Source organism: Achromobacter sp. 1012554356 (genome assembly GCF_059760815.1).
Window position 1 is genome coordinate 55,074 of the sequence record NZ_JCBANC010000021.1, and the last position, 43,126, is coordinate 98,199.

A 43,126-nucleotide genomic window follows, 5' to 3' on the forward strand; every position below is an offset into this window, starting at 1 on the left:
TGGGGCGTGATGGTCGGCGAGCCCGGGCGCGGCCTGGCAGTGCTGCTGGAAATGGCGGGCACCACACGGCTCGATTGCGTGCTGGGCAGCGCGGCGCTGCTGCGCCAGGCGCTGGCGCAATCGGCGCATCATGCGCTGCATCGTCAGGCCTTCGGCAAGCCGCTGATCGAACAGCCGCTGATGCGCAACGTGCTGGCCGACCTGGCGCTGGAAAGCGAAGCGGCCATGGTCCTGGCGCTGCGTCTGGCGCGCGCCGGTGACGAACGCAGCGATGCGGCGGCGCGCGCGCTGGTGCGCGTCGGCACGCCGGCCGCCAAGCTGTGGGTCTGCAAGCGCGCGGTATCCGCCGTGGCCGAATGCATGGAGGTCTGGGGCGGCAACGGCTATGTCGAAGAGGGGCCGATGCCGCGCCTCTACCGCGAAACGCCCGTCAACTCCATTTGGGAAGGCTCGGGCAACGTCATGGCGCTGGACGTGCTGCGGGCGTTGCAGCGCGAGCCCGACGCACTGCCGGCGCTGGAATCCGAATTCGCGCGCGTCGCGGGCCAGCACCGGGAGTTCGACGCGGCGCTGGCGCGTTGGCGCGCGCTGCTGGACGATGGTGAGCAGGCGCCGTTCCACGCGCGGCGCATCGCGGCCAGCCTGGCGCGTCTGTGGCAGGCCGCGTTGCTCATCGAACACGCACCCGGCGCGGTCGCGCAGGCCTTCGCCGGCAGCCGGCTACAGGAGACGTCGGGCATGTTTGGCGAATTGGCCGCCGGGACGGACACCCAGGCCATCCTGTCGCGCGCGTGGCCCGCCGTCGCCGCGTGCTAAATTTCCTGGCTCAAGCAACTTTTCCGCATTTCTACCGCCATGCTCTCCCAGCAAGAACTCAAGCAGCAAGCCGCCGACGCGGCACTGGAATTCGTCGAACAGGTCGCCGGCCCGGACGTCATCATTGGCGTGGGCACCGGTTCCACCGCCGATCTGTTCATCGATGGCCTGGCGCGATTCAAGGGGCGCATCGGCGGGACGGTCGCCAGCTCCGAACGCAGCGCGGCGCGCCTGGCCGGCCACGGCCTGAAGGTGCTGGACCTGAACGACGTGTCCACGATGCCCATCTACGTGGACGGCGCCGACGAGATCAACGCCGACCTGCACATGATCAAGGGCGGCGGCGGCGCGCTGACGCGCGAGAAGATCGTGGCCTCGGTGGCCGAGCGCTTCATCTGCATCGCCGACGAATCCAAGCTGGTCCAGACGATGGGCAAGTTCCCGCTGCCGCTCGAGGTCATCCCGATGGCGCGAGAATCCGTGGCCCGGGCGCTCACCGCGTTGGGCGGCCAGCCCCGGCTGCGCGACGGCTTCGTCACCGACAACGGCAACATCATCCTGGACGTGTCGGGTCTTGCCATTTCGGACGCGCCCGCGTTCGAGGCCATCGTCAACAACTTGCCGGGCGTCGTGACCTGCGGCCTGTTTGCGCTGTCCGGCGCCGACGTGGCGCTGCTGGCCACCCAGAACGGCATCCGCCGCCTGGACTGCCGAGCCTGAGTCCGATTGTGCAGGCAGGTCCCGCCGGTCCGCCTTGCGGGGCGCGGGGCCGCCATTCATAATCCTGTCACACTTGGGTCATAACCTTGCCGGTTGTGCAGGCCCATCTCGTAACCTCTCTAATTTCGGGGCAATGCAATGAGATCAACCACGCAGGGAGCCCGGATGACGGAGCATACAAACAAACAGTTCGACGCCGATCTGGAAAGCGTCCGTTCGCAGTTCTTGCAAATGGGCGGCGTGGTCGAAGCCATGATCCAGGAAGCGATCGACGCGTTGGCCAGCGGCGACATGTCGCTGGTTGAAAAGGTCCGCGAGCGGGAAAAGGAAGTCAACCGCCACGAAGTCGAGATCGACGAAAGCATCAGCCGCATCCTGGCCCGGCACCAGCCCACTGCCATCGACTTGCGCATGCTGATGGCCGTATCCAAGATGCTGACGGACATGGAACGTTCCGGCGACGAAGCCGAGAAGGTCGCCACCGTGGCCCGCCGCGTCCATGAAGGCGAATTGCGCCACATTCCCGTGATCGAACTGCGCCACATGGCCGCCAACGTGCGCAACATGCTGCACCAGGCGCTGGACGCGTTTGCCCGCCTCGACCCCATCCAGGCCGCCGCCGTTGTGCGCAGCGACAAGGAAGTCGACAAGGAATGGAAGGGCGCGCTGCGTCACTTGATCACCTACATGATCGAAGATCCGCGCACGATCTCGCGCGCCATCGACATGATCTTCATCGCCCGCGCGCTCGAACGCATCGGTGATCACGCCAAGAACATGTCCGAACGCGTGATCTACATGGTCAAGGGCGCCGACGTGCGCCACACCGGCGTGAAGAACACCGAGCGCCTGGCGCGCGGCGAAGAAGAATCCGAGGATACCTCGGAGCAGTAAGCACGAAAACCTGCTGCCGCTTCACAGCGGCAGCGCCGCTCCCTGGCACAGCCGGGGATCCGGCACACCCGGCTTGCCGCCGTCCATGCGACCGGCCAGCCGGCGTCCAAAGGCCGGCATTGCCGGCGCACTCACTTCCAGGTCGTACCAGCCCTCGCAGCCCGAGTACTTGAGTTCGACCGCGCCGCCCGCGGGTACGTGCGCCATGGCGCGCCACCCGTCGTTCATGCGCGATTCCACCCTGACCGGTTGCGGCGCGTCGCCTTGGTTCACGAGCCGCAAGCGCAGGCCCGAGGTCACGGGCACGAGCTGGGCTTCCAGCGTGCCCGCATCGCGCGCGTCGCCGTGGAACTGGCGGTGAAAGCCGTCCGGTCCCAGCAGCCAGAGATCGTACGCACCGCCCGCGGCCAGCTTCCATCCATCGTCCAGACGCGCGCCCGCGCCCACCGTGTAACGCCGGGGCGGGCGCGCCAGCGCAAGGCGGTCATAGACATGCAGCACGGCGCCCGCGCCGCCCGGGTTGCGCAACGTCAGGCGGTAATGCTCGCCGTCGGCCGTCGTCTTTCCCACGGCTTCCAGCACGTAGGGTAAGGGACACGTGTGGCGATTGCTGTCGGGGTGATGCGAACACCTGTCGCCGGCAAAATCGAAGGCCGTCGTCAGGTCGCCCGCCACCGCGCGGCGCCAGGCGCTGATGTTGGGCTCCGCCACGCGGAACCGCATTTCCAGGAATCGGATGACCGACGTGTGATCGAATACCTGCGAATTGACCCAGCCGCCCCGGCTCCAGGGCGACACCACCAGCATCGGCACGCGCGGGCCCAGGCCGAAGGCGCGTCCATGCATGGCGGCGGGATCGTCGGCCGTCGACGCGCTGGGACCATGACGTGCGTCGTGGTATTCGCCGTCCAGCTCCACGGTGGACAGGCCGCCCGACTCGCCGTCCGGATGGCGCGCCGGGGGTGCGGGCGGGGGCACGTGGTCGAAGAAGCAATCGTTTTCGTCGTAGGTGACGAACAGGACGCAACGGCTCCACGTGTCGGGATGCGTCGTCAGGATGTCCAGCACCCGCTCGGTGTAGGCGCCGCCCTGGCGGGGGGAGGAAACCTCGGGATGTTCGGAGTCGGCGGTGGGGGCGATGATCCACGAGACGGCGGGCAGCGTGCCCTGGGCGACGTCGCGCGCCAGATCGTCCAGCGTGCGCGTGGCCAGCGCGCGGTCGCGCAGCGGGGCGTCGCCGGTTTGGCTTGCGTGCTGCCGGCGATATTGCCGGAAGCCCGCGAGCGGATTGTCGTTGTAGTTGTCCGCCATGTCCTGGTAGATGCACCAGTCCACGCCGGCGTCCTGCAGTCGCTCGGGGTACGTCGTCCACGAATAGCCTTCACCCGCCGGACCCAGCCGATCGTAGGTATTGACCAGCGCCGGACCGCCGGCCTCGCCCTGCGGATCGTTCGTGCCGGTCCACAGGAACAGCCGGTTGGGATTGGTGCCGGCCTGGACCGAGCAGTGATAGGCATCGCACAGCGTGAAGGCATTCGCCAGCGCGGTCTGAAACGGCACGTCGGCGCTGCGGTAGGCGCCCAGGCCCAGCCGGCTCTTGGCGGACAGCCATTGGTCCATGCGGCCGTCGTTCCAGGCGCGCTGCGAATCGTCCCAGGTGTGCGGCGTGATGTAGCCGACCGGCTTGTCGCTGGCGACCTCCGCCTGCAGATCGTAGGGGCGGCAACGCGCGTCGCCATCGGCCTGCGTCAGCACCGTGCCCGCGCGCGTGGGCACGGGATGCGGATCGGCAAATCCGCGCACGCCAGGCAGCGCGCCGAAGTAATGGTCGAAGGACCGGTTTTCCTGCATCAGGATCACGACATGGCGCACATCCTGCAGCGTGCCGGTCTTGCGGTCGGGGTCGATCGACAGGGCGCGCGCAATGACAGGGGTCGGGTCCGGTTGGATGGGCGGGCGCGAATCTTCTTTCATGACAGCTTTAATACGGTCTGCAACCTTGAATCTTAAGGCCTTCGCCGGCATGCGGGCGGCGTGTGCCTGAGCGCCTCAAAAAACAAAGCCCCTCGCGCGCGAGGGGCTTTGCCGTGCCGCATGCCCAAAGGCGCGGCGCGGGGCGGATCAGGCCGAGGGCGGAACGTAGCCGTCGGCTTCGACGGTTCCGTCTTCGAACAGGAAGCGTTCCATCTGCTGCTGCAGGTATTTGCGTGCGCGGGCGTCGGCCAGGTTCAGGCGGTTTTCGTTCACCAGGCGGGTCTGCACGCCTTTCCAGTCTTCCCAGGCTTCCTTGGAAATGCTTTGCCAGATGCGGGTGCCGACTTCGCCAGGGTAGGGCGGGTAGTCCAGCCCTTCGGCTTCACGCTTCAGTTTCACACAGTTGACGATACGGGCCATGGTTCGCTGCCGGAAAAATGAATAACGCCACATTTTAGCGGGCTTGGCGTGCGTCGGGCGCCAAGCCCCTTCCGCTTACCGCGGAAATCGCCCCGCGGGCCGGTTTCAGAGCTTCTTGATGAAAACCAGGCTGTTGCGGGAACGGTTGTAGTTGTTCTGCTTTTCGCGGGGCAGGTCGGTGATGCCGCCCTGCACGAATCCGCGCTTCATGAACCAGTGCGAGGTGCGGGTGGTCAGCACGAACAGCCGCTTGGCGCCCAAGGCGCGGGCGCGCGATTCCATGTGACGCAGCAGGATCTCGCCTTCGCCGGAGCCCTGCCATTCGGGGTGCACGATCAGGCAGGCCATTTCGGCCATCTGTTCGTCGTGGAAGTCGTGCAGGGCCGCACAGCCGTAGATGACGCCGTCGTGCTCCAGCACGGTGAAGTTCTCGACGTCGCGTTCGACGACGCTGCGCGGGCGCGGCACCAGCGTGCCGTCGGCTTCCAACGGTTCGATGAGGCTGAGGATGGCGCCCACGTCGTCGATGGTGGCCGGGCGCAGGTCGTCCAGCGTGTCCTCGACGACCATTGTGCCCACGCCATCGTGGGTGAAGATCTCGAGCAGCACACTGCCATCCAGCTCGAAGGGCAGCAGGTGGGCGCGGGCCACGCCGCGCTTGACCGCGAGCGAGGCGTATTGCAGGAAGGAATGGGTCTCTTCGTCCAGCTCGCCGCCGGCCAGCAGCGCGTCGGCGTCCACGCGCGCCAGTTCGGTGTCCAGCGTGCCGTCTTCGTTCAGCACGCCTTGCGAGCTGGACAGGAAGATCAGCTTCTCGGCGCGCAGGCCCACGGCCACGCTGGTGGCCAGGTCTTCCATCGCCAGGTTGAAGGCGTCGCCGGTGGGCGAGAACCCCAGCGGCGACAGCAGCACGACCGACGAGCCTTTCTCGATGGCGAACTTCAGGGCTTCGATATCGATCTTGCGCACCTGGCCGGTGTGCTTGTAGTCCACGCCGTCCAGCACGCCGGTGGGACGCGCCGTGACGAAGTTGCCGGAGATCACGCGGATGTGGGCGTGCGACATCGGCGTGTTGGGCAGCCCTTGGCTGAACGCGGCCTCGATGTCCAGGCGGATTTCGCCGGCGGCTTCCTTGGCGCATTCCAGCGCGGCGGCGTCGGTGGGGGACAGGCCCCGGTCGAACTGCTGCGTGTAGCCCTTCAGGCGCAGTTGTTCGTTGACCTGGGGCCGCGAGCCATGCACCAGCACCAGCCGGATGCCCAGCGAGGAGAGCAGGGACAGATCCTGGACCAGGGCGTTCAACGCGCCCGCCTGCACCAGTTCACCGCCAAACGCCACCACGAAGGTCTTGCCTCGGAACGCGTGCACGTAGGGGGCCACGTCTCGGAACCATCGCACAAACTGCGCGGCGGCGAATTCAGGGGCTTCAAGGGCGGAGACGGTGTCTGGTTCCAGGTCGGGCATGGTGTGAGTTGCTTAAGAATCCTATGGGTCGCGGGACGGCGCAGGCCGGCAGGCCGTGCGGAGAGCGCCGCCTCAGGGGGCGGCGCTACGCGGAATTATAGGGCGCGCGGCCGCCCGGGCCGCGCCGCGCGCAGGACGCATTGTTGCGGGCGCCCCACAGGATGCGGTGCCGCGTCCGGGCTGACCCACCGGTCGCGGCACGAAAAGGGTCAATGCCGGGAAAGCTGCCGGTGTTCCAGGCGGCTCAGCAGCCGCACCACCGGCCACAGCAACGCAAGGTAGAAAAGCGCCGCGAGCACGATGGGCGAGGGGTTGTACACCAGCGACTGGGCGTCGCGAGCCACCCGCAGCAGCTCCGGCAGCGCCACGGCGCTGGCCAGCGTGGTCAGCTTGACCACTTCGAGCGTATTGCTGATGAGGTCCGGCATGACGTTGCGCGTGGCCTGCGGAATCTGCACGTGCCACATCGTCTGCCAGGCCGACAGGCCGGTGGAGCGCGCCGCCTCGATCTGCCCGCGCGGCACGCTTTCCAGGCCGGCGCGAAAGACCTCGCCGTAATAGGACGAATTGTTCAGCATGAAGCCCACGGCCACCGCCAGCAGCTTGGGCAGGTCCAGGCCCAGGAACGGCGCCCCGAAATAGATGAAGATCAGTAGCACCAGCGGCGGCAGGGCGCGGAAGAAGTCGATGTAGATGGCCAGCAGCACGCGCGACCAGCGGGACTTCAGCGTGACGGACAGCACCCCGATGAGCAGTCCCGAGGCCAGTCCAACCGGGATCACCATGGCCGACAGCATCAGCGTGCGGCCCAAACCCTGCAGCAGATACGGCGCCACGCTGACGTAGATGTTCAGATTGAAGAAATTCTGCAGGATTTCGTCCATGCGGTTCCCCTGGGGCCCGTTCGGGGCTCCCTTGTTGTGGCGGGCGGGTGTGGTCGGCCTCGCTTCCCGCCCGATATGCATTGGTAAAGATGCTTCCGGTCAGTGCTTTCCGTCAGTGCTTCCACTTGAAGCGCGTTTCGGTCCAGCGCCCCAGAATCACGACCGGCAGGAAGATCAGCAGGCACGCCACCGCGGCCAAGGTCAGCGGCGTGGCGTTGCCCGCATTGCTGCTGGCCGATTGCGCGTTGTTGAGCACTTCGCTCAAGCCCACGACCGAACCCAGCGCGGTGCTCTTGGTGATGGCGATGACCCGGTTGGTCAGCGGCGCGACCGTCAGCCGCATCGCCTGCGGCATCACGACATACACCATGCTCTGCAGCCAGTTCAGCCCCGTCGAGCGCGCCGCCTCGGCCTGGCCGCGCGGCACGGACAGGATGCCCGCCCAGAAGATTTCCTCGGCAAACGCGGCCAGCACCAGCGACAGCGACAGCCAGCACGCCATGAATGCCGACATCGACAGGTTGATGTAGGGGAACGCGAAGAACAGCACCATGATCACCACCAGCGGCGGCAGCGCGCGCAGGATGTCGGCAAAACAGATGATCAGGAAATTCACCGGCCGGATGCGCAGCGCGCGCACCACGGCCAGCACCAGGCCAAGCGCCACGCCCGTCGCGGCCACCGCCACGCCCAGTTGCAGCGTGACCCACATGCCGGCCAGGATGTCGGGCAGGTAGCGCCAGGCGACCTCAACGTTGAAGAACGAAAACAGCAGGGCGTTCAGATCCATGGAGCACTCTTCAAACCGCGTTACGCGGCATGTTCCGCCATGCTGGCCAGGAAGGCCTGCGTGCGGGGTTGTCGGGGGGCGCCAAAGACGTCTTGCGGCGGGCCTTGCTCGACGATCACCCCGCCGTCCATGAACACCACCCGATCGGCTGCCGCGCGGGCGAAGCCCATCTCGTGGCTGACCACCATCATCGTCATGCCGTCGCGCTTCAGTTCACGCATCACGTTCAGCACGCTGCCGACCAGCTCCGGATCCAGAGCGCTGGTCGGCTCGTCGAACAGCACCACCTTGGGCCGCAGCGCCAGTGACCGCGCGATCCCCACGCGCTGCTGCTGGCCGCCGGACAATTGGTCGGGATAGGCGCGCGCCTTGTCGGCCAGTCCCACGCGGTCCAGCGCCTCCAGGCCGCGGCGGTCGGCCTCGGCGCGCGCCAGCTTCTGCACCTTGCGCAGCGCCAGCGTGATGTTCGACAGCACGGACATGTGGCGGTACAGGTTGAAGTGCTGGAACACCATGCCGATGTTCTGGCGGATGCGGTTCAGCTCGGCCGACGGCGCGGTGATCTCCTCGCCGTCGACGTGGATGCTGCCGGCGGTCGGTTCCTCCAGCCGGTTGCAGCAGCGCAGGAGGCTGCTCTTGCCCGAGCCGGAGGGGCCGATCATGAAGACCAGCTCGCCGCGGCTCACTTCCAGGTCGATCCCCTTGAGGACCGCGTTGTCGCCATAGGACTTGTGCAGCCCGGCGATTTTCAGGATCGGCGTTTCCATCGAAAGCTCCTCAAAGCGCGGGCAGGGGCCGCGAAGCGGCTCCTCCCCTGTCGTTGGCGGTGCGTCGGAAAATCAGCTGCAGCGCAGTTCGACCGGCTTGGCGTCGTAGCCCGGCAGGTCCGGCACGCCCTGGCCTGGCGTCACCGTGACCGCCGCCGTACCGGCTGCAGGCGTGAAGCCGAACCACTTCTGCGCCAACTTGGACACCGTGCCGTCCTGCTTCAGGCACTTGAGCGCCATGGACACGCGGTCGCGGCCCGCCTTGTCGTCCAGCCGGAACGCCAGCGCCCAGACCAAACCTGTCTTGATCGTGTAGCTGGTGCGCACGGCCGGGTTCTGCTTGGCGGCCCAGGCCGCCACGGTGTTGCCCGCCAGGTTGGCGTCCGCGCGGCCGGCCTGCACCGCCTGCACCGCGTCGGCATTGGAGGCGTACACGTCGTACGTGAAGCCGTACTTGGCCGCGTTGTCGCGCGCCCAGTTCTCGTAGGCCGACCCCTTGTTGACCGCCAGCTTCCTGCCCTTCAGGTCATCCAGGCCCTTGATGTCCTTGCCGTTCTTGCCGATCACGAAGGTGTAGTCGGTGTTCAGATAGCCCTCGGAAAACAGCAGCGCGCGGGCGCGTTCCTCGGTGGCGGTGGTGGGCGCCAGCACGAAGTCGTACTTCTTGGCGTTCAGGCCCGGAATCAGCGCGGCATACTCGGTGCCCTCGATCTTGATGGTGGTGCCAAGCTGCTTGGCGATGGCCTGGCCCAGTTCGATGTTGAAGCCGTCCAGCCCGCCGCCCAGCTTGGGCATGGCGTGCGGGGCAAACGTGGCGTCCACGCCGGTCGTCAGCGGCTGGGCGGCAGCGGCCAGGCTGGCGCCGGCCAGGCACAGCGTGAGGCCGCAGCGGCCGGCAAACGTCAGGGTGCGGAGAAGGCGGGTCATGGCGGGTCCTTTAGGGAAGAGGCGTCTTGCCCAGGGCGGGGCCGGCCCCCACGCGCTCGAGAATCAAGCCGTAGTGTTCCGGGCGCCGGTGGGCGGCGAAGTTGAAGATGTGCTGCTTGAAGGTGTCTCCCAGCGCCAGATCGGCCTGGCAGAAAATCACCTCGTCCTCCTCCCCCTGCGCCTGCGCCACGATCTCGCCCGTGGGCGCGACGATGGCCGATCCGGCGATCAGGTGGCTGCCGTCCTCATTGCCGGCCTTGCCTGCGGCGGCCACCCAGACCGCGTTCTGATACGCGGCCGCCTGCAGACTGAGCAGATGGTGGAACATGCGCAAGTGGACCGGTTCGTTCCAGTGGATATTCAATGACGGCGTGTTGTATCCCAGCGCCACGATCTCGGCGCCCTGCAGCGCAAGCACGCGCCAGGTCTCCGTCCAGCGGCGGTCGTTGCACAGGCACATGCCGATGCGCGTGCCCAGCGTTTCCCAGACGTTGAAGCCGTCGTTGCCGACTTCAAAGAACTTCTTTTCCAGATGCTGGAAAGGGGCCTCGGGCTTGTGGTCGCTGTGGCCCGGCAGGTGGATCTTGCGGTAGCGTCCGACGATGCGCGCGTTGGCATCGACCAGGATGCTGGTATTGAACCGCCGGCCGTCCGAGGCGATCTCGGCGTAGCCCAGGTAAAAGCCGATGCCCAGCTCCCGCGCGGTGTCGAACAGCACGCGGGTCTCGGGGCCGGGCATTTCCTTTTCAAAGTAGCGCGCCATCGCTTCTTCTTCCGTCATCCAGTAGCGTGGAAAGAAGGTGGTCAGCGCCAGTTCCGGAAACACCACCATGCGCGCGCCGCGTCCATGCGCCTCGCGCATCATCGCGAGCAGGCGCGCCACCGCCTGCCGCCGGGTCTCCTCGGGTTTCACCGGACCCATTTGCGCGACCGCCAGGCCGAAGGGACGTTTGCTCATGCCGGGTTCCTTTAGCTATGACTCAGGCGGCGCTATCGGCCGAAAAATACTTGCGCACCAGCGCATTGGGATTGCCGGTCAGGCGCTGGCGCAGTACGGGTTCGGGCGTGCCGCGCTTGATGAAGCGGCCGCTGCCGCGCTCGACATGCAGCTGACCGTTCTCGACGGCGATGCGGCCGCGGCTGATGACCACTTCGGGCCAGCCGCGCACGGTCCGGCCTTCGTAGGGCGTGTAGCCCACGTTGTCGTGCAGCATGGACGCGGAGATCGTCACCTCGCGCTCCGGATTCCAGATCGCAATGTCTGCATCCGCGCCGATCGCGATGGTCCCCTTCTGCGGGTACAGGCCGTAGGTGCGGGCATGATTGGCGGCGGTCAGCGCCACGAAGCGTTCAATCGACATGCGCCCGCCCAGCACGCCTTCGGAAAAGAGCAGGGGCATGCGCACTTCCAGCCCCGGCACCCCGTTGGCCACGTCCTTGAAGGTGGTGGCGTCTCCCTTGGGCAGCTTGCCGCTGGCGTCGAAGCGGTACGGGGCGTGGTCGGACGAATAGATCTGCAAGGTGCCGTCCGTCAGGCCCTGCCAGACGGCTTCTTGCGAGGCCGCATCGCGCGGGGGCGGGCTGCAGCAGAACTTGGCGCCTTCCAGGCCGGGGGCGTCAATGTCATCGGCGGTCAGAAACAGGTACTGCGGGCAGCTTTCCGCGTGGATGGGCAACCCCAGCGCCTGTGACGAGTGCACCACGCGCACCGCTTCCAGTCCCGCGACGTGAACGATCAGGATGGGCACATCCATCATGCGAGCCAGCGTTACGGCGCGATGGGTCGCCTCGCTTTCGGCGAGCGGCGTGTGCGCCACGGCGTGGTACTTGGGCGCCGTCATGCCGCGTTCGGCGAGGCGGCGGGCCACCCAGCGGATCATGTCGTTGTTCTCGGCGTGCACCATGACCAGCGCGCCCTCGCGGTCGGCAACTTCCAACACGTCCAGCAACTGGTAGTCGTCCAGCTTCAGGCGGTCGTACGTCATGAACACCTTGAACGACGTGATGCCGTTCTTGATGAGTTCGGGCAGGTCGTGCTTGAGCGCCTGTTCCGTGGGATCCGACAGGATCAGGTGAAAGCCGTAGTCGATGACCGCCTTTTCCTCGGCGCGGCGGGCGTAATCGGCCACCACATCCGGCAGCGCGTTGCCGCGGTGCTGGGCCGCGAACGGAATGATGGTGGTGGTGCCGCCGAACGCCGCCGATACGGTGGCGCTGTAGAAGTCGTCGGCACACATGATGCCCATGCCCGATAGCTGCTCGACATGGCAGTGGCTGTCGATGCCGCCCGGCAGTACCCAGCGCCCCGCGGCGTCGATGTCCCGTGCACCGGGCGGCAGGCCCTGTCCCAGCGCGACGATCACGCCGTCGCGCACGCCGATGTCGGCGTGGAAGGTGTCGGAGGCGGTGCTGATGCGGCCGTTGCGGATCGTCAGGTCGAATGCTGCGGTATCGGTCATGGGTAAGGGGTTCCGCGCGAAAGAAGAGTCAGAGCGTTCCGGGATAGATGCCGCCGTCCAGCACCAGGTTCTGCCCCGTCATGTAGCCGGCGCGCGCGCCGCACAGAAAGGCGCAGGCGTCGCCGAATTCGGCGGGGTCGCCATACCGGCCGGCTGGAATGCCCGCCAGCCGCGCGGCCAGCACGTCGTCCACCGTCTTGCCGCTGTCGCGCGCGCCGCGTTCGGCGGTCTGGCGCAGGCGGTCCGTCAGGAAAGGCCCGGGCAGCAGGTTGTTGATCGTGACGCCGTGCCGCACGGTCTGGCGCGCCAGTCCCGCCACGAAACCGGTCAGTCCGGCCCGCGCGCCGTTGGACAGGCCCAGGATGTCGATGGGCATCTTCACGGCGGCGGACGTGATGTTGACAATGCGGCCGAAGCGCCGCGCGATCATGCCGTCCACCGTGGCGCGGATCAGCGCGATGGGCGTCAGCATGTTGGCGTCCAGCGCGGCAATCCAGTCGTCGCGCGACCACTCGCGGAAGTCGCCGGGCTTCGGCCCGCCCGCGTTGGTGACCAGGATGTCGGGTTCGGGGCAGGCCGCCAGCAGCGCCTGCCTGCCGGCCTCGGTGGTGACGTCGGCGGCCACCGTGATGACCGACGCGCCGGTCTCGCGGCGGATTGCGTCCGCCGCGGCGTCCAGCGTGGTGGCCGTGCGCGCGGCCATCACCAGATTCACGCCTTCGCGCGCCAGCGATAGCGCAGAGGCGTAGCCCAGGCCCTTGCTCGACGCGCACACCAGCGCGTGCTTGCCCTTGATTCCGAGATCCATGTGTTTGCTCCTTTCAACCCAGCACGGGTTGGCGGCCGGTGGCGCCCAGCGACAGCCCGACGCGCGCGACGGTGGCTTCCAGCTCGGCCGCGGTGACCGGATCGATGCGCATCGCCGGCGCGCGCAGCGCGTGGCTCTTGATGGCGCCGCGGCGCTGATAGACATACTTGCGCAACGCCAGTCCGATCTTGGGCTGGAACTCGTAGCGGATCAGCGGGCAGTAGCGGTCGAAGATCGCGGCGGCGCCGGCGTGGTCGCCGCTGGCATAGCGTTCGTAGATGGCAACCAGGATCTCCGGGAACGCAAAGCCGGTCATGGTGCCGACCGCGCCGCGCTGCAGCTCTTCCAGGAAGTACACGCCTCCCAACCCGCCGAAGATGGCCATGTCGGCGTCCGGCACCAGTTCGCGGATGCGGCTGATCTTCTGCCCCACCGGCGGCTCTTCCATCTTGATCATGTGCACGCCGCCTTCGCGGCCCAGCCGCGCCACCACCTCGGGGCGGATCTCCGTGCCGAAGGAGTCCGGAAAATCGTGGATCACGACCGGAATCTTCACGGCTTCGGCCACGGCCTTGTAGTAGTCGAACAGCAGGGCATCGCTGGCGTTGTCCAACGGCGCGGCGAATACAGCCGATGCGCCCAGCTCCTGCGCTTCGCGGGCCTGCTCGATGGCGCCGGCGATGCCGTGGGCACGCACGCCCACCCACACCGGCACGCGGCCGTTCGTGTGCTTCACGAAGGTTTCCAGCACCCGGCGGCGCTCGTCGTTGGACAGCTTGTGCAGCTCGCCCAGAAAGCCCAGGATTGCCAGCCCGGTCACCCCGGTTTCAAGCAGGAAATCGACCAACGTGCGGATGCTGTCGGTATCGACACGCAGGGCATCGTCGAAGGGCGTGGGGCAAATGGTGAAGACGCCTTTGGCGTCGATGGAGGCTGCCATCTTTTCTCCGTCAGGATGCGTGAAAACCGAAATCGGAAGCGACGTTTCGATGTCATCCTAAAGCGGAAGTTTTAGAACTCCACTTGCTTTTTTATTGCCTTGGTATAACAGCCAGTTAAGTCAAGGTTTACCCTTGGCAGGGTTTGCCTGGACGTTTGCGGACAGCTCGAATCCCTGCTCGCAAAGCGTGTGGCGCAGCACGTCGACAAAGGCCTGCGCAAGCTGCGACAGCGGCTCGAAGCGCGACTGCACCAGGCTCGCTGTCAGGATCTTTGCCTGGTCGATCGGACGCACCACGAAGTCGCCCTGCGTGCGGCTCTTGACCGAGAATTCATCGACGATGGCGATGCCCGCGCCGGCCTGCACCAGCGAGCACGCGTTCTGCGGCGAACTCACTTCCACAGCCAGCCGGCGGGTCTGTCCGGCCTCGTGGTACATCTGCTCGACCAGCATGCCGAACGGCGTGTCGCCGCCGTACGAAATCAGCGGGTAGGGCAACAGATCGCCGATGGATAGCAGCGAGCGATGCGCCAGCGGATGGTTGTACGGGCAGATGCAGACCAGCCGGGCCTGGCCGATGGGCTGCGTCAGCAGATTCGGGTGCTGGACGGGCAAGATCACCACACCCAGTTCGGCGCGGTTGTCCAGCAGCATTTGCGTCAGGGGCTGCTGCGTCAACGGCTGAAAGGTGACCTTGACGTCAGGGTGCGTTTCGCGAAATCGCGAGATCGTCAGGGGCACGAGCATGTGGCCGATGCTGGGACTGGACACCAGATGCAGGATGCCGCTGCGGCGCTCGGACAATTCCGAAGCCAGCTCCTCCACGCGCCGCACGCCGGCATAGACCGTTTCCACTTCGCGAAAGAGCTGCCGGGATTCGGGCGTGGGATACAGCCGGCCCTTGATGCGCTCAAACAGCGCGAAGCCCAGCCGCTGTTCCGTGTGCGACAACAGCCGGCTGACTGCGGGCTGCGAGACGAACAGCAGCTTGGCCGCCCCACTGATCGAACCCGTGGTCATTACCGCCCGGAAAACTTCGATTTGCCGCAGATTCAGTTGCATGGCGCGCCCGCTCCGACTTGACGCGACGAGCATAACAAAGGGTTAAGGGCAGCGCACAAATTGACAATACATGCTCAGGCCGCCCGCAGATAGACTGGCGCCGTACCTTGCCCCGGTCCGCGTCCACATGGCGCGGGCCCGGCCACCACCAGGACGGACGACCAGGACGGACGAATGGAACAGACCCTGTTTGTGATCAATCCCAATTCCACGCAGGCCGTGACGGATGCGTTCGACGCGGCGCTGGAACCGCTGCGCATGGCCGGCGGTCCGTGCATCCAATGCCTGACGCTGGCCGAGGGGCCGGCGGGCGTCCAGACGCAGCTCGACGTCGAAAGCGTGACGCTGCCGCTCGCCGCGCTGGTGCGCAAGCTGGATGCCGACCACGGCGCCGCTGCCGCAGGCTACGTCATCGCCTGCTTCAGCGACCCGGGTCTGCACGCGGTGCGCGAAGCCACGCGCAAGCCGGTGCTGGGCATCAGCGAATGCGGCATGCTGACCGCGCTGACGCTGGGCCAGCGCGTGGGCGTGATCGCGATCCTGCGCCAATCGCTGCCGCGTCACGGACGCATGTTCGGCGCGATCGGCCTGTCGGGCCGCGTGGCGGCCGAGCTGCCGCTGGATCTGGGCGTGGTCGAACTGTCGGATGAGGCGCGCACCCGCGAGCGCCTTTTGCACGTCGGTGCGCGGTTGCGCGATGAGCATCAGGCCGACGTGCTGGTGCTGGGCTGCGCGGGCATGGCGGCCTATCGCGGCTGGCTGCAGGCCGAGCTGGGCCTGCCCGTCGTAGAGCCGACACAGGCGGCCGCGGCGATGGCGATCGGCCGCATCCGGCTGAACTGGCACGGCGCCTGAGGCCACCATGCGCAATCACGAACTCATCGATCGGCTGTCGCACCTGGTCGGCGACAACGGGCTGGTGCTCGATGCCGAGGGCCAGGGGCCTTACGTGCGCGACTGGCTGGGCAAGTGGCAGGGCAGCACGCCCGTGGTGGTGCGGCCTCGCAACGCCACCGAGGTGTCGGCCGTCATGCGGCTGTGCCATCAGACGCGCACGCCAGTGGTGCCGCAGGGCGGCAATACCGGCATGAGCGGTGGCGCCACGCCTGACGGCAGCGGCGCGCAGGTGATCCTCAGCCTGAATCGCATGAAACGCATCCGCGAGGTGGATCCGGTCAACAACACCCTGTGCGCCGACGCGGGCGTCCTGCTGGCCGACGTGCAGGCCGCCGCGCGCAACGTCGGCCGCTTCTTCCCGCTGAGTTTGGGCGCGGAGGGCAGCTGCACCATCGGCGGCAATCTGGCCACCAATGCCGGCGGCACCGCGGTGCTGCGCTACGGCAACACGCGCGATCTGGCGCTGGGGCTGGAGGTGGTGCTGCCCGATGGCCGCGTCTGGAACGGCCTGCGCGGCCTGCGCAAGGACAACACCGGGTATGACCTCAAAAGCCTGTTCATCGGCTCCGAAGGCACGCTGGGCATCATCACCGGCGCGGTGCTCAAGCTGTACCCCGCGCCCACGGGCCGTGTGGCGGCATGGGTGGGCGCGGACACGCCCGCGCAGGTGGTGGCGTTGCTCAGCCGCCTGCAGGGCGTTTGCGGCGAAAGGCTGACCGCGTTCGAAATGATGTCCGCGCGTTGCCTCGATCTGGTGGTGGCGCACGTCAGCGGCGCGGCCAGCCCGCTGGCCGGCCGCCATGCCTATTACGCCCTGGTTGAACTGTCGGACACCGAGCCCGCCGGACTGCCCGCCTTGCTGGAAACCGCGCTGGGCGCGGCGCTGGAAGCCGGCATCATCCAGGACTGCGTGGTCGCGATGAACGACACCCAGGTCCAGTCCTTGTGGCGGCTGCGCGAGGGCATCTCGCAGGCGCAGGTGCGCGCGGGCAAGGCGGTCAAGCACGACATCGCGCTGCCCATTTCGCGCCTGGCCGCATTCGTCGAGGAAGCGGACCTGGCGCTGGTATCGGATTTTCCGGGGCTGCCCATCATCAACTTCGGCCACATCGGCGACGGCAACTTGCACTACAACGTGCTGCTGCCGCTGGACGTGGCGCCCGCCGAATACGCCCGGCTGACCGCGGCGCTGAACCGCCGCGTGCACGACCTGGTGGCCCAGCGCGGCGGCAGCATCAGCGCCGAGCACGGCGTGGGCCAGTTGCGGCGCGACGAGCTGCGGCGCTACAAGTCGCCGGTGGAAATGGACCTGATGCTGATGATCAAGCGGGCGCTCGATCCCAACCAGCTCATGAACCCGGGCAAGCTGCTGTAGGGCACGCGCGCGGGGCAGGCAGGGGCTGCGCGCGCGAAGTCCGCCAGAAATTTATAATGGCGGGCTAATCGGATAAATCCTACATGCCTGAATCCTCCAGCCCGCGGGCGCCGAAAACGCCGGCGCCGCGCGCCACTGACCGGGAGCAGCCCCCGGAAGACGCCCGGCCAAGTGCTCAGCCAGACGCTCGGCAAGCCCCCCGGCAAGCCGCTCGGCAAGCGCCCCGGGCCCGTCCCGAAGGCCGCCCCGCCGCGCCCCGTCCCGAACGACCCATTCCGGCCGTCACCTACCCGGAAGACCTGCCCGTCAGCGCACGGCGGCAGGAGATCGCGCGCGCCATCGCTGGCCATCAGGTCGTGATCGTCAGCGGCGAAACCGGCTCGGGCAAGACCACTCAGCTTCCCAAGATCTGCCTGGAACTGGGCCGCGGCCGCCAGAAGATGATCGGCCACACGCAGCCGCGACGCCTGGCGGCGACCTCGGTGGCCAAGCGCATCGCCGAGGAGCTGAACACGCCCATGGGCGAAGTCGTCGGCTACCAGGTGCGGTTCAACGACCGCACCGGTCCCAACGCGTCCATCAAGCTGATGACGGACGGCATCCTGCTGGCCGAATCGCAGCGCGATCCGCTCCTGCGCCGCTACGACACGATCATCATCGACGAGGCGCACGAGCGCAGCCTGAACATCGACTTCCTGCTGGGCTACCTGAAGCAGCTCTTGCCGCGGCGCCCGGACCTCAAGCTCATCATCACGTCGGCCACCATCGACGCCGAGCGCTTTGCCAGACACTTTGCCGCGTCGGAAGACAAGCCCGCGCCGGTCATCGAAGTCTCGGGCCGCCTGTATCCCGTCGAAGTGCGCTACCGGCCCGTGCGCGAAGAGCCCGCCGCCGGCGATGACGCGCCCGCGCCCAACAAGGCCGGCCGCGACCGCGAGCGCATGTCGGGCGACGAAGAGCGCGACCTGATCGACGCCATCGTCGATGCCGTCGACGAATGCGCGCGGCATGGCCCGGGCGACGTGCTGGTGTTCCTGCCCGGCGAGCGCGAGATCCGTGAATCGGCCGAAGCGCTGCGCAAGCGGCACCCGGCCGGCACCGAGGTGCTGCCGCTGTTTGCGCGCCTGTCGCAGGCCGAGCAGGAACAGATCTTCCGCCCGCGCGGCAACGCCCGCCGTATCGTGCTGGCCACCAACGTGGCGGAAACCTCGCTGACCGTGCCCGGCATCCGCTTCGTCGTCGACAGCGGTCTTGCCCGCATCAAGCGCTATTCGTGGCGCAACAAGGTCGAGCAGCTGCGCATCGAGCCCATCAGCCGCGCCTCGGCCAACCAGCGTGCCGGCCGATGCGGGCGGGTGGGGCCAGGCGTCTGCATCCGGCTCTATGACGAGCTGGATTTCAACAATCGCGCCGCCTTCACCGATCCCGAAGTGCTGCGTTCGTCGCTGGCGTCGGTCATCCTGCGGATGAAGTCGCTCAAGCTCGACGACATCGAGCAGTTCCCCTTCGTCGAAGCGCCGCCGGGGCGGGCGGTGGCCGACGGCTACCACCTGCTGCAGGAGCTGGGCGCCATCGAACTGGCGTCGGCGTCCGACGACGATACGGACGACGGGCGCACGGGCGCGTCTTTTGTCCTGACCCGAACCGGCGATGAACTGGCCAAACTGCCCGTGGACCCGCGCATCGGGCGGATGATCCTGGCCGCACGAGAACACCAGTGCCTGGCCGAAATGCTGATCATCGCCTCCGCGCTGTCCGTGCAGGATCCGCGCGACCGTCCCATGCAGGAGCGCGAGGCCGCCGAGGCCGCGCACGCCAAGTTCGGCGACGACAAGTCCGAGTTCATCTCCTTCGTGAAGCTGTGGCGCTGGTATGGCGAACAGGTGCAGCACAAGGCCTCGCAGCGCAAGCTGGTGGGCCTGTTGCGGCAGAATTTCCTGTCGCCCATCCGCCTGCGCGAGTGGCACGACGTGCACACGCAGCTGTCGGCGCTGGTGGGCGAACAGGGCTGGCGCGTCAACCAGTCCGAAGCCACGTACGAACAGCTGCACATGGCGCTGTTGTCCGGGCTGCTTGGCAACATCGGCTTCAAGAGCGACGAAGGCGGCAGCTATCAGGGGGCGCGCGAAATCCGCTTCCACATTCATCCGGGCTCGCGCCTGGTGAAAAAGGCCGGCCGCTGGATCATGGCGGCCGAACTGGTCGAGACCACGCGCCTGTATGCGCGCTGCGTGGCGCGCATCGACCCGGTGTGGCTGGAAAAGATCGGCGCGCACCTGATCCGCAAGAACTGGTCGGACCCCCGCTGGGAAAAGAAGGCCGGGCAGGTCGTGGCCAACGAGCGGGCCACGCTCTACGGCCTGGCCATCTATACCGGCCGGCGCATCCATTACGGCCGCGTGAATCCCACCCATGCGCGCGAACTCTTCATCCGCCAGGCGTTGGTGCCCGGCGAGATCGACACGCGCCTGCCTTTCGTCGCGCACAACCGCAAGCTCATCGCGGGCATCGAAAAGCTCGAACACCAGACCCGGCGCCCGGACATCCTGGTCGATGACGAGCTGATCTTTGCGTTCTACGACCGGCAGCTTCCCGCCGACATCTCGCAGACCGCGACGCTCGAAAAGTGGGTGAGCGGCCTGGACAAGGCGGCTGCCGCCAAGCTGATGCTGACCCGCGACGAGCTGATGCGGCACGAGGCCGCCGGCGTCACGACCGATGTCTTTCCCAAGAAAGTGGAATGGCAGGGCGTGTCGATGGCGCTGGACTACCACTTCGAACCGGGCTCGCCGCGCGACGGCGTCACGCTGTCGGTGCCGCTGTTCGCGCTGAACCAGATCGATCCGGCGCGCTGCGAGTGGCTGGTGCCCGGCATGCTCAAGGAAAAGGTGCACCTGCTGCTCAAATCGCTGCCACAGAAGCTGCGCCGCCATTGCGTGCCGCTGCCCGACTACGCTGCCGGCTTCTACGACCGCTGGTTCGAGCGCCTGGCCGATCCGCAGACGGGTCTGGTCGACGCCATCATTGCCGACATGTGGGATCAGGTGCAGGTCCGCCCGGCGGTGGGGGACTTCAAGCTGGAAACTCTGCCGGCGCATCTGTTCATGAACTTCCGCGTCGTGGACGAGCACGGCCGCATGCTGGCCGCCGGCCGCAATCTGGCGCAACTGCGCGCCGAATTCGGCAAGCAGGCCCAGGCCACCTTCCAGCAACTGGCGGCCAGCGACACGCAGGTCGCGCAAGCGCTGGCGCACGAAAACCTGACCTCCTGGTCGTTCGGGCCATTGCCCGACATCATGGAGATCAAGCGGCGCGGCCAGTCCGTCATCGGCTATCCGGCGCTGGTGGACCGAGGCGCGCATTGCGACCTGGACGTGTTCGACGATCCCGACGAGGCGCGCAAGCACCATCGCGCGGGTCTCCTGAAGCTCTTCCGGCTGGCGCTGCGCGAGCAGGTGAAGTTCCTCGAAAAGAACCTCACCGACCTCACCAAGATCAGCATGCTGTATATGACGCTGGGCACGCAGGAAGAATTGCGCGACCAGATCATCGACTGCGCGCTGGGGCAGGCGTGTCTGGCCGAGCCGTGGCCGGTGAACGAACAGCAGTTCGAAGCACGCCGCGCCGAGGGCAAGGGCCGGTTGGGTCTGCTGGCCCAGGAGGTCGCGCGGCTGGCCGGCGCAGTGCTGACTGAATATGCGGCGCTTCAACGCAAGCTGCCGCAGGCCAAGCCCCACGCGGCCGCTTACGCGGATCTGCAGCAGCAAATAGGTGCGCTGATGCCCAAGTGGTTCATCCGCGACACGCCGTATGCGCAGTTGTCGCACTTCCCGCGCTACCTGAAGGCGGCGGTCGCGCGCATTGACAAGCTGCGCGCCGACCCGGCACGGGACGCAAAGCTGGTGTCCGAAATGGCGCCGCTGGTCACGCAATACCAGCGCGCCCGCGCGGCGCTGAAAGGGGCGGCAGACCCCAGGCTGGACGAGTTCCGCTGGCTGCTCGAGGAGTTGCGGGTGGCGCTCTTCGCCCAGGAGCTGCGCACGCCGATGCCGGTGTCGGTCAAGCGCCTGATGAAAAGCTGGGAATCCTTGCAACGCTAGCCTAGGTGCCTGACACCACATGGGTGTCTGACACCCTTGAGCCGGCGCCGCACCCTGCCGGGCTGCGACCCGGGTGTCAGACACCGGTAGACGTAAAAAGGGCCGCAAATGCATTGCGGCCCTTTTTTTGCAGCATGTCAGAAGCGTCGGTTCTTACAACGCCAAAAACCCAACAATCACCAGCGCGATCAGCCCGTACTTGGTGGCCTTGTACGCCGTGCGGTTCCACTTCTTGAAGGCCTTGCGCTTCTGGTCCAGCACCCAATGCGCGTGGGTCAGCTTGTTGATCGCGCCCGTCTGGTCGCCGCCGTCGTTGGGCGAGCTGGCCGCGGACATGACCTTGCGGCCGAACCAGCCGTTGAAGGCTTCGGCCCAACGCCACTTGAGCGGACGCTCGACGTCGCAGAACAGGATGATCCGGTTCTCGCCCGTCTTGTTGTAGGCTTCGTGGACGTATGTTTCGTCGAACACCACGCTTTCGCCATCGCGCCAGCTGTAGTGCTCGCCGTCCACGATGATGTGGCAGCCGTCGTCGTTCGGCGTCGCCAGACCCAGGTGATAGCGCAGCGATCCTGCAAACGGGTCGCGGTGCGGGTTGAGCTGGCCGCCCGGCGGCAGCTCGGCGAACATGGCGGCCTTGACCTTGGGCAGGCCCTTCAGGATGGCGACCGTTTTGGGGCAGAGTTCCTCGGCCGACGGGTGGCGGGCGTCGTACCACTTCAGGTAGAACCGCTTCCACCCATATTTGAAGAACGAGTTGAAGCCAATGTCGTTATGGGTGTCGGCCGCCTTGATCCGGCGAAGCTCGGCCATCTGCATGGCTTCTTCGCGGATCGTCTCCCAGTTGTCGTCAAGCACCTTCAGCTCGGCGATTTCGCTGGTCGTCAGGTAAGGCGTGGTCGGCACACGGGACGTCAGCACCATGAAGGCGTTGATCGGCGCCAGCAGCACCGAATGGTCCAGCATTTGCCGTCCCAGCGGCAGTTTGACGCGGCCTCGGAAGTGCGCGAACAGGATGGCGGCAAGCCAGATCCCAGGTATGAGCCATTTCATAGGTATATCTCGTCGTGCGACGGGGTAGTGCGGGTTGGGTCGTATTGTCCCACAAGCCTCCGTGGGGGATCCCGTCAGGATGGGATGCATCCGGGCGGATTCTGATGCAAGGATTGTCCTGAGGCGGTCGGCCGCTGGGTACAATTCCGCTATGTCCGAAGCCGTAACGACCCCGACCCCATTTGTTCACCTGCGCGTCCACTCCGAGTTCTCGGTCGTGGACGGTACGGTGCGTATCCCCGACCTCATCAAGCGCGTGGCCAAGCTGGGCCAGCCCGCCGTCGCCCTGACCGATCTGTCGAACCTGTTCGGACTGATCAAATTCTACAAGGGCGCGCGCGGCGCGGGGGTCAAGCCCATCGCGGGCTGCGACGTCTGGATCGCCAACGACGAAGACCCGGCCAAGCCCTTCCGCCTGCTGTTGCTGGTGCGCAACCATCAGGGCTACCTGAATCTGTGCGAACTGCTGTCCAAGGCGTTCCTGACAAATCAGGGCAAGGGCCGGGCGGAAATCCGCCGCGAATGGCTGCAAGGGCAGGCTGGCCTTATCGCCCTGTCCGGCGGGCGGCTTGGCGACGTCGGTCAGGCGCTCGAAGCCGGCAACGCCGTGTCGGCGCTGGCCCTGGCGCGCCAGTGGGCGCTGATGTTCCCGGGCAGCTACTACCTCGAATTGCAGCGCGCCGGCATGGACGGCGACGAAGGCTACTGCCAGGCCGCCATGCGGCTGGCCTCCGAGGCCGGCCTGCCGGTGGTTGCCACGCATCCCGTGCAGTTCCTCGACGAATTCGAATTCCAGGCCCACGAGGCGCGCGTCTGCATCGCCGAAGGCGAAATCCTGGCCAACCCGCGCCGCGTGCGCCGCTTCTCCAAAGAGCAGTACCTGCTCAGCTCCGAGGAAATGGCGCGCCGGTTCGCCGATGTCCCGTCGGCGCTGGCCAACACGGTCGAAATCGCCAAGCGCTGCAACCTGAGCCTGGTGCTCGGCAAGCCGCGCCTGCCCAATTTCCCCACGCCAGAGGGCGTGACGCTCGACGATTACCTTGTCCAGCTCTCGGAAGAGGGCCTGGAAAAGCGCATGGAGTTCCTGTTCCCGGACGCCGCCGAGCGCGAGTCCAAGCGCGAGCAGTATTACGAGCGGCTGCGCTGGGAGTGCAAGACCATCATCCAGATGGGCTTTCCCGGTTACTTCCTGATCGTGCAGGACTTCATCAACTGGGGCAAAAACAACGGCGTGCCGGTCGGCCCGGGCCGGGGCTCGGGCGCCGGTTCGCTGGTGGCCTACGCGCTGGGCATCACCGACCTCGACCCCATCCGCTATGACCTGCTGTTCGAGCGCTTCCTGAATCCCGAGCGGGTCTCCATGCCCGACTTCGATATCGACTTCTGCCAGGACAACCGCGAACGGGTCATCGACTACGTCAAGGAAAAATACGGCCGCGCCGCCGTCAGCCAGATCGCCACCTTCGGCACGCTGGGCGCCAAGGCCGTGGTGCGTGACGCCGGCCGCGTGCTGGACATGCCCTACATGTTCTGCGACGGCCTGTCCAAGCTGATCCCGTTCAACCCGATGGATCCCTGGACGCTCGAGCGCACCCTCAAGGACGAGCCCGCCTTCAAGGACCGCTACGAGCAGGAAGAAGAAGTCCGCGCGCTGGTCGACCTGGCCAAACCGCTCGAAGGCCTGACCCGCAACATCGGCATGCACGCGGGCGGGGTGCTGATCGCGCCCGGCAAGCTCACCGACTTCTGCCCGCTGTACTGCCAGCCGGGCCAGGAAAACAGCGCGGTCTCGCAGTTCGACAAGGACGACGTCGAGGCGGCCGGTCTGGTGAAGTTCGACTTCCTGGGCCTGCGCAACCTGACCATTCTGGATTGGGCCGTGCGCTACGTGCGCCAGTTCAACGCCGAAAAGCGCGACTTCGACGTCATGGCGCTGGCCCTGGACGATCCGGCGGCCTACAAGATTCTGTGCGACGCGAACACCACCGCGGTGTTCCAGCTTGAATCGCGCGGCATGAAAGAGCTGCTCAAGAAGCTGCGGCCCAACACGTTCGAAGACATCATCGCCATGCTGGCCCTGTATCGTCCGGGGCCGCTGGAATCGGGCATGGTGGACGACTTCGTGAACCGCAAGCACGGGCGCGCGGCCGTCGATTATTTCCACTCGGACCTGGAAGCCACCCTCAAGAGCACCTACGGGGTCATCGTCTACCAGGAACAGGTGATGCTGATCTCCCAGATCATCGGGGGCTATTCGCTGGGCGGCGCCGACCTGCTGCGCCGGGCCATGGGCAAGAAAAAGCCCGAGGAAATGGCCAAGCACCGCGAACTGTTCGAACAGGGCGCCAAGGAAAAGGGCCACGATCCGGACCTGGCGGTCAAGCTCTTCGACCTGATGGAGAAGTTCGCGGGCTACGGCTTCAACAAGTCGCACTCGGCCGCATACGCGCTGATCTCGTACCAGACCGCCTGGCTGAAGGCCTACCACCCGACCGAGTTCCTGGCCGCCACCATGTCCTCGGACATGGACGACACCGACAAGGTCCAGATCTTCTGCCGCGATGCCCAGGACAACGGCGTGGAGGTGCTGCCGCCCGACGTCAATCATTCGGGATACCGGTTCGAACCCGTCGCTGACAAGCACACCGAAAAAGGCAAGCCGCCGCGCACCATGCGTTACGGCCTGGGCGCCGTCAAGGGCACTGGCCAGGGCGCCGTCGAGGACATCCTGCGTGCGAGGAAGGAAGGCGGCCCGTTCCTGAACCTGTTCGACTTCTGCCGCCGCGTCAGCAAGCAGGCCGTCAACCGCCGCACCATCGAGGCCCTGATCAAGGCCGGCGCGTTCGACACCATCGAACCGAACCGGGCCGCGATGCTGGCCTCCGTGCCCACCGCCATGGAAGCGGCCGAGCAGGCCGCGCGCAGCGCCAACCAGGCCTCGCTCTTTGGCGACGACAGCGGCGACGTGGTCGCCGGCGAACTGGCCAAGGTCGCGCCCTGGGATCTGCACAAGAAGCTGACCGAAGAGAAATCCGCGCTGGGCTACTACTACAGCGGCCACCTGTTCGATGCGTGGCGCGACGAAGTGCGCCGCATCGTGCCGATGCAGTTGGCCCGCGTGGAGCCGCAGCGCGACCTGCAATGGATGTGCGGCGTGCTGGCCAGCGTGCGCGTCATGATGACCCGCCGCGGCAAGATGGTCTTTGCCGTGCTGGACGACGGCACGGCCCAGGTGGAAATCTCGGTCTTCAACGAACTCTTTGAAAAGCACCGCAACCGGCTGCGCGAAGACCAGCTGGTCATCGTGCAGGGCAAGGTCAGCAACGACGACTATTCGGGCGGCATGCGCATCGTCGCCGAGCAGCTCTATGACCTGCAGCTTGCGCGCGAGGCCCGCGCCAAGTCGCTGCGCGTCAAGCTCAACGGCAGCGCCGACGCGGCGCGCCTGCGCCAGATGCTCAACCCCTTCCGCGCCGAGCCCGAGAACGGCATCCCGGGCGTGCCGGTCGACATCGTCTACACCAAGAACAATTTCCTGTGCACGGTCCGGCTTGGCGAAGAATGGCGCGTGCGCATGGCTGACACGCTGCTGGCCAACCTGAACGCGTGGACCAAGCCAGACGGCGTGGAGGTCACTTACTAATGATGCCCGGCCTGCGTATCGTGCATTCGGAAGCCGCCACCAGCTTCGGCGGACAGGAAGGACGTATCTTCAAGGAAATGCACGCCATGCGAGCGCGTGGCCATCACCTCGAAGCGATATGCCAGCCGCGCGCGCAATTGACCGAACGTCTGCGGGATGCGGGCTTCACGGTGCATGCCGTCGACATGGCCGGTCCGGTCAACTACCTGAAGGGCGTGGCCGCCGTCCGCCAGATTTTGAAGGCAGGGCGGTTTGACGTGCTCAATACCCACAGCCGGCGCGACACGGTCATTGCGGCCCTGGCCGGCCGCATGGTCGGCACGCCCCTGATCGTGCGCACGCGCCACCTGTCCAACGTGGTCGGCTCGATGTGGTCTTACACCATCCTGCCGCACCGCGTCACCGCCGTCAGCGACCACGTGCGCAAGTACCTGATCAGCCGTGGCGTCCCGGCCGAGAAGATCGCCACCGTATATTCACCCATCGTGCTGCCCGCGCCGGTCGAACACTCCACCTTGCGCGGAGAGCTCGGCCTGGCCGACGATGACATCGTCGTGGGCTGTGTGGCCGTCATGCGCGCCACCAAGGGCCATAAGGACCTGATCGACGCCATCGCGCCACTGATGGCCGTGCGTCCGAAGCTGCACATGGTGTTTGTCGGCGCCGGCTCGCCGGTCTTCGAGCAGACGCAGGCGTACATTGCGCAGCGCGGCCTGCAGGACCGGATCCACCTGATGGGCACGCGGCGCGACGTCCCCAATCTGCTGGCGGGATTCGACCTCTTTGCCCTGGCCACCCAGCAAGAGGCATCCGGTACGGTCTATGTCGAAGCGCAGGCCAGCGGTCTGCCGGTCGTGGGCACCAACGTGGGCGGCGTGTCCGAGATGTTCCGCGACGGCGTGACGGGTTTTCTGGTTCCGCCCAAGGACCCGCTAGCGCTCACCGCGGCCCTGGAGCGTCTGATCGACGACCCGGCCCTACGCCGCACCATGGGCGAGGCCGGCCGCAAGATGGTCTGGGAAGAGGGCGTCTTTTCCCCCGCGCGCCTGGCGGAAACCACCGAAGCGATCTACAACCGCTGGCTGGCGGAGCGCCGCAAATGAACGCGCCCAACGTTCCGGTGCTGATGTATCACCACGTCACGCCGGCCGGCGGCATGATCGCCGCCACGCCCGACGTCTTCGAAGCGCAGATCTCACGCCTGGCCCGCGCCGGCTACCAGTCGCTCACCGCCGCGCAGTTCGCGGCCTATCTGGCGGGCGGCGGGGCGCCCGAACGCTCCGTGCTCATCACGTTCGACGATGGCTACCTGAACAACTGGGTGCACGCGCATCCCGTCCTGGCCCGTCACGGCATGCGCGCGGTGCTGTTCACCATCACAGGCTGGATCGGCGACGGCCCCGTGCGGCCGCACGCGGGACAGGGCGGTGCGTTGCCTCCCACGCCCGACCACCACGCCTGCAAGGAACTCGTGGCGTCTGGCCGTGCCGACGAAGCGATGCTGCGCTGGAGCGAAATCGAGGCCATGCAGGCCGCCGGCACCTTCGAATTCCATTCGCACACGAATACGCACACGCGCTGGGACAAGGTCTGCGGCGCCGACGTCAACGCCAAGCGCGAGCGCATCGCCCAGGACCTGCACGACTCGCGCGACACCCTCATCCGCCGGCTTGGCGGCGTGAGCGATCACCTCTGCTGGCCGCAAGGCTATTTCGACGCCGACTACGTGGCCGCCGCGCGGCAGGCCGGTTTCCGGCACTTGTACACTACCGACCCTTTCGGCCAGAACCTGCCCGGCGCGGACCCCGGTCACATCTTTCGTTTCGCGGTGCGCAATCGGGGCGGGTCCTGGCTGAACCGCCGGATCTGGCTGTCGCGCGACCCGTTCTGGGGCCCGCGCTATCACGCCTGGAAGGCCTGGAAAAAGCGTCTTAGGAATCGCGGATGAAGTTATCAGTCATCATCATCACCAAAAACGAAGCGGCCAACATCGCCGCCTGCCTGAAGTCCGTCTCGTTCGCCGACGAGTTCATCGTCGTCGATTCGGGCAGCACCGACGGCACCGTGGAGCTGGCGCAGGCGCTGGGCGCCCGGGTCGAAGTCACCCCCGACTGGCCCGGTTTCGGTCCGCAGAAGAATCGCGCGCTGGATCTGGCGACGGGCGACTGGGTCCTGTCGATCGACGCGGACGAGCGCGTCACTCCCGAGCTGGCGCAGGAAATCCAGGACGTGCTGCGCGCGCCCCAGGCCGACGCCTACGAGATCGCGCGCCTGTCCAATTTCTGCGGCCGCGACATCCGCCACAGCGGCTGGTGGCCCGACTACGTGCTGCGCCTCTTCAAGCGCGGCACGGCGCGCTTTACCGACGCCGCCGTCCACGAACGCGTGGTCCCCGCCAACGGCCGGCCCCTGCAGATGCGCGGCTACTTCAATCACTATCCGTACGACAACCTGGACGCGCTGATCAACAAGGTCAACCGTTACTCGTCCGACGCGGCCGCCATGATGTATGCCAAGGGCAAGCGCACGTCGGTCTTCGGGGCGCTGGGCCACGGTTTCTGGACCTTCGTGCGCATCTACCTTATCCGGCGCGGCTTCCTGGACGGCCGCCACGGTCTCGTGCTGGCCGTGACCGCGGCGGCGGGCAGCTTCTTCCGCTACTCGAAGCTGATGTTCCTGGCAGAAAACAAAAAGTGAAGATCCTCTACACGAACTTCCACGCGGGCAACGGCGGGGGCCACGTCACCTACATCATCAACCTGGCCAAGGCGCTGGCCCGCGATCACGAGATCACCGTGGCGGTGCCGGCCACCAGCCGGCTGTACCGCTACGCCAAGGCCATTCCGGGCGTCACGGTGGTGGACATGCGCTACACGACCCGCCCGTCGTCCTGGTTCAAGGACCGCGCCCGGCTGCAGCGCCTGATCGCCGACGGCCAGTTCGACATCATCCACGCCAACGGCTCGGCCGATCACAAGCAGGTCATGCTGGCCACGCTGGGCATGCGGCGCCGGCCGCGCATCGTGTTCACCAAGCACAACGATCACCCGCTGACCAGCTTCGGGCACAAGCTGCGGGTGGCGCTGGCCACCGATCACGGCATCGCCGTCAGCGACTACATCCGCGGCATGATGGAGCAGTCGCCTTACCGCAAGCGTCCCATCACCACCATCCGGCACGGCATCGACACCAATTTCTTTGCCCCGCCGCCGCCTGAAAGCCTGGACAAGCTGCGCGAACTCTTCTTTGGCCCGGACTGGCAAGGCAAGCTGCTGCTGGGCAGCGCCGGGGGCACCGATTACGACAAGGGCTGGCTCGACCTGGTAGCCGCGGCGGCCGCGCTGCCGCCCGCCGACAAGGCACGCATCTTGCTGATGGTGGCAGGCGATCCGCCCTCGGAGGCCAAGCTGGCGCGTGTGCGCGAGCTCGGCATGATCGATCAGGTGAAGTTTCCCGGGCTGCTCGATGACGTGCGCGCCGCGCTGGCGTCCTGCCATGCGGGCTTTGTCCTGTCGTACCGCGAGGCGCTGTCGTTTGCCTGCCGCGAGATCATGGGGCTCGGGCTGCCGGCGCTGGTCAGCGATGCGGGCGGCCTGCCGGAAAACGTAACTGACGGCGTGGATGGCTGGATCGTGCCCACGCGCGACATTCCCGCCATGACCGCCAAGCTGCGTTTCATGCTGGACAATCCGGACGCGGTTCGCGAGATGGGCAGCAAGGCGCGTGAGACGAGTTTGCGCGACTTCAACCTGCAACGTTTCGCCAGCGCCACGGTGGATGTGTATCAGCGTACGCTTGGCGGACGCTGAGCCATATAATGTCGATCTATGTCTATTCCAATCCTTATGTATCACCAGATTGGCGAGCCCAACCCCAAGGGCACGCCGTTTCGCGGACTGACGGTACATCCCGATAGCTTTGCGCGTCAGATGCGCTGGATGCGCCGGCTCGGTTATCGCGGTCTGTCCATGCGCGACGTCATGCCCTACGTCCGCGGCGAACGCCCGGGCAAGGTCTTCGGCATCACGTTCGACGACGGCTACCGCAACGTGCATCACAACGCGATGCCGGTACTGAGTGAATTGGGATTCACCGCCACCAATTATTTCGTGGCCCGGCAGTTCGACGGCGGCAACGTTTGGGACCTGCAGAAAGGCATCCCGTTTTCGCCGCTGATGAGCGTGCAGGAAATGCGGGAATGGGCGCAGGCTGGCAACGAAGTCGGTTCGCATACGCTTGACCACGTCCATCTCCCCGAACTCGCGCCCGACGAAGCGCGGCGCCAGATCATCGAGTCCAAGGCCGAACTTGAGCAGGCGCTCGGCGCGCCTGTCACCGCGTTCTGTTATCCCTACGGCGACCACGGCCCGGAACACCAGGCCATGGCGCGCGAGGCCGGCTACGACAACGCCACGCTCACCAAGCGCGGACTGGCGGCGGCGTCCGACGATCCCTTCGGCCTTCCGCGGGTGACGGTCGCGCGTTCCACCAACATCATCCGCTTTCTCCAGAAGTGCCTCACCCGGTATGAAGACAGCCGCCGCCGCTCGTAATCGGCGGCTTCGCATCGCGCTGTTGGTTGACCGCTTCGGCAATCGTTTTGGGGGCGCCGAGGCTTATGGCGTCGAGTTGATGCGCGTGCTCGGCAAGCGGCACGACGTTGCCGTGGTCGCGCGCGATTTCGACAGCGATCTGCCGTTCGACTACTTGCCCGTGCGGTTTCCCGGCTGGCTGCCCAGCTGGACGCGGGTGTTGTATTTCGCCTGGCGCGCCGACCGCCTCACCCGCGGCCGCTTCGATATCGTCCATTCGCACATGAACGGCTGGGCGGGCGAGATCCAGGTGATGCACGTGACGCCGGTCCGCTACAACCGCGTCACGCGGGTCAAGCCCTTGCAGCGCGTGACCGCGTGGCTCAGCCCGCGCCTTGCCACCTATCTGACGCTGGAAAAGCTGCGCGTGCGCAAGACGCCCCGGCGGCGCGTGGTGGCGGTGTCGGGCCTCATCATGGATCAGCTGCACCTCAGCTACGGCGAACAGCTTCCCGTCGACATCATCGCGCCGGGCGTCAAGCTGCCCGCCCCGGATGGCGACGGCGCGCGCGCGGCCACGCGCACGCGGCTGGGCTGGGGCGCCGACACGATCGGCTGTCTGCTGGTGGCGCGCAATCCGCTGCGCAAGGGGCTGCCCGCCTTGCTGGACGCGCTGGCGCTGCTACCTCCCCGTTACAAGCTGCTGATCGTGGGAGCCGACGAGCCCACCCGCGACCGCGTCCGCGCCGCCGGCGACATCGCCCGCCGCGTCACCTTGGTCGACCCCACTCCGGACGTCGGCCAGTATTTCAACGCGGCCGACATCTACGCCCACCCGACGCTGAACGACAGCTACGGCATGGCGCCGCTGGAAGCCATGTCGCACGGCCTGCCGGTCATCGTCAGTTCCCCTGTCTATTGCGGATTCGCGCAGTATCTGACGGCGGGCACGGATGCGCTCATCCTGCAGGACCCGCGCGATGGCGCCCAGTTGGCGCAGGCGCTGGAAAGCCTGGGTTCGGACCCGGAGCTGCGCGCGGCGCTCGCGTCGCGCGGGCTGGAAATCGCCCGCGACCAAAGCTGGGAGACCGTGGCATCGCGCTACGAGGCGCTCTACGAGCAGGTGCTGCTCGAGCGCAATTGAAAAACGGGGCTCTGCGAGCCCCGTTTTCAGTGATGCGGCGCTGTCGCGCGCTCCAGGTCGGCCAGCCAGTGGACCGCGTACTCACGGTCCGGGCCGCACATCTCGTGTTCAGGCTGAAGCCCGCCGCAGAAGTCCGGGCGGGAAGGGTCGCCAAAGATGGCGCACCGCATGTCCGGCAGCAGTTGAATACAGGGCACGCCAGCGGGCTTGCCCTGCGGCATGCCCGGAATGGGCCGCGTGATCGACGGCGCGATGCAGCACGCGCCGCAGCCCGAACGGCATTCCAGCGCGGCGCCGGCCAGGCTCATACCCATCCGCGCAACCAATAAACGAAGAGTCCCGCGTATTCCTTCACGATCGAGCGGCTGGCGTCGAACGTGCGTTCGTCGGGCAGCCACAAGGACAGCGACCCGTCAGCCGGCGCCACGATCTGCGGCGGCGCGGGGGCGGCAATCACTTCCACGCCCTGTTTGGAAAAGGCCGCCATCGCGCGAGGCATGTGCAACGCGGACGTGACCAGCAGCACCTTGCCGATGCCGCGCGACTTGAGCTGGTCTTCCGTCAGCATGGCGTTTTCGTAGGTGGTGCGGCTAGCGTTTTCCAGAATCAGCGCCGACTCCGGCACGCCTTGCTGGCGGATCGCATGCGCCATCCCGCGGGCTTCGCTGACATCGCCCTCCAGCGCGCCGCCCGACAGCAGCACCTTGGGCGCGCGGCCGGCCAGATAGAGGTCGGCCGCGGCATCCACACGCACCACGGCCGTGTCCTTGTCATAGGGCAAGAACCAGTTGGCGCGGCCGTTCGCCGTGTTGCCGCCCAGCACCACGATCGCGTCGGCCGTGGGCATTTCGGCTGCGGGCTTGTGCGGATACCGGTTCTCCAGCGCGCCGCCGGCCCACAACGAGGTCGCGGGCAACGACCAGGCCAATGCCCAGAGCAGGCCCGCGGCGACGAGGGAAAGGCCGATCTTGCGAAGCCGGAACAGTCCCAGCACCAGGCCAAGGACCACCAGGGTGATGCACAAGTTAAAGGGAATGATCAAATTCGTGAGATAGCTGGAAAAGGTCATTTCTAGACTGTCCTGATTACTACGTACCATCCAGCAGGCGTTCGGCCTGCCGTGCGACTTCCTCCTGCGACGGCCAGGCCTGGTCGGTGCCGACGCACACCGCGCGCGGGGACCAGGGGCCGGTGCGCTGCGGCTGCGTCACGCCGAACAGCGTGAGCTGCCGGGCCGACGCCGCCGCTGCCACGTGCGATACGCCGGAATCGTTACAAATAACCAGCGTGGCCCGGGCGGTCAGCGCCGCGAAGGCGCCCAGTCCCAGCGGCGGCAGCAACTGCGCCGTCGGCGCATTGCGCCGGGCTTCGTCGGTTTCGGCCGGAGGGGGGCACATTACCACGGTATGGCCGAGGGCCTGCAGGGCGCGCGTCAGTGTATCGAATCCCGGCCAGACCTTGATCCGGCCCTTGTGCAGGCCGGTGGCGGTGGGCGCGATCAGAACGAAGGGCCGGCCTTCCAGCCCCGCCTGAGCCAGCGCCTCGCCGGCCGCGCGCTCATGCGCCGTCGTCAGCGGCAGGTCCAGCGTCGGCCCCGGCTGGACGGGACCGCTGGGCAGATTCCAGCGGGTCAGGGCTTCGCGGGTGAGGTGATGCCAGGACTCGACGGCGTGCATCGGCTGGGCGGGCTTGGCGAACGGCCAGCGAAGCAGGAAGCTGCGGCCGTCGTCGCGGTAGCCCGCCGACGGCACGCCCGCCAAGCGGAACACCAGCGCGCTGGACAGAGAATCGGGCAACAAGAGGCCGCGGGCGCGGCGGCCCTGCGAGCCCAATCCCCGCCGGTGCGCGCTCACCGCCGCCCGGTCCGGGCCCACCTTGCCCCGCATGGGGATGAAATCCAGCTTCTCCACGCCATCGAGCAGATCGCGGGCCCAGGGACGGGCGCAAAGAACCAGGGGGAGACCGCTTGCGGCCAGGGCGCGCAGGCTGGGCAGGCTCATGCAGACATCGCCCACCCAATTGGGCAGACGGACATACAGGCAGCTGATATCGGACATGGAAGGGCGCACGGGCGCGGATAGGGCTAAGGGGCAGGGACGGCGCGCTGGCGCGCAGCCGGTACAATCCTGGGCACAATTGTATTAAAGCGAGTGATTCCTTTGAATTCTGCCGCACGGAATGCGCCAGCGGGCTCCCAGCCCGTCAAATCCGAACTCTGGTCCCGGATCTACAGCCGCGTGGGTTCCTATTGGAAGGGCTTGCTGGCGGCCGTCCTGCTCATGGCCGGCGCCGCCGCCACGCAGCCGGTGCTGGCAGTCATCATGAAGCCCCTGCTCGACGGCGGCTTCTCCGGCGCCAAACCGTACTACGTCTGGGCGCTGCCGCTGGCGGTCGTCGGTTTGATCCTGGTGCGCGGCATCTGCAACTTCTTCAGCGACTACCTGCTGGCCTGGGTGGCCAACAACGTGCTGCTGGGCATGCGGCGCGACATGTTCGAACGCCTTCTGGGCCTGCCCGACGCGGACTTCAAGCGCGGCGACACCGGCCGCCTCCTGAACCGCTTCACCATCGACGCCGGCAACGTTACCGGTTACGCCACCGACGTCATCACGGTGCTGGTGCGCGAAACCCTGGTGGTCATCGCCCTGATCTGCGTTCTGCTTTACATGTCGTGGGTGCTGACCCTGATCATCCTGGTGATGCTGCCGGTCTCGGTCATGATCTCGCGCTTCTTCATCAAGCGCCTGCGCCGCATCAACCGCGAAACCGTCAACATGAACGCCGAACTGACCCGCGTGGTCGGCGAGGGCATCGACGGCCAGCGCGTCATCAAGCTGTTCGACGGCTACGAAGTCGAACGCGGCCGCTTCGATTTCGTCAGCCGCCGCCTGCGCCGCTTTGCCATGCGCACGGCTACCGCCGATGCGGCGCTGACGCCGCTGACCCAGGTCTGCATCTCGATCTCCGTGGGCGCGGTCATCGCCGTGGCGCTCAGCCAGGCCAATAGCGGCTCGCTCACCGTGGGCAGCTTCGCCTCGTTCATGGCCGCGCTGGCCCAGATCTTCGACCCCATCAAGCGCCTCACCAACGTGGCCGCCCGCATGCAGAAAATGCTGGTGTCGGCCGAAAGTGTGTTCACGCTGATCGACCAGGTGCCGGAAAACGACACCGGCACCAAGGAACTGCCCGAGCCCGTGCGCGGCAAGGTCGAATTCCGCAACGTGTCGCACCGCTTCCCCGACGCCGACCGCGACACGGTCAACGACATTTCCTTTGTAGTCGAACCCGGCCAGACCGTCGCCCTGGTGGGCCGCTCGGGCAGCGGCAAGACCACGCTGGTCAACATGCTGCCCCGCTTCGTGCTGACCGACAGCGGCCAGATCTTCGTAGACGACGAGCCCATCAACGACCTGACGCTGCGTAGCCTGCGCTCGCACCTGTCGCTGGTCAGCCAGGACGTGGTGCTGTTCGACGACACCATCGCGGCCAACGTCGGCTATGGCGCCCTGGGCAAGTCCAGCGAGCAAAAAGTGCGTGACGCGCTCGCTGCGGCCAACCTGCTTGAATTCGTTGAAGGCCTGCCGCAAGGCATCAACACCCCGGTGGGTGAAAACGCCGCGCGCCTGTCCGGCGGCCAGCGCCAGCGCCTCGCCATCGCGCGGGCACTCATCAAGAACGCGCCCATCCTGATCCTAGACGAAGCCACCTCCGCGCTCGACAACGAGTCCGAACGCCAGGTGCAGGCCTCTCTGGAACGCCTGATGAAGGGCCGCACCACGCTGGTCATCGCCCACCGCCTGTCCACCGTGCAGAACGCCGACCGCATCATCGTGCTGGACGCCGGGCGAATCGTCGAACAGGGGCCGCATGCGGAACTCCTGGCCGCCGACGGACTGTACGCTTCGCTGTACAAAATGCAGTTCCGGGAAGACTGAGCCGCCGCGCGCCGTTCCCCAGACGCCGCCCTTCGGGGCGGTTTTTCATTGCCGAAGTTCCTGTTTGCCAAACCCGTGGTTTGCCGGAAAATGGCCCCAGCCCGCGCGTAGCGGGCTGGGCGGCGTCGCAGGCGCTTCGGCCCGCCATGCAACCAGGAGCGCTCCATGGCCCTGCCTTCCGAAGGCAATCAAGTCCTCAACGTCGTCGTCTTGCTCGGCGCAGCGGTAATTGCCGTCCCACTGTTCAAGCGTCTCGGGCTGGGCTCGGTCCTGGGCTATCTGGCTGCCGGCCTGGCGATCGGTCCCTACGGCATCGGTTTTTTCTCCGATCCCAAATCCATCCTGCACGTGGCCGAACTCGGCGTGGTGATGTTCCTTTTCATCATTGGCCTGGAGATGCAGCCCTCGCGTCTCTGGAAACTGCGCGGCGAGATCTTCGGGCTGGGCGTCGCGCAGGTGCTCGTCTGCGGCGCACTGCTCACGGGCGTGGGGTTGCTGGCGGGCCTGTCGGGCGCCGCGGCGTTCATGGCGGCGATGGGCTTCGTGCTCTCTTCCACGGCCATCGTGATGCAGATCCTGGCCGAGCGCGACGAGACCACCAGCGCGCAGGGCCAGCGCATCGTCTCCATCCTGCTGCTTGAAGATCTGGCGATCGTTCCGCTGTTGGCGCTGGCCGCCTTGCTGGCCCCGGCGGGCAGCGGCAGCGATGGCGATCCCTGGCTGCAGGCGGCCATCGCGCTCGGCTGCATTCTGGCGCTGCTGGCCGCGGGCCGGTGGCTGCTCAATCCGCTGTTCCGTCTGCTGGCCGCGGCGCACGCCCGCGAAGTCATGACCGCGGCCGCCTTGCTCGTCGTGCTGGGCGCGGCGCTGCTGATGGAACTGGGCGGCCTCTCCATGGCCATGGGCGCGTTCCTGGCCGGCGTCCTGCTGTCCGAGTCCACCTTCCGGCATCAGCTCGAGGCAGAAATCGAACCCTTTCGCGGCATTCTCCTCGGCCTCTTCTTTCTGGGCGTGGGCATGTCGCTGGACCTGTTGGCCGTGGCGCGCGAATGGCCGCTCATCCTGGCGGGCGTCGTCGTCTTCATGGCCGTCAAATCCGTGGGCGTGTATGTCGTGGCGCGCCTGCTGCGCGCGACGCACACCGAGGCGATCACCCGCTGCGCGTTGCTGGCGCAAGGCGGCGAGTTCGCCTTCGTGCTCTACAGCGCGGCCGCTGAAAAAGGCATCTTCGATGCGCACACCGGCGCGGTGCTGACCGCGGTCGTCATCATTTCCATGGCGCTCACGCCGTTGTGCGTCCTGGCGTTGCGCTGGCTGTTGCCCAAGCCCGTGCCCTCCATGGACGGCGTGGACGTGGCCCGCGATTTGGACGGCTGCGCGCTGATCGTCGGTTTTGGCCGTTTCGGCCAGATCGTGACGCAGGCGATGCTGGCCCGAGGGGTCAAGGTATCCATCCTGGACACGGATACCGACGCGATTCGCGCCGCCGCGAAATGGGGCGTGAAGGTGTATTACGGGGACGGTACGCGCGCGGACATGCTGCGTTCCGCCGGCGCCGAGAACGCCTGCGCCATCCTCGTCTGCATCAACGACCCCCGCGCCGCCACCCATATGGTGCAGCTCATCAAATCGGAATTTCCGCTGGTGAAGTTGGTGGTGCGGGCGTACGACCGTATCCATTCGCTGGCCCTTGCCCGCGAAGGCGTGGATTTCCAGGTCCGCGAAACGCTGGAGTCGGCGCTGGTGTTCGGCGAAGCGGCGCTTCGCGCCATCGGCGTGCCACCGGAAGAGGCCGAGGAGGTCATCCAGGACGTCCGGCAACGCGATAACGAACGTTTCGACCTCGAAGTAGCGGGCGGGCTGTTCGCGGGCCGCTCATTGCTCTACGGAAATATGACTGGCCAACCGGATGGCATAAACGACCGGCCTGACCGCGAAACCAGCGACACCGCCACCAGTCCATCCGCCTAATGACCCTTTTTCGGCGCGCATTTCGGGTTCTTTGCATTACTTTACGTATCATTTCACGCGCAAAATCAAACAGCTAGAGTAGATTGATCCTCAATGACGCTTCACTCAGGAAGCGCTTTTGCCAGGGGGCTGCCATGCTGCAAACGGACCGTAATTCGACCTCGTCGCACGCCATCGGAATCGAGCTTGCCCGGCGTCAGGCCATGACGCTTCGCTGCGGATTCTCCGGCGTGCTCACCCGCCAGTTGATGGCGCACGCCGGCGCGGTAGGGCCCGCATGGGCCATCAACGCCCACCGCGAAACCGACAAGGCGCGTGGCGCCAAGGCCTTCCCCTTCCGCATCGCCGCCGCCGTCTCCTGAAACCCCGGCCCGGGCGCGCGGCGCCCGGCGCCAGGTTGGCGCCGCGTCGCCGGCCAACCCATCCCGCCATCAATACCCGCCACCCGCGCTGATTGCCGCCTACGGCTTCGTGCCACGGGAGGCGATGCCTTGCGCCCGGCATCGGACACCGGCATCATCATGCAGAACTTGCAGATGAACCACGCCATCCCGACCGCCATCGCGAAGGAGCGCCGTATTGAATTCCCGCGGGATCGTGCACCGTACCCTGTACGCGTTGGCCGGCATCGTCGCCATCGGTATCTGTGCGGCGGCCATCTCCCTGTTATGGATGGATCGCCGCGTCACGTGGGAAGCCGCTTACGTATCGGCCCGCAATCTGGCCAGCGTGCTCGCCGCGGACATCGGCCGCACGCTGCACGTCTACGACTTGTCGCTGCAAGGCGTGGTCGAGCGCCTGCAAGAGCCCGGCATTGCCGACCTCGACCCGCAATCCCTGCACCGGTTCCTCTTCGACCGCTCGGCCACGGCAGCGTATCTTGGCGCCATCGTCGTGCTCGACGCGCAAGGCAACATCCGCTACGACTCGCTCGCCTTGACGCCGCCGAAGCTCAATTTCGCCGACCGCGATTATTTTCAGGCGCACCGGGACACCGACCGCGTGGGGCTCTTCGTCAGCCGGCCCTACAACAGCCGCCTGCGCGGTGGCGATGAAGGCATCGCGATCAGCCGGCGCATCACCAATGCCGACGGCAGTTTCGGCGGCGTGGTGGCCGGCTCCCTGCGCACGGCGTACTTCCGCGACCGCTTTGCCGAAGTGTCCATCGGTCCGCACGACGCCATCACGGTCTTTCGCAACGATGGCGCCGTTCTCTTGCGCAATCCGTACTCAAGCGCCGACGCCGGCAGCGGCATCGACGTGCCGCTCGATTTTCAGCAATACCTGATTGGACGCGAGGGCGCGTTCGTCGGCGTGCTGTCGCACGACGGCGTCAATCGGCTCTACGCGTTCGACGCCATCGAACGCACGCCCTTGGTGATCGACGTCGCGCTGGCCGTCGACGACCTGCTCGAACCGTGGGTGCGTCGCGCCGCGCTGATCGTGCCCATCACGTTGGCGCTCTTTGTCTCGGTGATGGCGCAGATCGTCCTCTTCAGGCGCGAGATGCGCTGGCGGCACGCGTTCGAAACGCAGTTGGCGCGTCAGGCCCAGACGGACGGGCTGACCGGCATCGCCAACCGGCGCACATTCGACGAAACGCTTGACGTGGAATGGGCGGCCGCGCGGCGCGATCGCACGCCGCTGTCGCTGCTGTTCCTGGATGCGGACCACTTCAAGCGCTACAACGATCGGTATGGCCACCAGGAAGGCGACGTGCTGCTCAGGACGCTGGCCCGCACATTCCAGAACAAGGCGCGCCGCCCGCGCGATCTGGCGGCCCGTTATGGGGGCGAGGAGTTCGTGGTGCTGTTGCCCGGGACCGGCCTCGAACAAGCCTTGGATATCGCCGAAGGCATCCGGCGCGCCGTCGCGGAGCTGGGGGTTGCACATGAAGACAACGAAGACGGCATCGTCACGGTCAGCATCGGCGTGGCCACTGCCGTTCCACAGGACAACGACGCCGCGGCTGCGCTGGTGGAGGCCGCCGACGCCGCGGTGTATCAGGCAAAGAAATCGGGCCGCAATCGTGTGGCGGCCGCGCCTGACGTGAAAGCTCTTCACGCATGAAAAAGCCCCGCCGCACCTTCAGGTGGCGGCGGGGCGATGTGGACTGCTGCGAGCCGACGCGGCGCTTAGCGGCCCATCACCACGGCTTGCAGACGCGTCTGTGCCTGCTGCACATTCTTGGCCTGCGCGTTCATCTCTTGCAGCAGCTTGTTCAGCTCGGCCTGCACGGAGTTGTCCGTCACCGTCACGCTGTTGCCTGAGATCTCGATCTTCGACTTGTTCGCTTCCACGTAGTCGGCAACCTTCAGGGCGACGTCGTAGGTGGCGTTGATCTGCGGCAGCACGTCGGCAAACGTGTCGGCCGGCAGGGTAATGGTCTTCTCGTATGCCTTGTCGTACACGACCTTCAGGTCTTCAGGCTGCTTGAGCTGGGCGCGAGCAGCGTCGGCCTTGGCGCGGTGATCCTTCAACGCCGCATTCATGTCGTTCAAACCAGCACGCACGGTCTTCAGGTCCTCGCGGCGCGTCACGATATCGTTCACCGAGCGCACCTGGCCCTTCTGCAGGATCCCCGACAGCGGCTTGACCGACGCGTCCATGCCGGAATTGAAGTCGGTGATCACCGCGTATTGGGCCGCGTAATCGCCAAACGACTTCTTTTCTTCTTCGGTCAGTTTTGGCACGCGCACGCCCGGCTTGTCCACGATGCGCGTCTGCAGGAACTGCGTGAACGCGGCGCGCTGTTCGGGCTCCTTGTCGCCGCAGGCAGCCAGCATGAGCGGCAGGGCCGCGACCAGCACCAGGAACGGACGGAATAGGGACTTCATTGCAATGACCTCCGAATGACTAGGGGAAAAACGCCGAGACGGTTACCGACCCGGCAAAGCGCCCGCAGCTTAGCGATAACCCTTAGTCGCCGCCATCGGTTTCAGAATTCATTGCAAACGAATCGTTAAGTCACAAAATCCACACATATCGAGTTGAAGCGCGTAGGCGAATCAGGTAAGCGTTGTCGTCATCGCGCACGCATTCAATGCAATGCGCGGCGGAGAATGGCTTGCAGTGCGGTTCATCGCCCGACTCGCTGGCCAGGATGCCGTTGCCAAATGCCTGACATTTCTGCCGCGTGAACCCGTGGATCTCGTGATGCATAAAAGAAAAAAGCCGCGCTAAGGTGCGCGGCTCTTCCTTCAGTCCGATGACTAGGCATTCTTCTGATGCTGTCAAACCAGGATGATGTCGTATTTCTCCTGCGAGTACGTCGCCTCCACTTCCAGCGACACCCGCTTGCCCACGAAGTCGCCGAGCATCGCCAGGTGCTGGCTTTCCTCTTCCAGGAAAAGGTCCACCACTTCCTGCGACGCCAGAATGCGAAACTCCTTCGGATTGAACTGCCTGGCCTCGCGCAGGATTTCCCGCAGGATTTCATAGCAGACCGTGCGCGGCGTCCGCACATTCCCCCGCGATTGGCACATGGGGCAGGGCTCGCAAAGCTGATGCGCCAGCGAATCGCGCGTGCGCTTGCGCGTCATTTCCACCAGACCCAGTTGCGTGAAGCCATTGACGGTCATGCGGGTCCGGTCGCGTGACAGCGCCTTCTTCAATTCCGCCAGCACCGTGTCGCGATGTTCCTGCTCCTCCATGTCAATGAAGTCCAGGATCACGATGCCGCCCAGGTTCCGCAAACGCAGTTGGCGCGCAATCGCCTGCGCCGCCTCAAGGTTGGTCTTGAAGATCGTGTCGTCGAAATTACGGCCGCCCACAAAGCCGCCGGTGTTGACGTCCACCGTCGTCAACGCCTCCGTCTGGTCGATGATCAGATAGCCGCCCGACTTCAGGTCGACCCGGCGCGACAGCGCGCGCGCAATCTCATCGTCCACATTTGCCGTATCGAACAACGGCCGCTCGCCGCTGTAATGCTGGATGCGGCCCACGACCGACGGCGTGTAAACACGCGCCCATTCCAGCATCGCGGCACTCGTCGTGCGCGAATCCACCAGGATCGTTCCGGTCTCCGGGCCCACCATGTCGCGCAGCACCCGCTGCGCCAGTGTCAGGTCCTGATGCAGGAGCGCGGGGGCGGGCTGCGTACGCGCCGCCGCCTGCACACTCGTCCACAGCTTGCGCAGATACTCCACATCGGCGGACAGCTCCGCGTCGTTGGCGCCCTCTGCCTGCGTGCGCACGATGAACCCGCCTTTTTCATCAGGCGGCATCAAAGCCTGCAGACGTTCCCGCAACTGGATGCGTTCCGACTCGGCGTCGATCTTCTGCGAAATACCGATGTGCGGGTCATGCGGCAGGTAGACCAGCATCCGCCCGGCCATGCTGATCTGCGTCGACAGCCGCGCGCCCTTGGTCCCCAGCGGATCCTTCACCACCTGCACCATGAGGGTCTGTCCCTCAAAAATCAGCTTCTCGATGGGCGTCGGGGTCAGACCTTGGCTGCGCTCACTGCGATTCTCGCGAAGATCCGCAATATGGATGAACGCCGCGCGCTCTAGCCCAATATCAATAAAGGCGCTCTGCATCCCCGGCAGCACCCGAACCACCCGACCCAGATAAATGTTGCCAACGTGGCCCCGCTGAATGCTTCTTTCGACGTGCAGCTCCTGGACGGAACCCTGTTCCACCAGCGCAACGCGGGTCTCGAACGGGGTGACGTTGATCAGGATGTCTTCGCTCATGGCGATCGCAGGGGGCATAACGTGTCTGTCTCCAATGAGGTGCGGCGTACAGGCGAATAGTAAACGTACATACTAGTCCCGCAATCAGGGGCCGCCGCCCTCTATATATATAGGGAGGATCGCCCATAAGCCATCCCACGCTCGGCAGGGCAGGGCCGACGCGCCTGGAAACCGCTGCCCCGAACAACAAATTTGCGACACCGGCGTGACAGCGCAAAATTCTGTGCTATAGTCTCGCTCCTTCGCAGCTCAGACAGTTTTGAGACGCGAAGCCAAGCAAGTGCAACAGGCGAAGCGGGGCAACCCAACCTCACCTGCCGCAACGGCAATCAGAAATGAGCGCCACGCGGTTATTGCAAGGATCGACGCAAATTAGGCAGAAGCCAGTTGCAAGATCTGCAAAAATTGTGCTATAGTTTCGGGCTTGGCAGTTACTGAAAAATTAGGGTTTACCCTGATGTTTCGATAACTGCTAGGACAGGACGAAAGTCCTGGCGAGACCTGAAGAGGTCGCCGCAAGAAAGCGAAGCAAACTGCGAAAGCAAAAAGCGAAGCTGACTTGACAAGCGATAAAAACTTCTTCATAATCTTGTTTCTCTGCTGCAACGACAGCGACGACGCAAAAGCGAAGTTAGCCGGGGTTGAAAGTAGAAACTGGTAGTACAGAATTTAGCAAGACCGCTCTTTAACAATTAAACAACCGATAAGTGTGGGCGCTTGATGCGAGTGCAGCGATTGGGTTTCGGCCTGATCGCAAGCACAAGAAATCAAGTGCTCACTAGAAGTGAAGTACCTTAGACGTCAAGTTTAAGAACATACCTCACTTCCTTTGAGTAGCGACGTATGACCTGGTT

At 66.0% G+C, this 43,126-nt stretch carries 35 protein-coding genes (1 of these 35 running past the window's edge); 17 read left to right on the top strand and 18 right to left on the bottom strand.

The features are described 5' to 3' along the window. From AC6LJW_RS13265 to phoU, 3 genes are all read left to right on the top strand, one after another. A protein-coding gene (locus AC6LJW_RS13265) for an isovaleryl-CoA dehydrogenase (RefSeq protein WP_498087513.1) crosses the window boundary here: on the top strand, positions 1 to 816 show its 3' portion. The gene continues 849 nt to the left of window position 1, outside the view; the window shows 816 of its 1,665 coding nt (coding positions 850-1,665); the start codon falls outside the window, past its left edge; it ends in the stop codon at positions 814 to 816. Between the two features lie 39 nt (positions 817 to 855). Beyond that, the gene (gene rpiA / locus AC6LJW_RS13270) at positions 856 to 1,536 is read left to right on the top strand and encodes a ribose-5-phosphate isomerase RpiA (protein WP_498087514.1); all 681 of its coding nucleotides are present in this window, start codon (positions 856 to 858) and stop codon (positions 1,534 to 1,536) included. Positions 1,537 to 1,701: 165 nt separating this feature from the next. Next, the gene (phoU, locus tag AC6LJW_RS13275; protein ID WP_056567111.1) at positions 1,702 to 2,430 is read left to right on the top strand and encodes a phosphate signaling complex protein PhoU; all 729 of its coding nucleotides are present in this window, start codon (positions 1,702 to 1,704) and stop codon (positions 2,428 to 2,430) included. Between the two features lie 21 nt (positions 2,431 to 2,451). Here the strand turns inward: phoU and AC6LJW_RS13280 are convergent, their stop codons facing one another. From AC6LJW_RS13280 to AC6LJW_RS13335, 12 genes are all read right to left on the bottom strand, one after another. After that, complete coding sequence (locus AC6LJW_RS13280; protein WP_498087515.1) at positions 2,452 to 4,404, bottom strand: phosphocholine-specific phospholipase C; 1,953 nt, start codon at positions 4,402 to 4,404, stop codon at positions 2,452 to 2,454. 147 nt (positions 4,405 to 4,551) lie between these two features. Next, positions 4,552 to 4,824, bottom strand: a complete 273-nt coding sequence (locus tag AC6LJW_RS13285) for an oxidative damage protection protein (protein WP_056567105.1) — start codon at positions 4,822 to 4,824, stop codon at positions 4,552 to 4,554. Between the two features lie 105 nt (positions 4,825 to 4,929). Then, the gene (gene argA, locus AC6LJW_RS13290; protein ID WP_056567102.1) at positions 4,930 to 6,288 is read right to left on the bottom strand and encodes an amino-acid N-acetyltransferase; all 1,359 of its coding nucleotides are present in this window, start codon (positions 6,286 to 6,288) and stop codon (positions 4,930 to 4,932) included. 209 nt (positions 6,289 to 6,497) lie between these two features. Next, complete coding sequence (locus AC6LJW_RS13295) at positions 6,498 to 7,172, bottom strand: amino acid ABC transporter permease (protein ID WP_056567093.1); 675 nt, start codon at positions 7,170 to 7,172, stop codon at positions 6,498 to 6,500. Between the two features lie 112 nt (positions 7,173 to 7,284). Next, complete coding sequence (locus AC6LJW_RS13300; RefSeq protein WP_056567089.1) at positions 7,285 to 7,962, bottom strand: amino acid ABC transporter permease; 678 nt, start codon at positions 7,960 to 7,962, stop codon at positions 7,285 to 7,287. Between the two features lie 20 nt (positions 7,963 to 7,982). Beyond that, positions 7,983 to 8,729: an amino acid ABC transporter ATP-binding protein gene (locus AC6LJW_RS13305; RefSeq protein WP_498087516.1), complete on the bottom strand. Its 747-nt coding sequence runs from the start codon at positions 8,727 to 8,729 to the stop codon at positions 7,983 to 7,985. 72 nt (positions 8,730 to 8,801) lie between these two features. Continuing rightward, entirely contained in the window at positions 8,802 to 9,656 is an 855-nt protein-coding gene (locus AC6LJW_RS13310; RefSeq protein ID WP_056567081.1) for a transporter substrate-binding domain-containing protein, read from the bottom strand. A 10-nt stretch (positions 9,657 to 9,666) separates the two neighbouring features. After that, positions 9,667 to 10,614: an N-carbamoyl-D-amino-acid hydrolase gene (locus AC6LJW_RS13315; protein ID WP_498087517.1), complete on the bottom strand. Its 948-nt coding sequence runs from the start codon at positions 10,612 to 10,614 to the stop codon at positions 9,667 to 9,669. Between the two features lie 22 nt (positions 10,615 to 10,636). Further along, on the bottom strand, positions 10,637 to 12,115 hold the full coding sequence (gene hydA, locus AC6LJW_RS13320) for a dihydropyrimidinase (protein ID WP_498087518.1): 1,479 nt from the start codon (positions 12,113 to 12,115) through the stop codon (positions 10,637 to 10,639). Positions 12,116 to 12,143: 28 nt separating this feature from the next. Continuing rightward, positions 12,144 to 12,923: an SDR family oxidoreductase gene (locus AC6LJW_RS13325; RefSeq protein WP_056567075.1), complete on the bottom strand. Its 780-nt coding sequence runs from the start codon at positions 12,921 to 12,923 to the stop codon at positions 12,144 to 12,146. Positions 12,924 to 12,936: 13 nt separating this feature from the next. Further along, complete coding sequence (locus AC6LJW_RS13330; protein ID WP_498087519.1) at positions 12,937 to 13,863, bottom strand: dihydrodipicolinate synthase family protein; 927 nt, start codon at positions 13,861 to 13,863, stop codon at positions 12,937 to 12,939. Positions 13,864 to 13,983: 120 nt separating this feature from the next. After that, complete coding sequence (locus tag AC6LJW_RS13335) at positions 13,984 to 14,925, bottom strand: LysR substrate-binding domain-containing protein (RefSeq protein ID WP_056567073.1); 942 nt, start codon at positions 14,923 to 14,925, stop codon at positions 13,984 to 13,986. 174 nt (positions 14,926 to 15,099) lie between these two features. On the opposite strand from AC6LJW_RS13335, the gene AC6LJW_RS13340 reads away from it, so the two are divergent. The 3 genes from AC6LJW_RS13340 to hrpA all read left to right on the top strand — a co-directional run bounded on the left by AC6LJW_RS13340 (position 15,100) and on the right by hrpA (position 21,297). Next, on the top strand, positions 15,100 to 15,780 hold the full coding sequence (locus tag AC6LJW_RS13340; RefSeq protein WP_056567071.1) for an aspartate/glutamate racemase family protein: 681 nt from the start codon (positions 15,100 to 15,102) through the stop codon (positions 15,778 to 15,780). A 7-nt stretch (positions 15,781 to 15,787) separates the two neighbouring features. After that, complete coding sequence (locus tag AC6LJW_RS13345; RefSeq protein WP_498087520.1) at positions 15,788 to 17,197, top strand: FAD-binding oxidoreductase; 1,410 nt, start codon at positions 15,788 to 15,790, stop codon at positions 17,195 to 17,197. A gap of 83 nt (positions 17,198 to 17,280) precedes the next feature. Next, complete coding sequence (gene hrpA / locus AC6LJW_RS13350; RefSeq protein WP_498087521.1) at positions 17,281 to 21,297, top strand: ATP-dependent RNA helicase HrpA; 4,017 nt, start codon at positions 17,281 to 17,283, stop codon at positions 21,295 to 21,297. 153 nt (positions 21,298 to 21,450) lie between these two features. On the opposite strand, the gene lpxO is transcribed toward hrpA, so the two are convergent. After that, positions 21,451 to 22,350, bottom strand: coding sequence for a lipid A hydroxylase LpxO (lpxO, locus tag AC6LJW_RS13355; protein ID WP_056567064.1), 900 nt, complete (start codon positions 22,348 to 22,350; stop codon positions 21,451 to 21,453). Between the two features lie 151 nt (positions 22,351 to 22,501). Here lpxO and dnaE point away from each other — a divergent pair, with 151 nt between their 5' ends. Genes dnaE through AC6LJW_RS13390 form a run of 7 tightly spaced genes read left to right on the top strand, consistent with a single transcriptional unit; the run spans position 22,502 to position 31,669 of the window. Beyond that, positions 22,502 to 25,993 (top strand): DNA polymerase III subunit alpha, encoded by a 3,492-nt coding sequence (gene dnaE, locus AC6LJW_RS13360; protein ID WP_056567063.1) that lies wholly within the window; start codon positions 22,502 to 22,504, stop codon positions 25,991 to 25,993. Between the two features lie 2 nt (positions 25,994 to 25,995). Beyond that, positions 25,996 to 27,096, top strand: coding sequence for a glycosyltransferase family 4 protein (locus AC6LJW_RS13365; protein ID WP_498087529.1), 1,101 nt, complete (start codon positions 25,996 to 25,998; stop codon positions 27,094 to 27,096). Then, positions 27,093 to 27,941 carry a polysaccharide deacetylase family protein gene (locus tag AC6LJW_RS13370; protein WP_056567062.1) on the top strand — a complete coding sequence of 283 codons (849 nt, stop codon included), beginning with the start codon at positions 27,093 to 27,095 and terminating at the stop codon, positions 27,939 to 27,941. The genes AC6LJW_RS13365 and AC6LJW_RS13370 overlap by 4 nt, the downstream gene beginning before the upstream one ends. Further along, on the top strand, positions 27,938 to 28,690 hold the full coding sequence (locus AC6LJW_RS13375; RefSeq protein WP_056567052.1) for a glycosyltransferase family 2 protein: 753 nt from the start codon (positions 27,938 to 27,940) through the stop codon (positions 28,688 to 28,690). The genes AC6LJW_RS13370 and AC6LJW_RS13375 overlap by 4 nt, the downstream gene beginning before the upstream one ends. Further along, positions 28,687 to 29,802 (top strand): glycosyltransferase, encoded by a 1,116-nt coding sequence (locus AC6LJW_RS13380; RefSeq protein WP_056567049.1) that lies wholly within the window; start codon positions 28,687 to 28,689, stop codon positions 29,800 to 29,802. Before AC6LJW_RS13375 ends, AC6LJW_RS13380 begins: the two co-directional genes overlap by 4 nt. 18 nt (positions 29,803 to 29,820) lie before the next feature. Further along, the gene (locus tag AC6LJW_RS13385; protein WP_498087522.1) at positions 29,821 to 30,546 is read left to right on the top strand and encodes a polysaccharide deacetylase family protein; all 726 of its coding nucleotides are present in this window, start codon (positions 29,821 to 29,823) and stop codon (positions 30,544 to 30,546) included. Further along, positions 30,521 to 31,669: a glycosyltransferase family 4 protein gene (locus AC6LJW_RS13390; protein WP_498087523.1), complete on the top strand. Its 1,149-nt coding sequence runs from the start codon at positions 30,521 to 30,523 to the stop codon at positions 31,667 to 31,669. Before AC6LJW_RS13385 ends, AC6LJW_RS13390 begins: the two co-directional genes overlap by 26 nt. A 26-nt stretch (positions 31,670 to 31,695) precedes the next feature. Here the strand turns inward: AC6LJW_RS13390 and AC6LJW_RS13395 are convergent, their stop codons facing one another. The 3 genes from AC6LJW_RS13395 to AC6LJW_RS13405 are packed head-to-tail and all read right to left on the bottom strand — an operon-like array spanning position 31,696 to position 33,726. Next, positions 31,696 to 31,977, bottom strand: coding sequence for a YkgJ family cysteine cluster protein (locus tag AC6LJW_RS13395; RefSeq protein ID WP_082578978.1), 282 nt, complete (start codon positions 31,975 to 31,977; stop codon positions 31,696 to 31,698). Continuing rightward, the gene (locus AC6LJW_RS13400) at positions 31,974 to 32,738 is read right to left on the bottom strand and encodes a YdcF family protein (protein ID WP_056567040.1); all 765 of its coding nucleotides are present in this window, start codon (positions 32,736 to 32,738) and stop codon (positions 31,974 to 31,976) included. Before AC6LJW_RS13400 ends, AC6LJW_RS13395 begins: the two co-directional genes overlap by 4 nt. Positions 32,739 to 32,757: 19 nt before the next feature. Beyond that, the gene (locus AC6LJW_RS13405) at positions 32,758 to 33,726 is read right to left on the bottom strand and encodes a glycosyltransferase family 9 protein (protein WP_498087524.1); all 969 of its coding nucleotides are present in this window, start codon (positions 33,724 to 33,726) and stop codon (positions 32,758 to 32,760) included. Positions 33,727 to 33,828: 102 nt separating this feature from the next. Between AC6LJW_RS13405 and msbA the strand changes: the two genes are divergently transcribed. From msbA to AC6LJW_RS13425, 4 genes are all read left to right on the top strand, one after another. After that, positions 33,829 to 35,604 carry a lipid A export permease/ATP-binding protein MsbA gene (gene msbA, locus AC6LJW_RS13410; RefSeq protein WP_498087525.1) on the top strand — a complete coding sequence of 592 codons (1,776 nt, stop codon included), beginning with the start codon at positions 33,829 to 33,831 and terminating at the stop codon, positions 35,602 to 35,604. 165 nt (positions 35,605 to 35,769) lie between these two features. Then, positions 35,770 to 37,575, top strand: coding sequence for a monovalent cation:proton antiporter-2 (CPA2) family protein (locus AC6LJW_RS13415; RefSeq protein WP_428323263.1), 1,806 nt, complete (start codon positions 35,770 to 35,772; stop codon positions 37,573 to 37,575). Positions 37,576 to 37,709: 134 nt separating this feature from the next. Beyond that, positions 37,710 to 37,937, top strand: coding sequence for a hypothetical protein (locus tag AC6LJW_RS13420; RefSeq protein ID WP_056567030.1), 228 nt, complete (start codon positions 37,710 to 37,712; stop codon positions 37,935 to 37,937). Positions 37,938 to 38,154: 217 nt separating this feature from the next. Beyond that, positions 38,155 to 39,645, top strand: coding sequence for a sensor domain-containing diguanylate cyclase (locus tag AC6LJW_RS13425; RefSeq protein ID WP_498087526.1), 1,491 nt, complete (start codon positions 38,155 to 38,157; stop codon positions 39,643 to 39,645). Between the two features lie 65 nt (positions 39,646 to 39,710). Here AC6LJW_RS13425 and AC6LJW_RS13430 read toward each other — a convergent pair whose 3' ends face one another. Next, the gene (locus AC6LJW_RS13430) at positions 39,711 to 40,412 is read right to left on the bottom strand and encodes a DUF3053 domain-containing protein (protein WP_498087527.1); all 702 of its coding nucleotides are present in this window, start codon (positions 40,410 to 40,412) and stop codon (positions 39,711 to 39,713) included. A gap of 396 nt (positions 40,413 to 40,808) precedes the next feature. Then, complete coding sequence (gene rng, locus AC6LJW_RS13435; protein ID WP_498087530.1) at positions 40,809 to 42,272, bottom strand: ribonuclease G; 1,464 nt, start codon at positions 42,270 to 42,272, stop codon at positions 40,809 to 40,811. Positions 42,273 to 43,126: the final 854 nt, after the last annotated feature.

What these genes read in the sequence shown, in the direction of transcription:
- AC6LJW_RS13325 (WP_056567075.1), bottom strand. Translation starts at nt 12,923, where the DNA reads ATGGATCTCGGAATCAAGGGCAAGCACGCGCTGGTGTGCGCGTCGAGC.
- AC6LJW_RS13330 (WP_498087519.1), bottom strand. Translation starts at nt 13,863, where the DNA reads ATGGCAGCCTCCATCGACGCCAAAGGCGTCTTCACCATTTGCCCCACG.
- AC6LJW_RS13395 (WP_082578978.1), bottom strand. Translation starts at nt 31,977, where the DNA reads ATGAGCCTGGCCGGCGCCGCGCTGGAATGCCGTTCGGGCTGCGGCGCG.
- AC6LJW_RS13300 (WP_056567089.1), bottom strand. Translation starts at nt 7,962, where the DNA reads ATGGATCTGAACGCCCTGCTGTTTTCGTTCTTCAACGTTGAGGTCGCC.
- AC6LJW_RS13405 (WP_498087524.1), bottom strand. Translation starts at nt 33,726, where the DNA reads ATGTCCGATATCAGCTGCCTGTATGTCCGTCTGCCCAATTGGGTGGGC.
- AC6LJW_RS13280 (WP_498087515.1), bottom strand. Translation starts at nt 4,404, where the DNA reads ATGAAAGAAGATTCGCGCCCGCCCATCCAACCGGACCCGACCCCTGTC.
- AC6LJW_RS13345 (WP_498087520.1), top strand. Translation starts at nt 15,788, where the DNA reads ATGCGCAATCACGAACTCATCGATCGGCTGTCGCACCTGGTCGGCGAC.
- AC6LJW_RS13285 (WP_056567105.1), bottom strand. Translation starts at nt 4,824, where the DNA reads ATGGCCCGTATCGTCAACTGTGTGAAACTGAAGCGTGAAGCCGAAGGG.
- AC6LJW_RS13390 (WP_498087523.1), top strand. Translation starts at nt 30,521, where the DNA reads ATGAAGACAGCCGCCGCCGCTCGTAATCGGCGGCTTCGCATCGCGCTG.
- rpiA (WP_498087514.1), top strand. Translation starts at nt 856, where the DNA reads ATGCTCTCCCAGCAAGAACTCAAGCAGCAAGCCGCCGACGCGGCACTG.
- phoU (WP_056567111.1), top strand. Translation starts at nt 1,702, where the DNA reads ATGACGGAGCATACAAACAAACAGTTCGACGCCGATCTGGAAAGCGTC.
- lpxO (WP_056567064.1), bottom strand. Translation starts at nt 22,350, where the DNA reads ATGAAATGGCTCATACCTGGGATCTGGCTTGCCGCCATCCTGTTCGCG.
- AC6LJW_RS13295 (WP_056567093.1), bottom strand. Translation starts at nt 7,172, where the DNA reads ATGGACGAAATCCTGCAGAATTTCTTCAATCTGAACATCTACGTCAGC.
- AC6LJW_RS13385 (WP_498087522.1), top strand. Translation starts at nt 29,821, where the DNA reads ATGTCTATTCCAATCCTTATGTATCACCAGATTGGCGAGCCCAACCCC.
- AC6LJW_RS13375 (WP_056567052.1), top strand. Translation starts at nt 27,938, where the DNA reads ATGAAGTTATCAGTCATCATCATCACCAAAAACGAAGCGGCCAACATC.
- AC6LJW_RS13420 (WP_056567030.1), top strand. Translation starts at nt 37,710, where the DNA reads ATGCTGCAAACGGACCGTAATTCGACCTCGTCGCACGCCATCGGAATC.
- AC6LJW_RS13400 (WP_056567040.1), bottom strand. Translation starts at nt 32,738, where the DNA reads ATGACCTTTTCCAGCTATCTCACGAATTTGATCATTCCCTTTAACTTG.
- AC6LJW_RS13310 (WP_056567081.1), bottom strand. Translation starts at nt 9,656, where the DNA reads ATGACCCGCCTTCTCCGCACCCTGACGTTTGCCGGCCGCTGCGGCCTC.
- AC6LJW_RS13430 (WP_498087527.1), bottom strand. Translation starts at nt 40,412, where the DNA reads ATGAAGTCCCTATTCCGTCCGTTCCTGGTGCTGGTCGCGGCCCTGCCG.
- hydA (WP_498087518.1), bottom strand. Translation starts at nt 12,115, where the DNA reads ATGACCGATACCGCAGCATTCGACCTGACGATCCGCAACGGCCGCATC.
- AC6LJW_RS13340 (WP_056567071.1), top strand. Translation starts at nt 15,100, where the DNA reads ATGGAACAGACCCTGTTTGTGATCAATCCCAATTCCACGCAGGCCGTG.
- AC6LJW_RS13305 (WP_498087516.1), bottom strand. Translation starts at nt 8,729, where the DNA reads ATGGAAACGCCGATCCTGAAAATCGCCGGGCTGCACAAGTCCTATGGC.
- dnaE (WP_056567063.1), top strand. Translation starts at nt 22,502, where the DNA reads ATGTCCGAAGCCGTAACGACCCCGACCCCATTTGTTCACCTGCGCGTC.
- AC6LJW_RS13335 (WP_056567073.1), bottom strand. Translation starts at nt 14,925, where the DNA reads ATGCAACTGAATCTGCGGCAAATCGAAGTTTTCCGGGCGGTAATGACC.
- AC6LJW_RS13415 (WP_428323263.1), top strand. Translation starts at nt 35,770, where the DNA reads ATGGCCCTGCCTTCCGAAGGCAATCAAGTCCTCAACGTCGTCGTCTTG.
- rng (WP_498087530.1), bottom strand. Translation starts at nt 42,272, where the DNA reads ATGAGCGAAGACATCCTGATCAACGTCACCCCGTTCGAGACCCGCGTT.
- argA (WP_056567102.1), bottom strand. Translation starts at nt 6,288, where the DNA reads ATGCCCGACCTGGAACCAGACACCGTCTCCGCCCTTGAAGCCCCTGAA.
- AC6LJW_RS13365 (WP_498087529.1), top strand. Translation starts at nt 25,996, where the DNA reads ATGCCCGGCCTGCGTATCGTGCATTCGGAAGCCGCCACCAGCTTCGGC.
- AC6LJW_RS13315 (WP_498087517.1), bottom strand. Translation starts at nt 10,614, where the DNA reads ATGAGCAAACGTCCCTTCGGCCTGGCGGTCGCGCAAATGGGTCCGGTG.
- AC6LJW_RS13370 (WP_056567062.1), top strand. Translation starts at nt 27,093, where the DNA reads ATGAACGCGCCCAACGTTCCGGTGCTGATGTATCACCACGTCACGCCG.
- hrpA (WP_498087521.1), top strand. Translation starts at nt 17,281, where the DNA reads ATGCCTGAATCCTCCAGCCCGCGGGCGCCGAAAACGCCGGCGCCGCGC.